The sequence below is a fragment of the Aeromonas sp. Y289-2 genome (assembly GCF_027705925.1).
GTDB classification, from domain to species: Bacteria; Pseudomonadota; Gammaproteobacteria; order Enterobacterales; family Aeromonadaceae; genus Aeromonas; species Aeromonas veronii.
This window is the reverse complement of record NZ_JAPDCH010000009.1, coordinates 112,641-169,111: the sequence shown is the minus strand read 5'-3', so window position 1 is coordinate 169,111 and position 56,471 is coordinate 112,641. Positions and strand designations below refer to the sequence as shown.

Sequence of the window (56,471 nt, the reverse complement as noted above, 5' to 3'; positions counted from 1 at the left end):
CGCTGCGGCTAGGCCATCTCAAGGATTCGACGCTGGTGGCGCGCAAGCTGGCGCAGCGGGTGCCCTATGTCTGCGCCTCACCGGCCTACACCGCCCGCCACGGCATACCCAATAGCCTCTCCGAGCTGACCCGCCACACCTGTCTGGTGGGCAACAGTGACGAGTGGCACTTTACCCTGGATGGTCGCCCCCACAGCGTGCGGGTGCGCGGCCTGTTGCAGTGCAACAGCGGCCATGCCCTGCTGGATGCGGCGCTCAAGGGGATCGGCATCATCCAGTTGCCGGACTACTACGTGAGCGATCATCTGGCCCGAGGGGAGCTGATCGAGCTGCTGCCCGAACTACGGGCCCCAGCGGAGGGGATCTGGGCTCTCTATCCCCATAACCGCCACCTCTCCCCCAAGGTTCGATTGCTGGTGGACTACCTCGCCGAGCGGCTGAGCGACCCGCACCAACCGGCGCTGGTGATGCCGATAGGCTAGGGCTTCTCTCGCTCGTTGGCTCACTGGTGGAAATCCCATGGCCTGAAAATAAAAGAGCCCTTGAGGAATCAAGGGCTCTTTTGCAGGCAACAACCGGATAGTCAGCGACTCATCACTCGATGTTCTGGATCTGAATGTTGTATAAACATTTTAAGTTAATGAAATTCAATGGCTTATGGCTATTTATTAAGACCTTAAATCCCAATGTGATACCGTTTGTGATACCACATTTGCCACGTACCATCTGACTAAACCGGGGGATTCCACACCGAGTTTTTTTCTGCACAGGACTGACAGGCAAAGCCGTCGTCCATCCAATCGATCGAGTTCAAGGTTCGGCTGTGACTACCACTCTGGAAATAGCTGCGATTGCACCACCTCATTTCGGGACCATACACCTAGGGGCACAGCTCTCCCTTGGGATTTGAGAGTGGTGCTATCAATGACCAACAGCAACTGCGATGTAGCCTTGTTTCGAGTGCGTTTTATATTGTGGGAACGCCAGCCTGAGCTTGCCTGAGTCCACTAACGATTTCAGATACTGCTGCCGGATGGACTGGGCATCTCTCTCGACGATGCTGGCAAGTGCAGAGATGGAGACGAAATGCCCCTGACAAACTTGGATCAGTGCGGCCTCCATGGTGCTGCGGTCTAGGCGCTTCTTCTGGCGCGGTTCGCAAGCCAGCTGGAAGAGATGCTGGCGCATAGTTTCAGTCAGGTGAGCCACATCATCGATATAGGGGGCGTCAAAATGCTCTGAGATTAGCCGCCCGTGCAGATCTCTAGTTGCGTTTTCTGTGGATCCTTCATCGCTATGTGTGGAGCTTGGGTCGTTATATGTGGAGCTCCCTTCGCTATGTGTGGAGCTCTGGCCGCTATATGTGGAGCTCTCTTCGTTATGTGTGGAGCTACCATTACCCATCTCTTGGGATGTTGAGGCAAAAGAGAAAACCTCATCCGGTGTAGGGTGCGAGACACCCGGCAGGGTATAACTCTTTTGCTTGAACTCGCCGCAGATCCCTATTGCCGAGAAAATTGTGTGGTGGGCAGGACGACTCGGGGTAGGCGCAGGCGCTCGCACTGAGAGCTTAGAAATTCACGCCAGTACGGCCAGACATGGTAGCTGGCGTTTTTCAGGGCAAATTCATCGATAGCGGCCTGTTCCAGGGGGACGACCATCTGGTATTCGGCAATATAATCACCCTCAACAAAGGCTTTGACCTCTGGTTCATCGCCTTCGCGTGGCATGATCCAACGTGCCCCGAGACGGATATAGACCCGCAGTAGCTGGCCATCACCCTCGATCTGAATCACTTCGCTACGGCGCACGACGTGCATCTGTTGCACCTGCAGTTCGGTCTGTGCATCAAAAAACTTCGGATCGAATTCATCCTGACTTTGGGCTCGGGTTGCCTTGAGATAGACATCGGCGATGTGCAGGCTCTCAATGGCCTGCTGTAGAGACTTGCTGACTTTAGCCATAACTTACCTCGTTCGAGATCTCATGGCGTTGCACCAAAGCAGCTTTTGCCTGGCGATACTGGGCGAAGCTTACCACAACGACATTTTCCCAGTGTTCGGCCTGGCGTAGGACTTTGGCATCGGCCAGCAGCTTATCCAGCGCGGCGGGGACGTCGGCAGCCAGCCGTAATAACTTATCCATCGCATCGGATTGCATCACGTCGTCCGCTTCGTACTTGGAGAAGGCGACCGGGCCGCCACCAAAAGCTTTGGCGGCATCCTCCTGGCTCAACCCCCAGCGCTTGCGCAGTTCGCGCACTTCGTTGCCGGTCAGTAGACCTTGCACCCGTTTTTTAAATGCGATCATGGCGCGTTTGTTTAAGCGTGCCTCGGTGGCCCCCGCTTGCGCACTGCCACAAGCATCACATACGGCATAGTGGCTTTCGATGGTGCCGTGCTGGCCCAAATGCTCAACGGCCATTAATTCACTGTGGGGGTGTAACAGCCCAGCCCCACAAATCGGACAAGTTTGAATCGTCATCTTGGATCCCTTATTGCGACATATGGCAGGAGACCAGCAGCAAGATTTGCCCCGTCTTACCAATCGCAAACTTCACATAATATTCAAAACGCATCTCTTTGCGCGCCGTGTCGACCCACTCGTTGCGCTGTAGCCGGTAGCCGTCACAGGCTGCCCATGGGCCAGTTGGCCGCTGTACGCACCACTCCGAATTCAGGTAATGGCCTTCGGTAATGGCTTGCTGGAGCAACTGGCGCACATCGGCAATCTCATAACCCAATCCGGTAACATCCTGAATGCACTTGCGTGTCCAGAGAGTGGTCTTGTCATCCCCCGCATCAAGTAACTGCCGCACGTCGTCTACAGGGTAGAGCGGGCCATTGTCGATGTAGATTCGTTCATCTCCGGCTTGATCCGGTGGTTGCCCCGTATAGGCACTAACATTTATCACATTGTTTACCATTATGGTAAGTTTTTCCACTTGTTTTACTGAATGGAGTCCATTGTAGCTGACGGTATAGGCACAAAATACCGGCCTGACCCCCACTTAAACTCGACTTGTTCTGACTCGCTCAGAGCACTGAGGTCAGCCAGGTCTTCGATGCTGAAACAAGTCATGGTTGTTTACTCCGTATATCTGACGGTTGTTGTGGCTGCACGAGTTATGGATGTGATTGCCATGCTGACCCAACAAGAGATAGCCCAGTACCAAGTTGCGCAGGATTAAATAGGCGAGAGCGGTCTTCTAGCAGAACGCGAGGCATCGGGGTGATCGTGGTTGGTGTTCTTCGTTGGTCTAGATCTCGAGGCTCCTCGAAGCCTCTATCATAGATAACCCCCCCCTTGCCCGTGAATAAGCCGCGTTGATGCAAAAGACCGTCTCCAGCATCGTCCAACCAGTACCAGAATAGAGAGACATTTGCAGGTAAATCTCTTTGGAAGTGCGCCAATGCTTGCTCTCGTTGTGTTCTACCTGGCTTTCTCTCTTCCTCGGAAAATACATGGAGCTCAACAGGCTTCAGGCAAAAACGCATTATTTCTAGCAGAGTTTTTCGACAGCCAGGGCGTGTTGGGCAAATGTAGTTGTCATAGATAGTTACCTTTTCGGCATTCAGTAATAAGGCCTTGGCCGCTCCAGCAAGTGATGTCGCGTCACGATTAAACTGAGTATTGAAATCAAAATCGTCATCATCAAGGTCTTGCCAGTTAGCGATGTAGTACGGGCGATTATCTGTCGTTCCGTCAACAACACGGTGGAAAGGTTGGGCTTGATGGCTGTCCACTGCAGCTTCACGCCATGGGGCTCCCGCGTATTCACGGTTAAAGCTAACCAAGCGTGACTCTTTGATCCTGAGGAGTTTCTCTGTTGCTTTATCTATCTGCTGGGCATTTAACGCAGTGGCAAGGTGGTCTGATACCTCTTTAAGCCAGTTTTCAGGGAAGCGCGAGAGAACCGCTCCTTTATCAAATCCCAAACGGGCCTCTAACAGGTTGAGGTCGGCCATATTTCGGATTTGGTTCGGGGAGATAGCAAATTCGAGATGCAGCATTAGAACAGCTCCCCCCGGCGTTCAGCAAAGAAACCATTTGGCCAAGGGGCATCAAATTCCCCTTCGTCAGTTGTCTTGATCGGCAGCAGGCGCGTTTTTCCGTTCTCCTGCTCGCAGAAAATAATCTGGATATCTTCTTTGCGGCAATAACAGCTGTGATTATCAGTGATGTCACCCTCTGCGGATTGGCGGCGTCGCTTAAGCAGCCTTAACATCAGGTGCTCGCTATGGGTTTCTACCAAAAACATCCGTTCTGGATCCTTGCGGCAGGCGTTCAGCATCATATCGGCGAGGCTGAGCTGCCATCTGGGGTGGATATGCAGCTCGGGTTGTTCGCAAGAGACCATCACGCCAGATTGTTCCAGACTGGTGGCGGCAATAAAGGGGAATACTTGAGATACTCCGACACCGACATCACAAGGGCGCAGCGGTGTATTGGCATTAGCTTCGGTTAATTGCACCTGACGCTGTTGTAGCGGAGCCTCTCCTTGAAAGCTGGCTTTGAAGTGATAACTGGAATTGAGCAAATCCACATGGTTGAAGCACTGATTAACCTGCTTGCGATACCCATCAGAACCAAAAGCAAAGTGATCCCAGCCTGCCGTGCCATCGTACCAGCGGCTACTCTTGGGCCTGCTTTCAAGCACAGTTCCTCTTCCAGGCACAATTCTCAATGGGCCTATATGGAGCAAGTTGAGCAGCTTTTGGCCCAGGAGTCGAAGTGGTGCCAGTGCGGCTTGCGATAGTGCTGCTTCGACAAACAGACGAGCTGCCAACGGATGATCAGGATAAATTTCCTCCCATGTGACTTGGGCTCCAGACAAGTCAATTCGTCTGGTAACGGGAGGGAGGGCATCTTGGCCTCGGATATATACGGTTTCCCACTGGCCGGAAGCAAAAACATTTCCTAACTCAAAGGCCTCATCGATGTACCAATGGGGAAGTGGAGCATAGTGAGTAATGGCCACATCGGGTTTGCCCGCTTGCACCTCAAACCGTAGGTAAGTTTGCCCTTGGCTTGAGCACTCGAAGCGGCTGACGAATGCTCTGTGTTTGAAGTCATCCCAGCTGATATCCAGCTCAAATGAGATGATGTCCGCGGTTGCATCCGGCCCGTAGTGTAAGTTGGTTTCAAGCAGCCAATCTTCTGGGGTGGTCAGGAAATCGTGCCAGATATCTGCGGTAGCATCCCGAAAGTCCAACGTAGCGCCCAAGGTAATGGTGTTGTTGAGATCTTTGCCATGCACCAGGTTGTGAAATCCGCCAAGCCAGAGTTGCTCACCGGTAATGGAGCTGTACTGGGGATCAAAATTGCGCTCAACGATCACCTCATAGAGATAGAGCAAGGCTTGCAGCACGGTACTCTTACCGGTGCTGTTGGCACCAAAGAGTAGGGTGATCGGTGCCAGGGGAATATGAGCTGTTTGGGCTATGCCCTTAAACCCGCCTATAGTCAGTGCGCTAATTTTCATCCTGTGCTCCCACTATTGTTATAACTGGCCGGAGAAGGCTTTTTGGCTTAAAGAATTGAATAAGGCGTTGGATTCCTGTTGGGATTTATCTAATATATTTCGCATATCCATTTGTTGCTTAAAGTAAGTCGCAAATTCACTCTGTTCACTAGGGCTGGGGGATGGAAGCATTGTTCGGCTCATTATTTCCATAGTGATGTATTTCGTATTACTGCCTTTTGATGAGTTTTTCAGATTGCTAAGTTGAAACTCCAATGCAAACTTAAAGAATGGATAGCTCCAATTCTCGTTCTTTAGTGACAATACATATGTGCGCTGATAGGCATTAAATTTACCTATGTAATGTTTAACATCGTAATCTGCTTGCGCGTTGTTCCCAGCTAACAATAGAGCTTCTTGGTCAAAGGCATAATGGTCAATGCGATAGACTTCTTTTGCACAGGTAAAGAAAGGATAGACGCCACTTTTTACTTCTGCGTTGGAGTTCAGTTTTCCAGTTTTAATGTGGAAGACCTCGGTCATTGGAAGTAATTTGCACCCCTTCGGGTTGGTGACGGGATCGCCGAACATATCGAGGAAGACGCTGCGCAGGAAATCATCGGCGAGGGCGATGGCTTGCTGGCGCTTCTGGCGGATGGCGTCGGCCTTATCCAGAATCGCGGCAATGCGTTTCTGCACTTCAGGTGAAGGAACAGGAATAAGTATCTTGGATGCGTCCCCTTTGGTTAATTTCGCTCTGGTTGCACCCTTTATATATGGGGTTACATCGTATCGTTGTAATACTCTATACAGGAAGTTAATATCAACCCCATCTTTTGGCTTTAGAACGTGAGCATGGTTGTTAACCCAATATTTCCCATTTGCGATATAAGCAATGTCTCTATTCGGATTTCCAAAATGACCTCCATCTTCAGCAAGCAAAATTAATGGCTCGTCAAAGATGTAATCATCAATGGTTCCCTGTGGTCCATTTGCACCGTAATAAATGAAGTCGCCTTCAGTTCGCTCCGATGCTTTTATTGGTTTCCTTAAGTTATCAAGAAAATCTACAGCTTTATCTAAAGAAACGATTGGCCATGACTTATCGAAATCGCAGGCTCGCAACATCATAACATTTTCTCCAGCTCTGCCAGATCGGCCAGAATTTCCGCTTCCAATGCCTTTAATTTCCCCAAAATGACCTTGGGGTTTTCATAGCTCTCCTCCTGATAGACAACCTCTTTATAGCGGTTGATGGAGAGATCGTATTTTTGGGCGGCTATCTCGGCCTTGGGCACGATAAAGGCTTGCTGGGTGCGATCCTGATAATCCCGCTCAACGCCCCCCTCGTCTTTCAGATGCTCGTTATTGGGGAACTGCTCGGCGAGCTGGCGGCTGAGCTGGTGGCCGATAAAGTTGCCGACCGGCATATGAGCCTGCTTGCGGTAGTGCTGCCAGCTTGAGACCAGATGGGGCAGATCGTTCTGGCTTATTGGGCTCCGCTTGTCATCGAGGCTGTAGCCGTCGTTTTGCAGGTCATAGAACCAGACATTGCTGGTAGCGCCGCCCTTGGTGAAGATGAGGATTGCGGTGGCGACCCCGGCGTAGGGCTTGAACACGCCGGAGGGGAGGTTGATCACCGCCTCCAACTGGTTGTGCTCCACCAGCAGCTCGCGCAGTTGCACATGGGCCCTGGATGAGCCGAACAGTACCCCCTGCGGCACGACGGTGGCGCTGCGCCCGCCGATTTTGAGCATTTGCAGGATGCGGGCGATAAACAGCAGCTCGGTCTTCTTGGTCTTGACCTTGCCGAGCAGCTTGGGGTCGATGTCCTCCTCGTCCAGGGTGCCGGTAAAGGGCGGGTTGGCGAGGATCAGGTGAAAGCCTTCGTTGCTGGCGTCCGGGAAGTGATCGCGAAAGCCCTGGCTGAGGGTGTCCTGATAGTGGATGTCGGGTTGTTCGACTCCGTGCATGATGAGGTTCATGGCAGCGATACGCAGCATGGTGGCGTCGAAGTCGTAGCCGTGGAACATGTCGGTATCGACGTGGTGGCGATAGTCGGCGAGCAGATCGCCGGCGAAGACTTGTTGTTCTTCCAGCTCGCCGCGTTCGTTGGCCACCAGCTGGCTGTGGACGTTGTCGGCACTGGTGTAGCGCTCGACGATGTATTCGTAGCTGTTGGAGAGGAAACCCGCCGTGCCGCAGGCAGGATCGCAGATGCGTTCATGGCGGGCGGGGTTGGGTTCCATCATCTCGACCATGGCGCGAATGAGGTGGCGCGGGGTACGGAACTGGCCGTTGATCCCGGCGGTGGTGAGCTTGGAGAGCAGGTATTCGTAGAGATCGCCCTTGGTATCGCCCTGATCGATGGGGAGGGATTTGATCATCTCCACCGCGCTGACCAGCAGGCTCGGTTTGACGATCTCCAGCCGGGCATTCTTCATAAAGTGGCTGAGGATGGAGCCCTCGTGGTTGAGGCTGCGGAAGTGATCGAAGACGCCGTCACGCACCGTCTCCAGCATCTCGTCCGCCCCCAGATTGGCGTAGCGGGAGAAGCGATAGTCCTGCTCGAACTCGGCAAAGCGGTGTTTGAAAGGAATGCCCGCCAGCACCTCCCGCTGCTCGTCCTTGCTCTCCTGCATGTCGAGCATGCGGGAGTACATCAGGAAGGTGATCTGCTCGATCACGGTCAGCGGGTTGGTGATGCCGCCGACCCAGAAGGCTTCCCACAACTTGTCGATATTACTTTTCAGTTCGCCGGTGATCATGATTGTTCCATACAAGATTGAGAGGCTGCTGGCGCGTCAGTGGGCGGCCAACAGACTAGAATAAGCGGCCCGCACAGGGCGGGCCATCAGTGCCAGATTGGAATGGCCGCGATTGTACCGCGATTTTTGGCGGGATGGGCATTGATGCTCCTTCCGCTTTTTAGGGCACCGCCTTTCCGGTTTCGACGGCAAACCCGTCGACGATGGCCTTGAGGGCCATGACTTGTGCCATATCGGGGAAAACCCCGGTCACCCCCTGACTGTTGACCGAGGTGAATGGCTGCTCGAACAGTTGCTTCATCTCGATGGTGCCAAAGGTGCGGATATGGTTTTTCAGCAGATCGAGGAAGCGCATCTGAACCGCACTGAGGTGATGTTCGGCGGCGAAGGCGGTGAAACGCGCGGCCACCGCCTCTCCATCCATCCCCACCAGGGTACGCAGGATCTTGTCGAGCCCTGCACTGGCTTCGGGATAGAAGTCGGTCAGTACCTTGATATCGACGTTGGGGTTTTGCACCAGCACCAGTTTGCGCAGTTCGTCCAGTTCCTGGTCGGTAACCGGCTGACCACGACGGATCTTTTGCAGCACCCGGTTGCTGTCAAACAGGGGTTCCAGCACGCCCTGTACCTGCTTGCGGTAGAGTTTGAAATCCACTGATTTGATATTGGTCTTACGCTGGCCGGTCTGATACTCCCCCTCGTCTTCCTTGATGTTGGTGACCAGCGGCGGGCTTGAAGGAGTGGGGGTTTTCTCCATCAAGTGCATGATGTCGCGCAGGGTGATGCGAGCGTGTTCCAGCTGATCGAAATCAGCCTGCTGCCACCAGAGCAGCTCGCGCAACTGATTGATCAGTTCGCCGTGTTGCTGTACCTGCGCCAAATGGGGCGGCAGCAGTTCCACCTTTTCCGCCACCTTGTGGTAGCTCTGCATCAACTGCTCCGGGTTGTCATAGAGCGCCTGCTGGGCGGCGATCATGTCCATATCAAAGCGCAGAGCATCACCTTGGCCGCGTACATCGAGCCACTGCATCAAGGGGGCCATTTCGGTGAGCAGCGCCTGCTGGGTAGCCGGTGAAAATTGCCGCAGCACCTTGGGATCGCTCAAGCGTGCCTTCTCTTTCCAGCGCTCTTGTACCGAGATGGATCTGTCATCCAGCGCATCGAGTTGGGAGCGCAGTAGCAGGGTCACCTTGTCGAGCGCATCCCGGTCAAATTTCTTCAAGGCGCTGCACCCTAGTTGCAACCAGGCCTCGAAGCGTTGCTGAGCGAGGGATTTGCTGACCGCAGGCTCCACCTCTTCGGGCTCCTGCTCGAAGTAGTCGAACACGCCCCAGTGATCGAAGATGCGGAACTTCTCCTTGTGCTTGCCCGGCCCGAACAGATCTTTGCACAGGCGGGTGCCGCGCCCGATCATCTGCCAGAACTTCACCTTGGATCGCAGCGGTTTGGCAAAGACCAGATTGACCACTTCGGGCACGTCGATGCCGGTATCGAGCATGTCTACCGAGATGGCGATGGTAAGGTCGTGGTTTTTGCCATCGCCCTTGAAGTCGTCGATCAACTGCTCGGCACGGGGGTCGTAGTTGTCGATCACCTGGCAGAACTTACCCGCAAACTGGGGGTATTGCTCATCGAACACGGCTTGCAGCAAGAGGGCATGCTGGTGGTTGCGGGCGAAGATGATGGTCTTGCCCGGCAACTGGCCATCCTTGTCCTTGATGCCATTCTCCATCAAGTTGCGCATGATGGCGGCATTGGTCGGCTTGTTGTAGATGGCCTTGTCGATACTCTGGGCATCGAAATCGAGCTCGTTGGGGTCGATGCCGTCATCTTCCAGTTGAGCTACTTGCTCATCGGTCAGATTGTCGCGTTTGATCCCCTCGCGCAGGAATTTGGTGGTGTGAGTCACCACCTCGTAGGGCACCAGATGATCATCTTCGATGGCCTTTTCCAGCGAGTATTCGGCGGTGGGCATCTTGTAGTCACAACCGAATAGCTGGCAGGTGGAACGGCTAACCATCTCGACTGGCGTCGCGGTCAGGCCCACTTGCAGGCAGTCGAAGTATTTGAACAGATCCCCGTAGACGTTGTAGATGGAGCGGTGGGATTCATCGGCCACGATGAGATCGAAATAGCCCACATCGAACTGCTCCATGATATTGAGCATGCCGGGATAGGTGGCGATAAAGATGCGGGCGGTCTGCTGGGTCGCCTTGTCACTGGAACCGACTACGCAGAGAGGGTCGCTGATAAATTCGTTGAAGGCGTTGCGGGCCTGTTTGCGCAGCTCCTTGCGGTCGCACAGAAAGAGCACCCGTTTCACCCAGCGGGCATCAAGCAGCAACTTGGTCAGGGCGATGGAGACGCGGGTCTTGCCGGTGCCGGTGGCCTGCACGATCAGGGCGCTGCGCTTTTTATTGCTGAACGATTCCGCCACGCGGCGAATGGATTCCAACTGATAGAGGCGAGTCCCGCCCCCGGCAATATTGGTGTCGATGGGGGTTTGCAACAGATCCTTTTTGCTGGTGCGCTGCTGGATCAGGTGTTGCAGGCTCGCCTTGCTGTAGAAGCCGAACAGGCGGCGTGGTGGATAGCCATGAGCGGGATGATCATCCCAGATAAAGATGTCGTAGCCATTGGTGTAGAAGATGACCGGGCGCTGACCGTATTTCTCCTCCAGCCAGTCGGCATAGAGCTTGGCTTGTTGGCGTCCTGCTTCGGCATCGACCTGAGTGCTTTTCGCTTCAATCACCGCCAGCGGCTGGTGGTTGTCATCCCACAACACATAGTCAGCGCGCCCCTTACCTGTCTTGGTGGGCTGCTTGAGGGTGGCTTCTTCCTGACTGACTTGTTCGGTATCGCTGCCATCATTCGAGATATCCCAGTTGGCATCGAGCAGGCGGGCATCGATAAGGCGGCGGCGAGTCTCGGCCTCGTTCATGTCGAGCAGGCTGACCGCTTGCTGGTTCTTCAGACGGGATTGTTCTAGGCGAGCTTTGAGCTCGTCGGCCTGCTCTTTGGCTTGCTGCAGGTCACGCAGAATAGCGATCTCACGCTCTTCGGCCGCCTTGAGGGCGGCACAGGCTTTCTCCAGCTCATGTGCCTTTTTCTTCAACGCATCTGTTGTCAGTTCAACGGGTTGCTGCGCTGGCTGGGTGAAACTGCCACATTCCTGCTGATTGCCGTTGTCGTAGCGGATATAGAGCCAGGCGGCGATCAGCCAACCCTCTTTGAGCAGCCAGACCGAGTGCTTCTGCTCGCACTTCTCGCCGTGAGCGGCTTTGTTGCCGTATTGGCGCAGGATATCGAGTTTCCCGTGAATGGGCTTTGGCATCAGGTCGACAAATACATCGTCCTTGATGAGATCGAACAGGTTGGGTCGATAGCCTTGGGGCAAACGCTCTTCCCGATAAATCCAACGCACGATCAACTCGACCATGTTGCGTAGTTTTACCAGTGAGGTCTCCGGGTCGTCGTAGACATATCTCTCCGCCATCGCCCCCAGATCGGCTATCTCGGGCCATTTGCGGCGCAGCATTTCGAAGTTCAGTGACTTGTTTGGCATGGTAGTCAATCTTCCAGAAAGTAATCCGAATCCAGGGTCTTGATGGTGAGGGTCTGGCGTGTGGTGACGCCGACGCCGTATTCAATCATCAGGGCGGCAAGACGAGCACCATCGATCAGCACGATGCGCTTCTCAATCAGTCCGACATACTCCTGCGCCTCACGGCTAAAGCTGGCGGTGGTGATAAAGACCCCTTTGCGGGCCTTGTGCAGATCCAGCGCCCCCGCGAAGGACTGGATCTCGGGACGTCCGACGGTTTTATCGGTGTAGCGCTTGGCCTGCAGGTAGATGGAGTCGAGCCCCAGTCGGTCTTCCTTAATGATGCCATCGATCCCGCCATCACTGCTGTAACGAGTGGTGCGAGCCGCATCCTGCTGGCTGCCGCCATAGCCCATGGCCACCATCAGATCGACCACCAGCTGTTCAAAGAAACGAGGGGAAAGGCCCAAGATCTCGGCAAGCAGGTCATCGGCAAGGGAGCGATTGATGGCAGATAGTGCCTGCTCAATCTGCTCTTGAGGGGTGCTGGCCTGCTCTGGTGTTGGCGTGTCTGTCGGGATCGCCATGGCTTGTTGCGTATTGCCTGCGCTCTCACTGGAGGCTAGGGTAAACGCCACGAACTCGTTGAATTGGGCCAGATAGTGGTTGTCGATAGATTGCCCCGATACCAGCGCCGCCTTACCCCGTTCGGTGATAAGGCAAATGCCCCGCTTGGGTTGCTCGATGAGACCCGCTTTGACCAGATAGGTCTTGGTCCAGCCAACCCGGCTGCGCAGCGTGGTTTGGCGGCCACTGGGCAAGGTGTCGGCCAACTGCTCAGGAGTAAAGGCATAGTGCTGGCAAACCCGCTCGAATACCTCACGTAGAGGGCGGGCGACACCATCGGCCAATACCTTGAGCACGGCAGGCATCATGGCTTCATAGCTGGGCAGGGTTTCTTTCATCGGGCGACCGGAGCGAGAAAAAACAGGGGGTTTATCTTGTCACAGCGACCTGCTTGGGGCCAGTGGATGGCATCTGGAGTGTGCGGGGGATCATTGCAAAGCACTATGAGATGGCTGGTGGACGATCTATATCCACCAGCCACCAGATGGGGGTCTGTGCGTGATTGATGATCACCTCATACCATAAGTGATCACGTAGCACAGACCTTACCTATTGATATTTATATGTATTTTTGTTGGTTGTGATTTTTTACATGCTCTCTGGGATTTTTTATTTTGGTTAACAATCACCTTTATGGATGTAGTGTCGAGTCGTGGAGGGGTTCAAATCATTCTCTTTTGCGTACTGGGCGATGGTGAGTTTCCTGAATGTTGATTGGTGTGCATAACGACGACAATGCATCTCCCAGATTGCACTCATTGGCTTGCGCGTTAACTGCTGCCGCGCATTCTTTTGATGTAGCTTATGCCGCTCGATATAGGCTTCAACCGTCATCCCGTTAGCGGCCAGCTCTTGGTTAAATTGCTTGCGATGTCGAGCCCAAAATTTTTGTCTAAGCGCGGCTACACCCACGCTCCTGAACTTTGTATAAGCCAGTCGCAACTCAAGGCCGTGCATCTCGGCATACTCCTTGATACTAATCCCCTTATGAAGCACTAACCTTGCCAGATTCTCTTGGTGATAACGCCAAAATCGCTTGCGCTGATAGAAACCCATTTGGCTCAATAAAGGGATTTCAGATGGAATCCTTGGGGCATAAATTCGCTTATGCATAGTTACTGCTTCCTGATACTACGGCTGATTTGGTAATCCTTGACAGCTGGTGGCCGGTCTCCTTTTGTTTCAGCTTTGGCCAAATAGCTCAAGCGGTAGATCAACGCTTGGAATCGCGGGATTTGACTGCGATGAACCCTGTAAAAGGGGCATTTGGGGAGACTCAAATAGCCGTGTTGCCAAATACACTCAGCGAGCTGCTTGATGGTGTTGGAGTGTCTGACTTTGTGCCCGTCCACCAGCAATGCGGTGTGGTAGTGTTGGGCAGTGGCATGGTTCTGTTCTCTCACCCAGATATACCCGTGGTAACAGCGGCCGTAATGCTTGCATAACTTGCGCTTTAGCTGTTTGAAAAAAAGGCTGACGAGCTTGTTATCCGGGCTCCATTGTTTCATTTTTAGCTCCAACCTGATCGCGATTAGTTTGCTAGATTTCTCATAGAACTGGCCGAGTAACTTGAATATGCCGTGCATGATGTCTTTACGGATCTGGTATCTGCAGATCACCGGCCAGTAATGACCACCGTACTCAAAATTAGGCTTAAGATATTCTCGAGAATTATTCTCAATAAAAGCCATATTATTAATATCCTGTTCTTGTAGGGATTGTCCCGTTGCTGGCAGCCCAGTCAGGTCAAGGCGTTGGGGCATGTTGGTTTCTGCCAACGTCAGGGAAAAAAACGTAATAAATGTCACAGGTTGTCACACTAAGAGCCCAAAAGAGGAGGCTCGAGGCCCCCATCACTGAGCGTTAATTACGCTTTAACATGGTGTTTATTGCTTCCCTATCCCAACCAATAAGCCGCTTGTTGTTATGCCTGATTGGTGCAGGCAGTTTGTGATGAGCCATCCAGCGATAGATGGTCATGCGAGAGCATCCAAATAAGGTGCATAGCTCTTTCATTTTGACGATCGGGATTGGTTCCGGTGCTGGGGGTTTCAGATAGTCCAGGATGTTGTTTCCCATCTGTTACCTCTTCTCAGCGTGTGTGGATCCAGACCAGCAGGTCTGAAAGTAGCCAGGCGCAGCTCGCACCCAGCTTTTTGCGTTTGGGAAATTCCCCCTTTTGTTCCAATACCCAGGCGTGAGTACGGGAGACGGTCGTGATGGCTTTACGCTCATTTTCCCGTACTAAACGGTCTTGGGGGTGGCCATAGAGCGCAAGGATTTGCTGGCGGTTAGTCTCTGAATACATGAAATCCCTCCGGTTAAAACTCATCAGCTGTTTGGGTTTGTTCGGAGGGATTTTGGGGTGTGCGTAGGTGTTATGAAATGCAGCTAGGGGGGTAGCTCATGTTCGAATGCTTATTTTTTGCGCACTGACGTTTATGTTCACTCACATAACTTTTAATAAATTCAAAGTATTCATCTGGGTCATTTTTGCTGCCAATATCTTTATATTCATGTGGGGATTTTTTGATGAACTCGAGGACTTCTCTCTCAATTAGCCGCGCACACTCTATAATTTTAAGTTTTGGATTTTCAATGAAGAGCGGGCGGGCAAGTCTTCCTATTTCATCGCGTAATGGTTGTCGTTTTTCTGAATTTTTTGCACCCCCTTTTCGGCCATACTCTTTGGCTTTGCGTGATGTTTTTTGCCGCAGCCGTTGATGAGGCACTGCACGTGCCAGCAGAACATCTCGAGTGGTCAAAGTGTGAATATGTTTGGCCAGGTGCCGAAGACCAAGGGCGCCCAGCCCATGACAGATATCTTGGTTCAACAACAGGTATGGTTCTTCGCCTTCGAATGGATTATCACCATCCAAACCCGCATCATCTCGCTTGGCTAATTCCGCCAACTCAAAAAAACTTTTTTTGCTACTGAGTTGCTGCAACTTAAGGTCGGCCCCTTCAAGCCAATCAAATGCAATTTTAACCTTCAGTAATGACTCTTTCAGTTCAGGATATTGCTCCATGATCTGCTTGATGGAGCTATTGAGCGGAAGTATGTCGAGTGGATTTGGTGCATGGTTCATAGTGCTAATGACTCAGCCTTATCTTGAAAGTTGCTTGGTGAAGGGAACGACATTCGGCATGTCGTTGATGATGGGTGTCAGCATGCAGGCTAATTTTTCAAATGCCTCCCTGCGTTCGTTCAGGTAATCGTGACGATTGTAGATCCCCTCAACACCTTTGAGCTTGTGGTTAAGGCAGCGCTCGGCAATGTGGCTTGGCACCCCTAACGATGCCAATAAGCTGCGGCAGGTCCGTCGCAAGTCATGGACAGTGAAGTGCTCCAGGCCAGCTTCACCCAGCATATTGGCAGTCGGTTGCTTCTTGCTGTCGACCTTCTGGCCAAACAGTTTGGCCAGGGCATGGTTAAGGGTGTCACTGGAGATATATCCGCGCCGTTTGCTGGCACGCCGAGATGGGAAGACATAGGGCGATCCGCAGGCGCGCACCTTTAGTTCGCTGAACCACTCCAGGCTGGTGGCACTCAGCGGTACGGTGATCGCCACCTCGGTTTTGCTGCGCTCTGCTGGGAGTCGCCATACTTGCTCGTCAAAATCGATCTCACTCCACATGGCGGCAATCAATTCGTTTTTACGCACACCAAGATGAACCAGCAAGGCGATCGCCAGGTAGTTCTCTCGGGCGAACTGGTCGCGATGCTTGCGTAGTACCCTGAACAGTACATCTAGTTCATCCACGCTCAGGATGCGATCCCGGCTTATTTCCAGTCCACCAGCATCTGACATGGTGAATGCTTGTGCTGGGCTGTAGTCAACCAAGTTGAGCTTGATGGCATGTTTGAACAGCTGCTTGCAGACCATCAGGGCATCGTTCGCTGTGGCCTTGCGCCCAGAGTTAGCGACTTTATGGATGATGGCGCGGATATCGCGGGCATTAACCTCTTTCAATGCCAGCTTGCCAATGTGTGGGGCTATCTCTTTCCGGTAGATACGCTGGGGGATTTGCGGGTTCTTCAGTCGTCGGCTGACATCATGCTGATACCAGTCGAGAAACAGCTGATCGACGGTTTTGATAATCTCTTGCTGATCGCGTTTGCGCTCTGCTGACGGGTCTTTGCCATTTTCTATGTCGGCATTTAGGCGGGAGGCCTCACCACGAGCCTGAGCCAGCGATAAATGAGGATATGACCCTATCGTGAACCAGACTCGCTTCTTAGCAAAGTTGGTATAGCGGAATACCCATTTACGGGTGCCGCTGGGGAGTCTTCGAAGGTACAAGCCATCACCCACGTTGATGTTATTGGTGGTGCCGAGTTTTCCCTCTTTCTCATCTTCAGCATCCTGTTCCTTGATCTTCTTGGTGAGTGTACTTGCTCTCATGCGCAGTCCTTCGACTAGTGGTATCACGTTCTCAAAAAAGTGGTATCACGTCGTATCGTGATACCAAACGTGATACCACTTTATCAGGACAGCTACGGACAGTTCAAATCACACAAAAACAACAAACCCCTGAAAATCAGGGGTTTGCGAGTCATGTGAAACAGCCTGAAACGGCCAAAAACATCATTCTATGTTCTGGATCTGCTCGCGCATCTGCTCGATGAGGACTTTCAGCTCGACGGCGGACTGGGTCACTTCGGCATTGATGGACTTGGAGCCCAAGGTGTTCGACTCGCGGTTGAACTCCTGCATCATAAAGTCGAGACGACGACCGCAGGCGCCACCCTTCTTCATGATCTTGTTGGTCTCGCTGATGTGCATCTCCAGACGATCCAGCTCTTCGGCCACGTCGATCTTCTGGGCCAGCAGCACGATCTCCTGCTCGATGCGGGCCGGATCCAGCTCAACCTTGGCTTCGGCCAGACGGTCGGTGAGCTTCTGGCGCTGCCATTCGATGATCTGCGGCAGGTGGACGCGCACCTTCTTCACTTCCACCTGAATACCGGCCAGACGCTGTTCGATCAGCGCCTTGAGGTTGGCACCTTCGCTGGCGCGGGAGGCGAGGAAATCTTCCATGGTCTGGTCAAAACCGCCGAGCAGCTCGGTGGCGACCGCGTCCATGTCCTGTTCGGCGGCGGCCATGACACCCGGCCAGCGCAGCACGTCGACCGGGTTGAGCTGGCCCTGGCCCGCTTCTTTCATTACCCACTTGGCGCTGTCGATGATCAGCTTGGCCAGCTCTTCATTAATGTGCAGCTGGCTGGCAGCGGCCTGAGCGGCTTCGAAACGCAGGTTGCACTCCACCTTGCCGCGCTGCAGCTTGGCGCGGAAACGCTCACGCAGAACCGGTTCCAGGCTGCGCAGTTGCTCCGGCAGGCGAATGTAGGTTTCCAGATAGCGCTGGTTGACCGAACGAATTTCCCAAACGGCTGTGCCCCAGTCGCCCTTGAATTCCTTGCGGGCGTAGGCGGTCATGCTGTGAATCATTGATTGTTCCGGGCTTGATGAAGTGTGCGGCCAGTATACTCAGCCCGGCCCTGCTCGTCAGCCGATGCCGTGGTTTTAGCGGCTGATATTTGGGGCAGGATCACTTATAATCCCCCGCCAATTTGAGCCAGCCCAGAGGTCCGTTCCATGTCACGTCCAAGCGATCGCAGTGCCGCGCAACTTCGCCCGGTTACCATTACCCGCAATTTCACCAAACATGCAGAAGGCTCAGTGCTGGTGGAGTTTGGTAACACTCGCGTGCTCTGCACCGCCAGCGTCGACACCAGCGTGCCGCGCTTCCTGAAAGGGAAGAATCAGGGCTGGGTGACTGCCGAATACGGCATGCTGCCGCGCTCCACCCACTCCCGGATGAACCGCGAAGCGGCCTCCGGCAAGCAGAGTGGCCGTACTCTGGAGATCTCCCGTCTTATCGCCCGCTCCCTGCGCGCGGCGGTAGACCTGACTGCGCTGGGCGAGCACTCCATCACAGTTGACTGTGATGTGCTGCAAGCCGATGGCGGCACCCGTACCGCCTCCATTACCGGTGCCTGCGTGGCGCTGGTGGATGCGCTGAACTGGATGGTCGAGAAGGGCATGATCAAGCAGAGCCCGCTCAAGCAGATGATCGCCGCCGTCTCCGTCGGCATGTATCAGGGTGAAGCCATCTGCGATCTGGAGTACATCGAAGACTCCGCCGCCGAGACCGACATGAACGTGGTGATGACCGAAGATGGTCGCATCATCGAGGTGCAGGGCACCGCGGAGGCCGAGCCCTTCACCCACGAAGAGCTGCTGGAGATGCTGGCCCTCGCCAAGGGCGGCATCGCCGACATCATTGCGCTGCAGAAGCAGTCGCTCTCCTGATTTTAAAAACGCGGCATTGACCGCGTTTTTTTATACCCCCACACAAGACAACGACAAGCCAAGCAAGGAGCCAGAATGAAAGCCTACCAGCGTCAATTTATCGAGTTCGCCCTGGAGAAACAGGTCCTCAAATTCGGTGAATTTACCCTGAAATCCGGTCGTAAAAGCCCCTACTTCTTCAACGCCGGTCTGTTCAACAGCGGCCGCGATCTGGCCCGTCTCGGCCGCTTCTATGCCGCCGCTCTGATGGATGCCGGTATCGAGTTCGATGTGCTGTTTGGCCCGGCCTACAAGGGGATCCCCATCGCCTCCGCTACCGCGGTGCAGCTGGTGGAGCAGCACGATGTGGACGTGCCCTGGTGCTTCAACCGCAAGGAGGCCAAGGATCACGGCGAGGGTGGCAATCTGGTGGGCAGCCCGCTCAAGGGGCGCATCATGCTGGTGGATGACGTCATCACCGCCGGCACCGCTATCCGCGAATCCATGGATCTGATCCAGGCCAACGGCGCCTCGCTGGCTGGCGTACTGATCGCGCTGGACCGTCAGGAGAAGGGCAAGGGCGAGCTCTCCGCCATTCAGGAGGTGGAGCGTGACTACGGCGCCCACATCATCGCCATCATCCAGATGAGCGACCTGATTGCCTATCTGGAAGAGAAGCAGGCCGAGCAGCCGGAGCTGGCGGCGCAATTGGCTGCCATGAAGGCTTACCGCGCCCAGTACGGTATCTGAACTCCGCTCACACCGCGCAATAGCTGAATGCGGCGCCCGTTTGCTCTCTGGCAGCAAACGGGCGCCGTTTTTTTCATCTGCAAAAAGTGGATCATGTGGCTTGAGCTTACCCTTACAGTAAAGGTTAGGGTTTGCCCGTCGGCGTTTTGTGGTGCCGACGGGTTCCGGGGGAGGAACAACATGACCACTCATCTTCAATCACCCATTCATCTGCAGTTGCCGCTCAGCGGCATGAGCTGCGCCAACTGCGCAGGCCGCATCACGACCGCCCTCAACAAGCTTGAAGGGGTCGAGGCCACAGTCAACTTCGCGTTGGAGCAGGCGGCCATCGAGTTGGCCAGCCCCGATCGCCTGTCTGCGGTGCTCGACAGCATCAAGAGTCAGGGTTACGACTACGGCAGCGAGACCTTTTTGTTTCAAATTACCGGTATGACTTGTGCCGGTTGTTCGGCTCGACTAAACAAGATGCTGGCCGCGCTGCCCGGCGTTATCTCGGCCGAGGTCAACTTCTCCATCGAACAGGCCCGGATCGTGCTGGTCCCCGGGATGCAGACGCCAGCCGCTTTGCGCGAGCAGATCGAGGCGCTTGGCTTTGGCGCCCAACTGGCACAGGGTTCGGCCAGCGGCCGCCGCCAGCAGTTGCTGGAGCGGGAAGCGCAGGAGGCCGCCACAGCCCGTCAGGCGCAGACCCGGGTCATCATCTCGGCTTTGCTCACCTTGCCGCTGCTGGTGGGGATGCTGGCCATGGCCGGACTGTTCCCCTGGCATCTACCCGCCTGGCTCGAGCTGCTGCTCACCACCCCGGTGCAGTTCTGGATCGGGGCCCGCTTCTATCGCGGCGCCTGGCTCGCCATCAAGAACCGCGCAGCCAATATGGATGTGCTGGTGGCAACCGGCACCAGCGCCGCCTACTTCTACAGCCTCTATCTGTTGTTGACGCTGGGGATGGCAGCCAGCGGCAAGCTCTATTTCGAAGCGAGCGCCATCATCATCACCCTGATTTCGTTGGGGAAACTGCTGGAGGCGAGAGCCCGCCGCAGCACCCAGTCCGCCATTCGCGAACTGATGGCGCTGCGACCGGAAACTGCCACCGTCTGGCGTGGCGAGAGCTGGCAGAGTGTCGCCATCGACGAGGTGCTGCGTGGCGATCGGCTGCGGGTGCTGGTGGGTGAGCGGGTGCCGGTGGACGGCAAAATCTTGAGCGGCGCCAGCGAGCTGGACGAGTCGATCCTCACCGGGGAGAGTCTGCCGGTGCCGCGCAGTGCGGGCGACAAGGTGCTGGGCGGCGCCATCAACCGCTCCGGCGTGCTGGAGATCGAAGCCACTACCGTGGGGGAGGACTCCAGTCTCAGCAAGATTATCGCACTGGTGGAGAGTGCCCAGATGGGCAAGGCCCCGTTGCAGCAACTGGTGGACAAGGTCTCCGCCGTGTTCGTACCGGTGGTGATGGCCATCGCCCTGTTCACCCTGCTGGTGTGGTACGCCATCAGCAACGACTTCGGTCAGGCCCTGCTGGCGGCTGTGGCGGTGCTGGTGATCGCCTGCCCCTGTGCGCTGGGGCTGGCGACCCCGGCGGCCATCGTCACCGGTACCGGAGTCGCGGCGCGCCACGGCATTCTGATCAAGGATGTGGATACCCTGCAGAAGGCCCACGCCATCAAGGCGCTTATCTTCGACAAGACAGGCACTTTGACCCAAGGCAAGCCTGTACTGGCGAGCTGGAGTGGCAATGACGAGCAACTGCGCCTCGCCGCCGCCCTGCAGCAGGCGAGTGAACACCCGCTGGCGCTGGCGATGCGCGAGACGGTCGGCAAAGAGGCGGTATTGCCCCAGCCCGACGCGGTCGAGGTGCGGGTCGGTGCTGGTATTGTCGGTCAGGTGGCGGGCCATAGGGTCGCTATCGGCAATGGCTCCCTGCTGGCCCAGCTCGAGATTGAAATGCCGCAACAGGATGAACAAGCCGCCGATGGTGCGACCCGGGTTTGGGTTGCCATCGACGGTGCTGTGGCTGGCATCGCGGCGCTGGCTGATACCCTGCGTCCCGAGAGCCAGGATGCCATCGCCACCCTGCGTCAGCGCGGCATCGCCAGCTGGCTGGTGAGTGGCGACGCGCCGGCCCCCGTGGCCCATATCGCCGCCAAGCTGGGGCTGGACGGGGCCTTCGACTCCGTGTTGCCAGCGGGCAAGGTGGAGAAAGTGGAGGCGCTGCGGGCGCAAACCCGCGGGCTGGTGGCCATGGTGGGGGACGGGGTGAACGACGCCCCAGCGCTGGCGGCGGCGGATGTCGGTATCGCCATGGGCTCCGGCTCCGACGTGGCGATGGAGACCGCTTCCATCACCCTGATGCGCTCTGATCCGCGGCTGGTGGCCGATGCCATCGACATCTCGGCGGCGACCTGGCGCACCATCCAGCAGAATCTGTTCTGGGCCTTCGTGTTCAACATCATTGGCATTCCGCTGGCGGCACTGGGTTACCTGAGCCCCGAGCTGGCGGGGGCGGCCATGGCCCTGAGCAGCATCACCGTTTTGAGCAATTCCCTGTTATTGAAACGCTGGCAGCCCAGGGCGGCGCACGGGCCAGCATCCAACCCGATCAGTAAGGAGGCATAAATGAACATCAGCAAGGTTGCCAAGGCCACAGGGCTGACCGCCAAGACCATCCGTTATTACGAGAGCATTGGCCTCATCACAGCCCCGGTACGCAGTGACAACGGCTATCGCAGTTACACCGAATCAGCGCTGCGCGAGCTGCGTTTCGTCAAGCGGGCGCGGGAGACCGGCTTCAATCTGGAGGAGTGTCAGGAGCTGCTGGCGCTCTATCGTGACGAACACAGAACCAGCGCCCAGGTGAAGAAGCTGGCGCAGGAGAAGATCGTCGATCTGCGCGCCCGCATTGCCGGTTTGCAGGCCATGCTTACCTCCCTGGAAGGGTTGGTTTGCTGCTGCCACGGGGATGAAAATCCCGAGTGCCCGATCCTCGACGAATTGGAGAAGGGGTGAGCAAGGACTCACCTGCCAGCGCAGAAGAAATCGTTATTGATTGATTAACTTCTTAATAAGCGGCGCTTTATTGTTGCGGGTCAGGGGGTAATGGTAGACTGCTCGGCTCTTGTACAGGAGTACTCAGTTGACCCAGAGTGTGACACGCCAGGTTAAGCAGGCCATTATGGCCCAGCTCTATACCCATGCATCGTTCAGTCTCCCCTGTTTGGGCGTGTTGGCATTTGGCTGGAGTCTGCTGTTTCACGACTATCTACCCGCCATCGAAGCGCTCGGTTGGCTGGCAGGCACTTTCCTGTGGCTGCTGGGTCGGGGTTGGCACCTGCGCTGGCGTCGAGCCCGCCTGCACCAGACTCCGTTGCCGGTGCTGGAGCGGGAGCTCTTTATCGGAGCCACCATCACCTCCATCATCTGGGCCCTCGGGGTGCTGCTCTACATGGACAAGCTGCCCGATACCTACCGGGCCGCCATGATGATGCTCTCCAGCCTCATTCTTACCGGCAGCGCCATCATGCTGTTTGGCAGCCGCCGTACCCTCTATGGTTCCGCCCTGCCGCTGGGCATGGCGATGCTGTTCGAGCTGGGCAATGGCAACGAGCAGGAGCGGATCGTCTCCTGCATGCTGGCGGGCTATCTTTTTGTCTTTCTGCCGACCCTGTTGCGCCGGATGCGGCGGGATCAGATCGCCTCGCTCCACCACCGCTTCTCGAACGCCGAACTGGTTGCCGAACTGAAGGCGGTCTCCGAGCATTTGCGTCTCACCTCCCGCCTCGACGGCCTGACCGGCATCGCCAACCGCGCCCATCTCGACGACTCTCTGGAGCGGGCCTGGCGGCGCTGCCATCGCGCCCGGGCGCCGTTGTCGCTGGTGCTGGTGGATGTGGATTACTTCAAGCAGTTCAACGATCTTTACGGCCATCAGCTGGGGGATGACTGCCTGCAACAGGTGGCTGGCTTGCTGGCCGAGGTGGAGCGGCGCGAGGACGATCTGGCGGCCCGTTACGGTGGCGAAGAGTTCGCCCTGCTGCTGCCCTGCACCGGCATGCAGGGGGCATTGCAGGTGGCGGACAATGTGCGGCAGGCGCTCAAGGAGCTGGCCATCCCGCACCAGAAGTCACTGGTCTCCGGTCGGGTCACATGTAGTTTTGGTGTTGCGACACTGATACCGGACAACAGCATGAAAATCGCCGATTTGATCCAAAAAGCGGATGCGGCCCTGTATCAGGCCAAGCATAATGGGCGGGATCGAATCGAAGTAGCCTTGATGGGTAAGGTTGCCTGAATTTAACGTGACAGATTAAAGAGGTTGTCTATGCAATGTCATCGTATCGAAGAGCTGCTGGAGTTGTTGCAGCCTGCCTGGATCAAGGAACAGGATCTCAGCCTGGTGCAGTTTGTTGCCAAACTGGCCCAAGAAGCGGGATTTGAAGGGCCTCTGTCCGAGCTGACCGACGACATGCTGATCTATCACCTCAAGATGCGGGAATCCGACAAGCAGGCGATGATCCCCGGTCTGGCCAAGGATCATGTGCCCGATTTCAAAGAGGCACTACTCAAGGCGCGCGGAATCAAGTGAATCTTTAGCGGAAGCGCATCACCTTGTGGTGATGCGCTTTTTTGTTGCCGAAAATTGCGATCCAACCCCAATATTAGATACATCTAATCCACACAATTAGCATGCTGTTTAAGATATAATCCGCTCCATAACAAATAAGGGAGCGATGTCTTGCAATGGCCGACCACGATAAAATCGATATCAAGGACGTCACCGACAAGGGCGTAACCGGGACCTTCAACCCCAATACGTTCAAAGCCAGCGACGACAGATTCAACCCGGGCAACCGCATCTATGTGCGGGCTCAGAAAGGGTATTGGCAGCGGATGCGCAAGGCCATGGGCTGGTTCTTTGTGGCGCTGTTCGTGCTGCTGCCCTGGCTGCGTTACGACGGGCGACAGGCGGTGCTGTTCGACCTCGGTCACCAGCAGTTCCATATCTTTGGCGCCACCATCTGGCCGCAGGATCTGACCCTGCTCGCCTGGCTCTTCATGATCGCCGCCTTCGGACTCTTCTTTATTACCACCTTCCTCGGTCGGGTCTGGTGTGGCTATCTCTGCCCGCAGACGGTCTGGACCTTCATGTTCATCTGGTTTGAAGAGAAGCTGGAAGGGCCCGCCAACAAACGGCGCAAGCTGGACGAGGCGCCCTGGAGCGGCGAGAAGCTGGCTCGCAAGGGGGCCAAGCATCTGGCCTGGCTGGCGATCTCGCTGGTGACCGGCCTGACCTTCGTTGCCTACTTCCAGGATGTGACTGAACTGGTGCCGGACCTCTTCACTCTGCAGGCCAGCGGATGGGTGCTGTTCTGGGTGATCTTCTTCACCATCATTACCTACGGCAACGCTGGCTGGATGCGTGCCATCATGTGTATCCACATGTGCCCCTATGCCCGCTTCCAGTCCGCCATGTTCGACAAGGACACCTTCATCGTCGGCTATGACACCAAGCGTGGCGAGACCCGTGGTGCCCGCTCCCGCAAGGCAGATCCCAAGGCGATGGGGCTGGGCGACTGTATCGACTGCGATCTCTGCGTGCAGGTCTGCCCGACCGGTATCGATATCCGCGACGGCCTGCAGTACGAGTGCATCAACTGCGGCGCCTGCGTCGATGCCTGCGACCAGACCATGGAGCGGATGGGCTACCCTAAAGGGCTCATCAGTTACACCACCGAGCACAAGCTGGCCAACGACTCGACCCATGTGGCGCGGCCCAAGCTGATTGGTTACGGGCTGGTGATGGCGGTGATGCTGGGGGTATTTGTCTACAACGCCATGTCCATCATGCCGATGGGGCTCGATATCCTGCGGGATCGCAACCAGCTGTTCCGCGAAAACAGCGAGGGGCTTATCGAGAACACCTACACCCTCAAGATCCTCAACAAGACCCTGCAGTCCCAGACCTACCAGCTGGATGTGGAGGGCTTGCCCGAGTATCAGTGGTTCGGCCCCCGTGAAGTGACCCTGAAGGCGGGCGAGATTTACACCCTGCCGGTCAGTCTGGCGGTCGATCCCTACAACCTGAAACGGCCGGCGCTGGATATCCAGTTCGTGCTGAAACGGGAGGGGGCGGCGCCCGATGACAGCAAGGGTAACTTGCGCCAGGGCAGCAAGTTTATCAGCCGGTTGTAACTGCGCGTGACGCCAGTCTGGTCACCAGCGAGCACGGCAATGCCGGTCAGTAGTGATAGAATGGGGCGCAACGGCGCCCCTTTCTTATGGTGGATGACATGCGTTTCAACTATTCCGACCTCAATCCCGACCTCATCATGGATGCGCTCGATCTCAGTGGCCTGCGGCTCGACTCCGGCCTTATCGAGCTCAACAGCTACGAAAACCGGGTCTACCAGTTTCAGGATGAGGATCGTCGCCGCTATGTGGTGAAGTTCTACCGTCCCAGCCGTTGGAGCCGGGCCCAGATCCTCGAGGAGCACGAGTTTGCCACCCGCCTTGCAGAGGCTGAGATCCCGGTCGCCGCGCCACTCGCCTTCGCGGGCGAGACCCTGCTGGAGCACGAGGGCTACCCCTTTGCCATCTGGCAGAGCGTCGGTGGCCGCCAGTTCGAGGTGGATAATCTCGACCAGCTTGAGTGGGTGGGGCGTTTCCTCGGTCGCATTCATCAGATCGGCGCCAGCAAGCCGTTCCACCATCGGGTGCGGCTCGATGTGGAGAGCATGCTGCACGAACCGCGTCAGCTGCTGGCGTCTGGCGAGTGGCTGCCAAGCGGGCTGGCGAAGCAATTCTTCGGGGTACTCGATGAGCTGATCAAGCATGTCAGCGACGCCATGACCCTGGATGTGGCGCAGATCTCCCTGCATGGCGACTGCCACCCGGGCAACATCCTCTGGCGCGATGGCCCCATGTTTGTCGACCTCGATGATTGCCGCACCGGCCCCGCGATTCAGGATCTCTGGATGATGCTCAGCGGCGAGCGCCACGAGCAGCAGATCCAGCTCGACACCCTGCTGGCGGGCTACGAGGAGTTTATGGAGTTCGACTCGCGGGAGCTGGCGCTGATCGAGCCGCTGCGAGCGATGCGCATCGTTCACTACATGGCGTGGCTGGCGCGGCGCTGGGAAGATCCCGCCTTCCCCCGTCACTTCCCCTGGTTCAATACCGATCACTACTGGCGCCAGCAGATTGCGACACTGCACGATCAGCTGGAGGCACTCAAGGCGCCGCCGTTGAGCCTGATGCCAAACTGGTGAAATAGAAGGGAGCTTGCGCGGCAAGGGGGACTCGATCTCCGGCCCTGACCATTGACGTCAGCATGGCGAAACAATAGGCTTGGCACTGCTTCGGTTCGCCGGGCGTGCCTCACAGTGATCCCTTAACAGGAAACATCATGAAAAAAGTTCTATTTTTCCTTGCTGCCATGCTGATGATCCCCATGGTTCACGCCGCCCCCGAGTTCAAGGAAGGCGTCAACTACGATGTGGTCAAACAGACTGGCAGTGCTCAGCCGGAAGTGATGGAGTTTTTCTCCTACTACTGCCCGCACTGCGCTACCTTCGAACCGATCGTTGAACAGTTGAAGGCCGGGTTGCCAGAGGGTGTGCCCCTCAAGAAGAACCCGGTTGCTTTCCTCGGTCGCGAGATGGGCCCCGAGATGCAGCGTGCCTACGCTGTTGCCAGCCTGCTCAATGCCGAAGCCAAGCTGACTCCGGCCATCTTCACCAAGATCCACACCCAACGTCAGCCGCCGATGAGCCGTGACGATGTGAAGAAGATCTTCGTGGACAACGGCGTACCGGCTGAAGAGTTCGACGGTGCCGTCGACAGCTTCGCCGTCTCCGGCATGGTCTCCCAGTTCGATCGCAACACCGAGAGCTACAACATTCGCGGTGTGCCGGCCTTCCTGGTGAACGGCAAGTACATGGTGAAGATTGAATCCATCACCTCTCAAGAGCAGTTCAACAAGCTGGTGCAGTTCCTGCTGGCCAAGAAAGACTGATACCCCTTGAGTCGATAAAAAAGCCCGCCGGTGTGAACCGGCGGGCTTTTTGTTTTCTGGTGATCGGGAAGATCAGACCCCGACGTGGAATGCCTGTTTGAGGTTGCGGATAAACTCCGCATCCCGACAGAGGGTCTTGCCCGGACTGTCGGAGATCTTGGCGACCGGGCCGCCATTGCACTCGATCAGCTTGAAGACGATGTTCATCGGGCTGACACCGGGCAGATCGCAGGTGAGCTTGGTGCCGATGCCGAAACTGGTGTTGATGCGGCCACGGAAGTGACGGAACAGCTGCACCGCCTTGTCGAGGTTGAGCCCGTCGGAGAAGACCAGGGTCTTGTCGGTAGGATCGATGCCGAGGCGCTGATAGTGGCTGATCGCCTTCTCGCCCCACACCACGGGATCGCCGGAGTCGTGGCGCAAGCCCTGATAGCTGCTGGCCAGCTCGAAGTCGAAGTCCCGCAGGAAGGCATCCATGGTGATGCAGTCGGTCAGGGCGATGCCGAGATGGTCGGTGAACTCGTCCAGCCAGCTGGTGAGGGCGGCGCGCTGGCTGTGCTCCAGCGGGAAGCCGAGCTGCTGGTGTGCCTGGAACCACTCATGGGCCTGGGTGCCGACAGCGGGCAGCTTGTACTTCTGGGCCAGCATGTAGTTGCTGGTGCCGCGAAACGCCGGCAGCCGCTCCTTGAGGCGGCCCACTACCGCATCCTGTACCGCGTGAGAGAAGCGGCGGCGGGTGCCGAAGTCGATGAGGTTAAACTCGCTCATCTCGTCGCTGCTCAGCTCCTTCTCCAGCTTGTCGATCTTCTGATCGAGCCGCTCCAGCGCGTGGCTGACGCCGAACTGGGGGTAGCGGAAGCGGTTGCGCATCTCGCTGATGATGGCGAGCACCGGGATTTCCCACAGGATCACATCCTGCCAGGGGCCCTCGACCCGCACATTGATGCGGCCATCCTGCTCGAACACTTTGAGCAGGGAGGCGTCGAGTGGCTTGCGGCGCAGGTGGTCGAGGTAGTCAGGGGTGAAGAAGGGACGCTCGGCCAGAAAATCGAGCTCTGGCCTGGTCAGTCGCAGGGAACCGGCGAGGCGCAGTTGCTCCTCGATCTGCCCCATCATGGGCAGCAGATCCTCTTCATTGCGGCTGTGAAACTCGGCCACCACCTCGGCATCCGGATAGCGATGGAACACCGCCTGCTGCATATGCAGCTTGTAGGCGTCGGTGTCGAGCAGGCTGGTGAGGATTGGGGGCATATCAGGCTCCTCGCAGACTGGTGAGCACGATGGAGCTCCCCTGCCGCATATGTAACGTGCAGGCGTCGGTATCGAGCAGGCTGGTAAGAATCGGTGGCATATCAGGCGTCCAGCAGGCGTTGTACATCGATCAGGGTCTGGGCCAGTTCGGCGCCAGCTTCGATCATCTGGGTGTGGGCGCTGGCAACCGTCTCGGGGGCGATGCCACGGCAGGCATCGAGATGGACGATCACCCGGAAACCTGCGCGGCGCAGTTGCAGCACGCTGGTTTTGACACAGTAGTCGGTGGCGAGACCGCCGACCAGTACGGTATCGACCTTGCGGGCTTGCAGAAATTCGATGAGTCCGGTGCTGCGCCGTTCGGCCAGGTCGTGGAAGCAGGTGCCGTAGGGGTGGAGATCCGGTTCGACCCCCTTCCAGACGAAGAAGTCATAGTCGATGGGTGCGGGCAGGCCGTCGAGCAGCTCGAAGCCCTTGCTACCCGGTACGCAGTGCACCGGCCAAGTGAGGTCGGCGTTGGGCAGATCCAGCGGCAACAGCATGCCTGCGGGGTCAGAAACGGCCCAGTCGGCATTGGCGGGGTGAGAGTCCTTGCTGCCGATCCGCAGCGTGGCGAGGGTGGCCTGAGCGTTGAGCGCAGCCACAATATCATCACCGCCCGCGACGGGCAGTTCGTTCGGGCAGAGGGGGGTAAAGCCCTTCTGCGCATCAATATCCAGGCTGGCGACGGTTCCCATGATTGGCTCCTGCACATACTATTCGTGTGATATTATCTACCAAACATTAATGGAAGGCGAGCAGGGCGATCGGCATGCTGAGAATGAGTCTGGATATGGTGGTGCTGCGGTTGCATGAGGAGCGGCTCGAGCTACTGCTCGAGACCCGCGATCGCCCCCCCTTTGCCCACTGCTGGCAACTGCCGGCGCTGCGCATCGACGAGACTCAGGATCGGGATCTTGATGCCGCCCAGCGCCGTCTGCTGGCGGAGTGGGGGCTCGGTCACTGCTACAGCGAGCAGGTCTGCACCCTCGGCAATCTGGAGCGGGATCCCCGCGGCTGGTCCACGACCCTGGTCTATCTCTGCCTGGTGGATCCGGAAGTGGAAGCGATCCACGGCTGCTGGCATCCGCTCGCCAATCTGCCGGGGCTGAGCCTCGCCTTTGACCATGTCCAGCTCATCGCCAAAGGGCTGGAGCGGCTGCGGATCAAGAGCCGCTACAGCACCCTGCCGCTGCAACTGCTGGGGCCCGAGTTCACCCTCTCCGAGGTGCAGCGCGCCTTCGAAATCATCCTGCAAACACCCATGAATACGGCGGCATTTCGCAAGCGGATCCATCGCGCCGACATTCTGGTGGATACCGGCCGCAAGCGCACCGGCAAACAGCGTCCCGCTATCCTCTACCGGCTGGAGAGCCCCTGCTGCGTGATGTTCGATCAGGTGATGCATGGAGCGGAAGCATGAGTGAGACCGGCGTGCACAAGGTGCTGGTGAGTGCCTGCTTGCTGGGTCAGCCAGTGCGTTACGATGGTCAGAGCAAGGGGATTGTCAGCGACTGGCTGAGTGCGCTGGGTGCCGAGGGGCGGGTGCTGGCCTTCTGCCCCGAAGTGGCGGGCGGTTTGCTGACCCCGCGCCCTCCTGCCGAGCGGCAGGGCGAGCGCGTAGTGACGGCGAGCGGACTGGATGTGACTGCCGAGTTTGATCGCGGCGCCGAGCTGGCGCTGGAAATCTGTCAGACGCAGGGCATTCGCTTCGCCCTGCTGAAAGAGGGGAGCCCCTCATGTGGCAGCGGCCGTATCTATAACGGCCGCTTCGAAGGTGTTTCTGTGGCGGGCGAGGGCAAGACCACCGCCCTGCTGCGCCGCCACGGGATTGCTGTCTTTTCCGAAGATCAGTTGGCCGAGTTGGCCTCGGCACTCTCTTTGGATTCCTCCCCGGATTTGGCGGCAACCGGCAGCGGCGCCTGACCGCTCTGCCACCCCTCCAGCACCTCGTCCTTCTCCTGCCAGCGCTGGTTTAGCCACTCCTGAAAACCGCGCTTGAACTGCTTGTCGTTGAAGTAATCTCCTATCAGCTGCTCATTCACCGGCAGCTCCTCAATCCGCACCTGAATGCGTTTTACCCGCCCCATCAGGAAGTCCTTGAACGGGGTCTCGGCGTTGTCCGGATAGCGGATGGTGACGTTGATCAGGCTGTCGAACTGTTCGCCCATGGCTGCCAGCGTAAAGGCCAGCCCCGCCGCCTTGGGCGGCATCAGGTGACGATAGCGGGAGCGGGCCGCATCCCGTTTCTGCTCGGTGAAGCGGGTTCCTTCCACGAAGTTGATGACGGTAGTGGGGATGTGGCGAAACTTCTCGCAGGCGTTGCGGGTGGTCTCGATATCCTTGCCGCGCAGGTGCGGGTTCTTCAGCAAAAACTCCCGTGAGTAGCGACGCATAAAGGGCATATCGAGCCCCCAGCAGGCGAGCCCCAACAGCGGGATATAGATCAGCTCGTGCTTCATAAAGAACTTGGGCACCGGCAGCCGGTCGCGGAACAGGTGGCCGAGCACCACGATATCGGTCCAGCTCATATGGTTGCTGATGATGAGATACCAGCCATCCTTGCGCAGCTTGGTGCTGTCCTCCACCTGCCAGTCGATGCGGGTGGTGAGGCGGATCACCAGCGCATTGCAGGCCAGCCACAGGCGCATGAAGCGGTTGTTGAGGCGGCTGCAGGCGCGGCCAAAGGCCGGGATCGGCAGCAGCAGTTTGGCCAGCGACACCAGCAGGATCAGGCTGGCGCACAAGGCGGTGAAAAGGATGGTCAGGCCGGCGCTGATGATCAGCACCAGCGGGCCGGGAAGCAGGGATAGCATGAATGTTTACTGCGCCTTGGTTGCCAGCAGTTGGCTCAGGGTCTGGTCCTTTTCGTGCCAGATCCCGTTCAACCACTGTTGAAACTCTTGTTGGAACTCGGGGTCATTGAAGTAATCCCCCACCAGCTTGCGGTCGATCGGCAAATAGCGGACCTGAACCTTGATTTGCCCGACCCGGCCACACATGAAGTCCCAGTAGCTGGGGATGCCGTCCGGATAGGCGATGGTGACATCCACCAGTTGATGCAACTGATCACCCATAGCGGCCAGAGTAAAGGCGATGCCCCCCGCTTTCGGGAGCAGCAGATGACGATAGGGCGAGCCCTGCTTCTGATGCTTGCTGCCGGTGAAGCGGGTGCCTTCGACGAAGTTCATCACACTCACCGGAATGTGGCGGAACCTGGCGCAGGCCTTACGGGTCGTTTCAATGTCTTTTCCCTTCAGATGGGGATGTTTTTCCAGAAATTTTCTGGAATATCGCCGCATGAAGGGGAAGTCGAGCGCCCACCATGCCAGACCGAGAAAAGGTACCCAAATCAGCTCTTTCTTGAGGAAAAACTTCAGGAAGGGGATTTTTTGGTTAAAAACCCGCTGCAGTACCAGTATGTCGACCCAGGATTGATGGTTGGCAATCACCATATACCACTCATTCCGGCGCCCTTTGTCCACTCCGACCACCTCGAAAGGGGTTTTGATGATGGTTTTCTGGATCAGATTGTTGAAACCGATCCAGCAGCTGGCACAGCCATCCAGCAGCCAGTTGCAGAGGGTGCGCCACCCCTTGAGGGGGAGCAGGAGCTTGAGCAGACCCAGCGAGAAGATGGGGACAAACCAGAAGAGGGTGTTGAAAAAATAGAGCAGGGTGGAGAGGCTGCCGCGCAGTCGCTCTGTCAGCTTGTTGGGCATGAGTCGGGTCCGTCTTGCTGTCGATAAAGGGCCATCAAGTGGTCAGATCTGTGGCCATAATATCAGCCGATTGCCCGTGAGACCATTCAGAGCCGTTACGGTGTCGGACTCACCCTTTCCCTTCTGTCAACTGCTGCGCAGTCGCGACAGCAGCCTGTCCATGGCGCGATAACCGAGCGCCTCGATAAGATGCTCCTTGCCGATGGCGGGTTGCCCGGCCAGATCGGCGATGGTGCGTGACACCCGCAGGATGCGATGCCAGGCCCGGATGCTGAGCCCCAGCTTCTGGATGGCGTTCTCCAAAAATTCGGCATCTTGCGGTGATAAGCGGCAAATATCCTCTATCTCACGGCTATCAAGCAGGTTATTGAGCTTGCCGTTACGGCTCAGCATGCGCTCCCGTGCCGCCAGTACCCGATCGCGGATCTGCTGGCTAGACTCCCCCCGCTCCGCCTTGCCGGTCAGGCTCCCCTTGGGTAGCAGTGGCACTTCCACCGTCAGATCGAAGCGGTCGAGAAAGGGGCCGGAGAGCTTGCCGAGGTAGCGCAAGATCTGATCCGGGCTGGAGCGGGTCTGGCCGTCGCCATAGTGGCCGCAGGGGCTGGGGTTCATGGCGCCCACCAGCTGAAAGCGGGCGGGAAAATCCACCTGACGGGCGGCCCGGCTGATGGTGATGTGGCCCGTCTCCAGCGGCTCGCGCAGGGAGTCGAGCACCTTGCGCTCGAACTCGGGCAGCTCGTCGAGAAACAGCACCCCGTTGTGGGCCAACGAAATTTCGCCGGGCCGCGGGTGGCTGCCACCGCCCACCAGCGCCACTGCTGAAGCGCTGTGGTGGGGTGTGCGATAGGGTCTGTGGTGCCAGTGACCGGCGCGCGGGGTGAGGCCGCCGATGGAGTGGATGGCGGCGGTCTGCTGCGCCTCCTGCTCGCTGAGCGGCGGCAGAATGCCGGGCAGACGGCTCGCCAGCATGCTCTTGCCGGTGCCGGGCGGGCCGATGAACAGCAGGTTGTGGCTGCCAGCAGCGGCGATCTCCAGCGCCCGCTTGGCCTGAGACTGGCCGATCACATCCTGCAGATCCGGTACATCGGGCAGGCTCTCCGCGCTTTGGGGATCTGGCAGCGGCAGTTCGTACTGGCCTGCCAGCCAGGCGGTGACGGCCAGCAGCTGATGGGCTGTGCGCACCTCTGCATCCTGAATGAGAGAGGCTTCCGGGCCATTCTCTCGCGGTACCAGCAGGGTGCGTCCCGCATCGCGGCAGGCGAGCACGGCGGGCAGCACCCCGAGCACAGGGCGGATCTCTCCGGTCAGGGCCAATTCCCCTAAAAATTCGTGATCGAGCAGATATTTTGCAGGTATCTGCTTGGAAGCGGCAAGAATACCGATGGCGATTGCCAGATCGAAACGGCCTCCCTCCTTGGGTAGGTCGGCTGGGGCCAGATTGACGGTGATGTGTTTGCTCGGGAACTCGAAGTTGCCGTTGAGCAGGGCGCTGCGCACCCGATCCCGCGACTCTTTCACTGAGGTTTCCGGCAGGCCGACCATGTTGAAGGCGGGCAGGCCGTTGGAGAGGTGAACTTCCACTGTAACTTGCGGAGCCGCGATCCCGAGGCTGGCACGGCTATAAACCACAGCTAATGACATAAATCCCGTCCTTGAGTTGATATATGTTCTGACTAACTGGTTGTTGTTGGTTTTTTATTCCAGAGTTCCGGCTGGGGAATAGCCAAAATCAGTGGGTTGTCACAGAAAAAAGTCTTGCCCAATAAAAATCACCGTGCTAGTTCTAATAGCCATTCGCGGTCAAATCGCCCCAATTTCACAGGATTTCCGGTTGTAACTATGAACATGGCCTCCCGTTTCGTCAGCATTATTGTGGTCCTAGTGGTGATTATTATCTCACCGCTCGGGGCTCGTTTAGCTGCACGGAACAAGGGATAGACCCACCACCGGACAGAACGAAACAAGCGACCCCCGAGCCTCACAGCTCGGGGGTTTTTTTTCGACCAAAGGACAGGATTTTCCACATGAACGGCGCGCAGTTTTTGGTACAGGCTCTCAAGAAACAGGGTGTGACCCAGGTGTTTGGTTACCCGGGCGGGGCAATCATGCCGGTCTACGATGCTCTGTATGACGGTGGTCTGGCCCATCAGCTCTGCCGCCACGAGCAGGGCGCCGCCATGGCTGCGGTCGGTTATGCCCGCGCCTCTGGTCAGGTGGGCGTCTGCATCGCCACCTCCGGCCCCGGCGCCACCAATCTGGTGACCGGTCTGGCGGAGGCGCTGCTCGACTCGGTGCCGCTGGTGGCCATCAGCGGTCAGGTGCCCTGTTCAGCCATCGGCACCGATGCGTTTCAGGAGGTCGACGTGCTCGGCATGTCCCTCTCCTGTACCAAGCACTCCTTCATGGTGACCGATGCCGCCGATCTGGGTCGGGTGTTGGCAGAGGCGTTCGCCATCGCCACCGAAGGTCGCCCCGGCCCTGTGCTGATCGATCTCCCCAAGGATGTGCAACTGGCCGCGGTGCCTGCCCAGAGCCCGCTGTTTGCAGTGGAAGAGCCGGAGGTGCTCAACCCCTCGGATCTGGCCGCGGCCCGCACCCTGCTGGCTGCCGCCGAGCGCCCGGTGCTCTACGTCGGTGGCGGAGTGGGCATGGCCAATGCCGAGCAGCAGTTGCGCGACTTTGCTGCCGCAACCGGCATGCCAGCGGTCACCACCCTCAAGGGAATTGGTGCGCTCGACCCCGACAGCCCTGTTTATCTGGGCATGCTCGGCATGCACGGCACCAAGGCGGCCAACTACGCGGTGCAGCAGTGCGATCTGCTGCTGGTGGTAGGGGCTCGTTTCGATGATCGGGTGACCGGCAAGCTGGAGGAGTTTGCTCCCGAGGCCAAGGTGATCCATCTCGATGTGGATGCAGCCGAGTTCGGCAAGCGCCGTGCCGCCGAGGTGGGTATCACCACGGATCTCAAGCAGGTGTTGCCACGCCTCGCCATGACTCTCGACATCGCCCCCTGGCGTGAGCACTGCGCCGCCATGGCCCGCGAATATGCGTTTCGCTACGACCATCCGGGTCAGGCAATCTATGCCCCGGCTCTGCTCAAGCAGCTCTCTGCCCGGCTGCCGGAGAGCAGCGTGGTGGCCTGCGATGTGGGTCAGCACCAGATGTGGGTGGCCCAGCACATGCGCTTCACCAGCCCGCGCAACCACCTCTCCAGCGCCGGTCTGGGTACCATGGGCTTTGGTCTGCCCGCTGCCATCGGCGCCAAGATGTCGCGCCCGGAGGATGAAGTGGTGCTGGTGAGCGGTGATGGCTCCTTCATGATGAACGTGCAGGAGCTTGGCACCATCCGCCGCGCCCAACTCAAGGTGAAGATGGTGCTGCTGGATAACCAGCGCCTCGGCATGGTGCGCCAGTGGCAGGAGCTGTTCTTCGACGGCCGCTACAGCGAGACCATCCTCTCCGACAACCCCGATTTCGTCGCCCTGGCTGCCGCCTTCGGCATTCCGGGTGAGACCATCACGTGCAAGGAGCAGATAGCCGGAGCCCTCGATCGCCTGCTGGCAAGCGAGAGTGCCTACCTGCTGCATGTGGCCATTTCAGAGGAAGAAAACGTCTGGCCCCTGGTTCCGCCGGGAGTCGCCAACCACCAGATGATGGAGCAACGCCCATGAACCCGCACACCCTTGCCCAGCCAGCATTTGCACAACACACCCTGCATATCCATGCCCAGCCCAGACCCGAAGTGATGGAGCGGGTGCTGCGGGTGGTGCGCCACCGCGGCTTCAATCTCTGCGCTCTGAACATGGAGCAGGATTGCCAACAGCTGCGGATCACGGTTACTGTCGAGTCGGTACGTCCCATCCAGCAGTTGTGGAGCCAGCTGGTGAAGCTGGTGGACGTCTCCCGGGTCGATGCACTGGAACAGCAACCCCGGATCAGAGCTTAAGGAGCCAAGCCAATGTCACAGCCTTCCCAATCAGCCACTCACCCCCAATACATCTGGTTCAACGGCAAACTGGTGCCCTGGCAGGATGCCCAGGTGCACGTCATGAGCCACGCCCTGCACTACGGCTCCTCGGTGTTCGAGGGTGTGCGCGCCTACGACACCCCCAAGGGCACCTGCATCTTCCGTCTGCAGGAGCACACCCGCCGCCTGTTCGACTCCGCCAAGATCTACTGGATGGACGTCCCCTACAGCGAGGCCGAAGTGAATGAAGCCTGTCGCACCGTGGTGCGCGAGAACGGCCTGAAGAGCGGCTACCTGCGCCCGCTGGCCTTTGTCGGCAACGTGGGGCTGGGGCTGCATCCACCGCTGGATGCCAAGGCCGACCTGATGGTGGCCGCCCTGCCGTGGGGCGCCTATCTGGGGGAAGAGGGGCTGAAAAACGGGGTGGATGTGTGCGTCACCTCGTGGAACCGACTCGCTCCCAACACCATTCCCACCGGCGCCAAGGCGGGCGGCAACTATTTGTCATCCCAGCTGATCAGCCGCGAGGCCAAGCGCAACGGCTTCGCCGAGGGGCTGGCGCTGGATGTGAACGGCTACCTGAGCGAAGGGGCGGGGGAGAACCTGTTTCTGGTGAAGAACGGCGTACTGTTCACCCCGCCTGCCACCGCTGCCATCCTGCCCGGCATCACCCGTGACACCATCATGACGCTCGCGCGTGACTTGGGTTACGAGGTGCGTGAGCAGGCACTGCCCCGTGAGGCGCTCTATGTGGCAGACGAAATCTTCATGACCGGCACCGCCGCCGAGGTGACCCCGGTGCGCTCCGTCGATCGGATGAAGGTGGGCGCTGGCAGCCGTGGCCCGGTGACCGAGCAGCTGCAAAACGCCTTCTTCGGCCTGTTTAACGGCCAGACCGAGGACAAGTGGGGCTGGCTGACGCCCGTCAACGACTGATGAGAGAGGGGAGGCGCTGTGCCTCCCCGAATCGCTTCCGGTGAGAACTTCCCAGAGGAGTCTTCACCAGGGTCGATTCCGATCCACTCGTATCATCACCGCATAACGCATCGAGCCCATATGGGCATTCAGGGAGTAGAGACAATGCCGAAGTTGAGATCCGCCACCACCACCCACGGACGTAACATGGCCGGGGCCCGCGCCCTGTGGCGCGCCACCGGAATGACCGATCAGGATTTCGGCAAACCCATCATCGCCGTGGTCAACTCCTTCACTCAATTCGTGCCGGGCCACGTCCACCTCAAGGATCTGGGCCAGCTGGTGGCCCGCGAAATCGAAGCTGCGGGTGGTGTTGCCAAGGAGTTCAATACCATAGCAGTGGATGACGGTATCGCCATGGGCCACGGCGGCATGCTCTACTCCCTGCCATCGCGGGAGCTGATTGCCGATTCGGTGGAGTATATGGTCAACGCCCACTGTGCCGACGCCATGGTCTGCATCTCCAACTGCGACAAGATCACCCCGGGGATGCTGATGGCGGCCTTGCGCATCAATATCCCGGTCATTTTTGTCTCCGGCGGCCCGATGGAAGCGGGCAAGACCAAGCTCTCCGACCAGATCATCAAGCTGGATCTGGTGGATGCAATGATCCAGGGCGCCGACCCCAAGGTCTCCGATGCCCAGAGCGAACAGGTGGAGCGCAGTGCCTGCCCCACCTGTGGCTCCTGCTCCGGCATGTTTACCGCCAACTCCATGAACTGTCTGACCGAGGCGCTCGGCCTCTCCCAGCCGGGCAACGGCTCCATGCTGGCAACCCACGCCGATCGCGAGCAGCTGTTCAAGCTGGCGGGCCAGCGCATCGTGACGCTGGCCAAGCGCTGGTATGAGCAGGACGATGCTTCGGCACTGCCGCGCAATATCGCCACCAAGGCGGCGTTCGAGAACGCCATGGCGCTCGACATCGCCATGGGCGGCTCCACCAATACCGTGCTGCACCTGCTGGCAGCGGCGCAGGAGGCGGGCGTCGACTTCACCATGGCCGATATTGACCGCATGTCGCGCAAGGTGCCACAGCTCTGCAAGGTGGCGCCCTCCACCCAGAAATATCACATGGAAGATGTGCACCGTGCCGGTGGCGTGGTCGCCATTCTGGGCCAGCTGGAAAAAGCGGGTCTGGTGCATGGCGATACCCGCACCGTGCTGGGTTGCTCCCTCGTCGAACAGCTCAATGAATATGACGTCAGCCGCCAGCCGAGTCAGGAGGTGGTGGACTTCTACCGCGCAGGGCCTGCCGGGATCCGCACCACCAAGGCGTTCAGTCAGGATTGTCGCTGGCCGGAGCTGGATCTGGACAGAGCAGAAGGGTGCATCCGCTCGCTGGACAACGCCTACAGCCAGGAGGGTGGTCTTGCGGTGCTCTCTGGCAACCTCGCGGTCAATGGCGCCATCGTCAAGACTGCCGGGGTGGATGAGGAGAACCTCACCTTCCGTGGCCCGGCCCGGGTGTTCGAGAGTCAGGAGAGCGCGGTGAACGGCATCCTCGACGGTACCGTGAAAGCGGGCGAGGTGGTGGTGATCCGCTACGAAGGGCCGAAAGGGGGCCCAGGCATGCAGGAGATGCTCTACCCCACCACCTATCTGAAATCCATGGGACTCGGCAAGGCGTGCGCCCTCATCACCGACGGCCGCTTCTCCGGCGGCACTTCAGGTCTCTCCATCGGCCACGTCTCGCCGGAAGCCGCTTCCGGCGGCACCATAGGTCTGGTGGAGGATGGCGACATCATCAGCATCAATATCCCGGCCCGCAGCATGGTGCTGGAGGTGGCCGACAGCGTGCTGGCTGCCCGCCGTGTCGCCGTCGAGGCTCGTGGCTGGAAGCCGCTCGATCGTCAGCGTCAGGTCTCCTTTGCCCTGCGCGCTTACGCCATGTTCGCCACCAGCGCCGACAAGGGCGCGGTGCGCGATCGCTCGATGCTGGGGGAATAAATCATGGTCTCTGCGGCGGATTATCTACGCAAGGTGTTGCTCTCCCCCGTCTATGAGGCGGCGCGAGTGACCCCGTTGCAAACGTTGAAAAAACTCTCCGAGCGGCTCGGCAACCATGTCAGTTTGAAGCGGGAGGATCTGCAACCGGTCCACTCCTTCAAGCTGCGCGGTGCCTACCACAAGATCGCCACCCTGACCGAGGAGCAGAAGTCGCGCGGCGTTATCGCCGCCTCTGCTGGCAACCACGCGCAGGGGGTCGCCCTGTCGGCCGCCAAGCTCGGCATCAAGGCGATCATCGTGATGCCCAAGACCACGCCGGATATCAAGATCGATGCGGTACGCCGTCAGGGCGGCAACGTCATGCTGTTCGGCAACAGCTTCGACGAGGCCTACGGCGAGAGCCGCCGTCTCGCCACGCTGGAGGGCTACACCCTGATCCCGCCGTTTGACGACGTCGAGGTGATCGCCGGGCAGGGCACCATCGGCAAGGAGCTGTTGGAGCAGGATACCCACCTCACCCACGTGTTCGTGCCGGTGGGCGGCGGCGGACTGGCCGCCGGGGTGGCGGTCTATATCAAGCAACTGCTGCCGGATGTGAAGGTGATCGGGGTGGAGGCTGAAGGGTCTGCCTGCCTCAAGGCCGCGCTGGCGGCTGGCGAGCCGGTCAATCTGGAGCGGGTCTCGCTGTTTGCCGATGGGGTGGCGGTCAAGCGCATCGGCGAGGAGACCTTCCGCCTGTGCAACCAGTATCTGGATGAGGTGGTGACCGTCTCCAACGATCAGATCTGCGCCGCGCTGAAAGACATCTTCGACGACTGCCGCGCCATTGCCGAACCGTCGGGGGCCCTGTCGCTGGCGGGCCTCAAGGCCTACAGCGAGCGGGAGCAGGTCAGGGGGGGCCGGATGGCAGCCATTCTCTCCGGCGCCAACGTCAACTTCCACAGCCTGCGCTACGTGTCGGAGCGCTGCGAAATTGGCGAGAAGCGTGAGGGTATGTTGGCGGTGACCATCCCCGAGCGCAAGGGGGCCTTCCTCGACTTCTGCCGTCAGCTCGGGCCGCGCATGGTGACCGAGTTCAACTACCGCTATGCCGATGCCGAGCAGGCGTCGCTGTTCGTCTCGGTGCGTCTCACCGGCGGTGACGAGGAGCTGGGCCAGATCATCGATCAGCTCGGTGGCAACGGCTACCCGGTGGTCAACATGACCGAGAGCGAGCTGGCCAAAAACCACGTGCGTTACATGATTGGCGGCCGCCCGGCCCGGCCCCTTGGTGAACGTCTCTACAGCTTCAAGTTCCCGGAGCAGCCTGGCGCTTTGATGCGTTTCCTCGAGACCCTGGGCTGTCGCTGGAACATCAGCCTGTTCCACTACCGCAACCACGGCGCTGACTACGGCCGGGTGCTCTGTGCCTTCGAGCTGCCGGATGAGGACGTAGCAGCCTTCCACGACTACCTGCGCGAGATTGGCTACGGCTGGAAAGAGGTGAGCGACGACCCCGCCTACCGGCTGTTCCTGGCCAGTTGAGCAAGGGGGGCTTCAACAACTCGTCGGGAGGGAGGCGTTATGCCTCCCTTTTCTATTGCTGCGTGTGGATAGGTCCACTCCGTACGACGCAACGTCATGGTTTAACTGGCAAAACAGTGTGAATAGGTACACAGGTGATTTTTACGCCGGATATTGCTGGCAAGCTCACACTCCTGATGGCTTGGTCATTTGAGGCTGCGTTCGGATGGGATACCCTGAATAGTGGAGAGGCCGCCTGACGGCTTCACACAGGGAAAGTGCGCACTCAGGCGCCCATAACGACTTATTGCAGAGGCGAAAATATGAATAAATCCATGCTTGCCGTATTGGTCAGTGGTTTGCTGGCGGCCGGAGCCGTACAGGCCGCCGCTCAGGACAATACCTGGTATGTCGGTGGCAAGGCCGGTTGGTCCAATTACTATGGCGTTGACCACAACCAGTATGCCGAGTCGATTGCCCAGACGTTGGGTAATACCAGCGAGAACACGGATGATCTGGGTCTGGGCCTGTTCGCCGGTTACCAGCTCAACCCCAACCTGGGTTTCGAGCTGGGTTATGACTGGCTTGGCAAATACGACACCACTTCGGGCACTGGCGCCAATACCCTCAATACCGAAGCCAAGAGCCAGATGATTCAGGCCACCATGAAGATCAGCTTCCCGGCAACGAACGTGCTCGATCTTTATGGCCGACTGGGCGGTGCCTATGCCTGGACGGATAGCGAGATCAGCTTCGCCAATACCAGCGAGACCGGCAAGAAGCATGGCGCCGCCTTCGTTGGTGCGCTGGGTGCCGAATACGCCATCGATCGTGACTGGGCTGCCCGTCTGGAGTACCAGTACACCACGCCGCTGGGAGATGCGTCTCTCGATCGCTCCGGTATCGAGATGGATAACGGCCTGATTTCGTTTGGGATGCTCTATCGTTTCGGTCAGCAAGGTGGCGAGGTCGTAGCACCGGCGCCCGCTCCGGCCGCCGAACCGGCACCTGTAGCCGTGGTTGAGCCGAAGACCTTCAGTCTGAGTTCCGATGTGCTGTTCGAGTTCAACAAGGCGACCCTGAAACCGGCTGCCAATCAGGCGCTCGATGCCCTGTTCAGCCAGATTGTGGCGGCCAATCCGAAAGATGGCGTCGCAACTGTCATCGGTTATACCGACCGCATCGGCTCCGACAACTACAACCTGGCCCTCTCCGAGAAGCGGGCCCAGAGCGTGGCCAGCTATCTGGTATCCAAAGGCTTGTATGCCGACAAGGTACGAGTCGAGGGGCGTGGCAAGGCCAATCCGGTCACTGGCAACAGCTGTGCCAGCCGCTCCAAGCAAGAGCTGATCGCCTGTCTGGCACCGGATCGCCGGGTGGAAATCCATCTGGAAGGGGTTTCCCAGCCTGTCCAATAAGCAGAGCAACGGGAGCAATAAATGTAAAAACGGGAGGCTTGGCCTCCCGTTTCTTATGGGGTGTTTACGATGTCGTGCCTCAGAGCCCGAACAGCGGGCGCAGGCGAATGCCGATGAGGCTGCCAGCGAGGGCCATCAGCATCCAGACCCAGCCATGCAGGCTGCCAGAGGCGGTGCCATCGAAGAAGCCGCCGAGGTTGCAGGCAGCGTACATGGCGCCCATTCCCATCAGCAGGCCGCCGAGGATGGAGGCCAGACTGTTGCCGAGCCGCATCGGGGCGAAGTTGCCGCCACCGCTCAGGCTGCGCGCCAGCATGGCCCCCAGAATACCGAGCCAGAACATGCCGACCATGGGGTTGATAAAGAGCGGCTGGGCCAGTTTCGGGTTCCTCTCGAACAGGCCAAACAGGGAGGCTCCGCGCAGCGCCATGTCATAGACGGCGCCGGTGATGGTCCAGGCCGAGCCGTGCAGAGCGACCACGGACGAGTTGAGCAGGGCGATGATGATGCCGCCGGTCAGCACGGTGAAGCGGCCATCGCGCCAGAACAGATTGCCGCCGCTGAAGAGGGGCTTGAGCTCGCCGGTGCGCTTGAGTTCGCTGTTGCGAAACAGCAGGAACAGCGCAGCGACCAGCGCCAGGTTGAGCAGCATGCCGCTCCAGATATTGCCGGTCAGATCCCGGGCCAATACCACATGGCTGGAGAAGGTGGCCTCCAGTTCGGGGCGGAACTGGTTGCTGATAAGGGTGCCGATGCCGTAGCAGATCAGCACCAGCCAGAAGCGGGGTTGTCCCTCGCCGCAGCAGTAAAGAGTGCCGGTGGCGCAGACGCCTGCCAGCTGCATGCCGATGCCGAACAGGAAGGCACCGACGATGAAAGGAATGCCGATAGCCATCACGTTACCCACCATGGCATCGCCAAAGAGAGCGTGGCTAAAGGAGAGGAAGGTGGTGAACAGCAGAATTTCGATGGCGATGGTGAGCAGGTGAACCCGCACATAGTAACTGTTGCGCTTGGTCAGCATTTCGCGCCAACCGAATACGATGCCGAAGCGACTGAAGGAGAGGGTGAAGCCGAAGCCGAATCCGATCAGGGCCATCAGAGCCCATTTCATACCAAAAGTATTGCCAAGCCAGAGTAACGCTCCCCCCGCGATTGCCACGATGGGGAGCGACCATTTTCGAGTCATGTCAGTTGATCCTTGCAGTTGGTTTTCAGAGGGGCGGATCCTATTCCCTCATGGAGTCTAATGCTACCCATTTAACCAGTGCAGAGAAAAAGGGGGGCGCTGACTCCCGTCAGCGCCGGGGATCAATGGCGGGTGGTGTCGAGATGGAAGTGGTGAGTCTGCCTGGTCAGGATACGGGCGTGCTGGGCGACCATGGTCGCCTCTTCGGCGGCCTGACTGGCGCTCTGGTTGGCCTCGGCCGCCAACCGCGACATCTCGCCGACCTGATGGTGGATCCCCTGCACCAGCCGGGTCTCATCGCTCATCAACTGATCGACCTGAGCGATGCGCTGGTTGATCTCCTCGCAGCTCTGCGCGATCCGGGCGACGCTTTGGCGCGCTGTCATCGTGTGAGTGACCGCCTGTTCGACCCGGGCCAGCTCGGTATCCATCTCGCTGGCGGCGCGCAGGCTGACATCCTGGATCTTGCCGATGATGGTGTTGATCTCTGTGGTGGCGCTGCCGGTGCGGGTCGCCAGCGAGCGTACTTCATCGGCCACCACGGCAAAACCGCGTCCCTGTTCACCTGCCCGCGCCGCTTCAATGGCGGCGTTCAGTGCCAGCAGATTGGTCTGCTCCGCAATATCGTGAATGGCGCCCGCCAGCCCGGCAATCTGCTGCGAGAGGCCAGCCAGATCCGAAATGGTATGGGAGACCTGCTTCACGCCCGTGACTTGCTCCCCGATCACCTGTTCCACGGTGTGGATGGCGAGTGTCGCCTCTTGTGCCCGCTCTGCTGACTGCAGGGTTTGCTCCTCTACCTGGTGCAGCTGGCTACCCGCCTGTTCAATGGAGTGGGTGAGCTGCTTGATGGCCTGTTCGATATGGTGGGCCGCCCCGACCTGTGCCTGACTGTCATCGGTGTGCCGTTGTGCCATGGCGGTCAGGCTGGTGGCGCGATCATCCAGCGTACTGGCGCTGCGCTGCAGGGACTCCACCAGGGTTGCCAGCTGGTCACGCATGGCCCCGATCTGGCGGATCAGTTCGCCGATGGCATCGAGGCCCGGCTCTGGCATGGGACGGTTCAACTCCCCTTCGGCGATGGCAGCGGTCGCCTTGCCAGCGGCCAGCAGCCGCTGTTGGGTAGGGTGTCCCAGCCAGAAGATGAGCCCAGCCCCCAGCAGTGCGGCGCACAACAGCAGGCCGTAGCAGAGTCGGGTGGTGTTGGCGAGATGGGCCATCTGCTCGGCGGCATACTCGTTGCCGCGGATGACGGTGGCGTCCACCCCTAGCCGGTGGGCGTTATAGAGGGTGTGCAGGCGCGCCGCAATCGCGCCCGCCTGCGCCAGGTCCCCCACCTTGATGGCGGGGACAAACTTGTCGTTGAGCAACTGCCAGAACAGCTCCCCCTGCACTTTTTGCTCCCCCAGCAGCAGCTCCCTGAGGGGCTCGTTCAGGCTGCTCTCTTGCCAGAAGCGGTTACGGATCTCGAACTCTTGCTGAAGCCGGGTGAGGGTTTGCAGCAGGATCTCCCGCTCCTCCGGTTTGGCATGGAGCAGGGTGTAGACCTGCAACTGGGATTCGATGAGGTAGAGGGGCGGCGGCAGAATATCGGCTACCACATCCTTCCCCTGTCCCATCTGATCGGCTGCGCTCCGGACCGAATAAAGCCCGAAAAAGCTGATGGAGATCAGCGTGATAATGACCATGATCCCCAGAATCTGACCAAAAAGCAGAGATCTGTCGTGAATGTGCTTGAGCATGTTGCCTCCATTCGGCTCCGTTCATGGATAGCATAGCTCTCTGGCGGGATAGTGAGACTCGGGTGTGGTCTGTTGATGGCGAGTCGGTCTGGAGAAGGGGAAGTCGCAGTCTGAAGGCCGCTGGTGGCACGAAAAAGAACCCCGGCTGATGAGCCGGGGTCGATGGTGGTGAGGCGGTTTCAGGTCCGGCTTGGCGCGGCTTTGCCGCTGCGCAGCCCATCCAGACTGAACAGCACCAGCGCGCTCCAGATACAGGCAAAGGTGAGCAGTTTGTCCATCGCCAGCGCTTCCCCATAGAGGGTGACCGCGAGGATGAACATCAGGCTGGGGCCTATGTACTGGAAGAAGCCCAGGGTGGAGAGCTTGAGCCGGGTCGCGGCGGCGGTGAAGCAAAGCAGGGGGGCCGTGGTGACGGCGCCTGCGGCGATCAGCAGCAGGTTGAGGTGCAAGTCGTTCTGGGTGAGATGGCTGGTGGGGCTGTCGGCAAAGCCCCACAGATAGATGGCCGCAGGCGGCAGCATGATCATGGTTTCGATCAGCAGACCGGTGAGGGCATCGAGGGCCAGTTTTTTGCGCACCAGCCCATAGATGGCAAAGCTCGACGCCAGCACCAGCGCAATCCAGGGCAAGGAGCCAAAGGCGACAAGCTGGATGGCCACGCCGGCAAAGGCCAGCGCCACCGCCCACCACTGCAGGCGGCGCAGCTTCTCGCTCAGAAACACCATTCCCAACAGTACGTTGAACAGCGGGTTGATGTAGTAGCCGAGGCTGGCATCCAACATGTGACCGTTGTTGATGGCCCAGATGAACAGCAGCCAGTTGCCGCCGACGGTGACTGAGGTAAACGCCAGGGTGAGCAACACTTTTGGCTGGCGCAGCACCGCCTGCACCTTGTGCCACTGGCGCCCTGCCAGGGTCAGTACCATCAGCAGCACGCAGGACCAGATCATCCTGTGTGTCAGGATCTCGGCGGCCGGGACGGCAGAGATGGTCTTGAAATAGATGGGGGCGATGCCCCAAAGGGTATAGGCGCACAGGGCGTAGATGACGCCCTGACGCTGGATCTGTTGCGGCATGCGGATGACCTTTACTGAAGCGTTGGATGCGGGAAAACATCGCAAAAAATCAGTGTAGCGATCCTTTTGCGGGGGAAGAAGCGAATAAACGAAGTTTGAGGGATAAGAGGAGGGGGGCTGGCCGGTCAGCCTTTACCGCGGCGGATCTTGTCGACATCCATCAACAACCACAACATCAGGGCGATGGCGGAGATCCAGGGGCCCCAGGTCACGTAGGCCTCGCCGTGCCCCAGCACGAAGAACAGCAGGGGCAAACCGATCACCAGAAAAAGTACGCTTCCCAGAAAAAATAGCATTTTTGTCTTTATATTTAACATGTTGGCTTTTTTATCATTATAAGGATTGAGCCCGGTGATGGAAGGCCAAAAATGCAAAAGGGGGATTTCTCCCCCTTTTTGATCCGATAGTGCTGCTTTGTCGTGTTATTCCAGCTGAATCCAGGTGCTTTTCAGCTCGGTGTACTTCTCCAGCGCATGAAGTGACTTGTCGCGACCGTTACCGGACTGTTTGAAGCCGCCAAATGGCATGGTCATGTCACCACCGTCCCAGTTGTTGACGAACACGGTACCGGCGCGCAGGGCGCGGGAGCCTTTCACCGCCTTGTTGAGATCCGCCGTCCAGATCGCCGCCGCCAGGCCGTAGTCGGTGTCGTTGCCCAGCGCGATAGCCTCCTCCAGCGTATCGAAGCCGGTCACTGCCAGCACAGGGCCGAAGATCTCCTCGCGGAAGATGCGCATCTGAGGGGTCACGTCGTCGAAGATGGTGGGTTCGATATAGAAGCCGCCACTCTCCATATTGGTGCGGTTGCCCCCCAGCAGCAGCTTGGCCCCCTCCTGCTTGCCAATCTCGATATAGCGCAGCACCTGCTCCATCTGGATGTGATCCACCATGGCGCCGATGCGGGTCGCAGGGTCGAGCGGGTTGGCCGAAATCCACTCGCGGGCATGGGCCAGCAGTCGCTCCATAAATTGCGGCTTGATGCTGTTTTGCACCAGCAGCCGGGAGGCGGCGGTACACACCTCGCCCTGGTTGTAGAAGATGGCACCAGCGGCGCTCTTGGCCGCGGCGTCCAGATCCGGCGCATCCGCCAGTATGATGTTGGGGCTCTTGCCGCCGCACTCCATAAAGGCGCGCTTGAGGTTGGACTTGCCGGAGCACTCCACCAGATGTTTACCGATCTTGGTGGAGCCGGTGAAGGTGATGCAATCCACATCCATATGCATGGCCAGCGCCTCGCCCACGGTATGGCCAAAGCCCGGCAGCACATTGAACACGCCGTCAGGAATACCCGCCTCCTTGGCCAGACCTGCGATGCGCAGGGCCGTCAGTGGAGATTTCTCGGAAGGTTTGAGAATGACCGAGTTGCCAGTAGCGAGCGCCGGGCCCAGCTTCCAGCAGGCCATCACCAGCGGGAAGTTCCATGGCACGATGGCTGCAACCACCCCGAGCGCTTCGCGGGTCACCAGTGCCAGGGCGGACTCCTCGACCGGGGCGACCTGGTCGTAGATCTTGTCGATCGCTTCGGCGTTCCAGGCGATGCAGTTGGCGGCGGCGGGGGCGTCATAGCCCATGGCATCGCCGATGGGTTTACCCATATCCAGCGACTCCAGCAGCGCCAGCTCCACCTTGTTGAGGCGCATCAGCTCGGCGAAGCGCTGCATGATCTGTTTGCGCTGTTTCGGCGGCAGGCCGCTCCAACGCTTGTCGTTGAAGGCGTCACGGGCAGCCTGTACCGCCAGTTCGGCATCGGCGCCATCGCAGGCCGCCACCTTGGTCAGCAGCTTGCCGTTGGCCGGGTTGATGCAATCGAAGGTGGCGCCATTGACGGCATCCCGATAGCTGCCGTTGATAAAGGCTTGCGAGGGCAGGGTCAGATGGGCGGCCTTGTGTTGCCACTGGGCCAGGGTAAGGTCACTCATGTTCACTCCTTGAACCGGCAAAAGTCAGATTCCGCGTATCAATATGCTAAACATCCTGCCGCTTGTAAATCCATCTTGTAACAATTCATTAAACATTGCTCCCCTGCCGATGCGCGTCTTAATGTCAGAAACTGGCGGGGGTGTTGGCCGAAATCAGCACGCACTCCTGCTCGCCGCTATTGCGAAAACGGTGGGGGGTGCGGCTGTCAAAGTAGTAGCCATCCCCGGCGCCCAGCAGGTAGATCTGCTCGCCCACGGTCACTTCAACTTCGCCCTTGATGACGATGCCGCACTCTTCACCCTCGTGGCTCAGCATGTCGTCGCCGGTGTCGGCGCCCGGTGGCAGCACCTCCTGCAACATGCCGATGGCGCGGTTGGCACGGCTGTGCCCGACCAGCCGGTAGCTGATGGGGTGCGTGCCGAGATCCGGCATATCGGCGGCGCGGAAGATCACTTCGGTGCCCATTTCAGTCTCTTCGGTGAAGAAGCTGGCCAGCGACATGGGGATGCCTTCCAGCACCTTGCGCAGGGAGGCGACAGAGGGGCTCACCTGATTTTTCTCGATCTGGGAGATAAATCCGTTGGTCACACCGGAGCGCTTGGCCAGCTCGCGCTGGGAGAGGGCTGCCTTGGTGCGAACCGCCTTGAGGCGGTGACCGATATCCATCTATAGACACTCCTTGACTGTTTACTATTATTAAAATTGTGTTAAATATCTTATACCACCCTGCTGATGCGTCTAGCTAGGGGTGGCACCAGACAGGGCGATAACGGGCCCTTTTTTATGGATTCAGGTGTTTAATTTAATAGGCATTGGCCGACAGTTGCTAAACACCTTAAGGATGAGGTGACCATGAAACCGATCAGCGACATCAATACGCCCTCCGACATGTCCGCGTTCTGGATGCCGTTCACCGCCAACCAGCAGTTCAAGGCGGCGCCGCGCATCCTGAAGTCGGCAGAGGGGATGTATTATCACTCAGAGGATGGCCGCAAGATACTGGATGGCACAGCCGGACTCTGGTGTTGCAACGCGGGCCATGGTCGGCGCGAGATTGCCGAGGCGGTCTCCCAGCAGATTTCCCATCTCGATTTTGCCCCCACTTTCCAGATGGGCCACCCCCTGCCGTTCGAGCTGGCCAACAAGCTGGTGGAGATCGCCCCCAAGGGGTTCGGTCACGTCTTCTATACCAACTCCGGCTCCGAGTCGGTCGATACCGCGCTGAAAATCGCGCTGGCCTGGCAGCGGGCTCGCGGTCAGGGCACTCGCACCCGGCTGATTGGCCGCGAGCGTGGCTATCACGGGGTCGGCTTTGGCGGCATCTCGGTGGGGGGCATTCCCGGCAACCGCAAGTGGTTCGGCTCCCTGCTGACCGGGGTGGATCATCTGCCCCATACCCTCAACATCGCCAAAAACGCCTTCACCAAAGGGCTGCCCGAGGAGGATGTGGCGCTGGCCGACGAGCTGGAGAAGATCGTCTTTCTGCACGATGCCAGCAATATCGCGGCGGTGATCGTCGAACCCATCGCTGGCAGTACCGGCGTGCTGATGCCCCCCAAAGGCTACCTCAAGCGGCTGCGGGAGATCTGTACCAAGCATGGCATCCTGCTGATTTTTGACGAGGTGATCACCGGTTTCGGCCGTCTCGGTTCCCCCTTCGCCGCGCAGGAGTTCGATGTCATTCCCGACATGATCACCTGCGCCAAGGGGCTCACCAACGGCGCCATCCCCATGGGGGCGGTGCTGGTGCAGAAGCACATTTATGACGACATGATGGCGGCAGGCAAGGGGGCCATCGAGCTGTTCCACGGCTACACCTACTCCGGCCATCCGGTGGCCGCGGCTGCGGGGCTCGCGACCCTCGAAATCTATCGCAACGAGAACCTGCTCAGCCGCGCTGCCGATCTGGCGGGCTACTGGGAGGAGGCGGCCCATTCGCTGAAGGGCTGCAAGCATGTGAAGGATGTGCGCAACTACGGGTTGGTGGCGGGTATCGAGCTGGAATCCATGCCGGATGCGCCGGGCAAGCGCGCCTACGAGGTGTTTGTCCGCTGCTTCGAGAAGGGGGCATTGATCCGGGTGACCGGCGACATCATCGCTCTGTCGCCGCCCCTCATCATCGAGCGCAGCCAGATCGACGATCTCTTCACCCTGCTGCAGGATGCCCTGCAGGCACAACCTTAACCCATTTGATGGCCCCGCACTGGCGGGGCTTTGCGTTGGTTTGCTCAGCGCATTTACCACATCAGTTATCACGGAGGATACATGACATACAGGGTCAGCAACTTCATCAACGGCCAGCTGCAGGAGAGTCGCAGTGAGCGCCAAGGGGCCATCTTCAATCCCGCCTGCGGCAAGCAGCAGGGGAGTGTGGGGCTTTCCAGCGCCGCCGAGTGTCAGGAGGCGATCGCCATTGCCGAGCGCGCCTTTGTCGACTGGTCACAAACCCCGCCGCTGGTGCGGGCCCGGGTCTTTTTCCGCTTCAAGGAGTTGATGGAGCAGCACAGAGACGAGCTGGCCCAGCTCATCAGTCGCGAGCACGGCAAGGTCTTCTCCGATGCGCAGGGTGAGTTGACCCGCGGGCTGGAGGTGGTGGAGTTTGCCTGCGGCATTCCCCATCTGCTCAAGGGGGAGCACTCCCTCAACGTCGGTCGCGGGGTAGACAGCTACTCCATGATGCAGCCGGTAGGAGTCTGCGCCGGTATCACCCCGTTCAACTTCCCGGCCATGGTGCCGCTCTGGATGTTCCCGGTCGCCATCGCCTGCGGCAACACCTTTATCCTCAAACCCTCCGAGAAGGATCCCTCCCTCTCGCTGCGGATGGCCGAGCTGCTCAAGGAGGCCGGTCTGCCTGACGGCGTGCTCAACGTGGTGAACGGTGACAAGGAGGTGGTGGATGTGCTGCTGACTGATCCGCGGGTCGGTGCCGTGTCGTTTGTCGGCTCGACCCCCATCGCCCAGTACATCTATGCCACCGCGTCGGCCCACGGCAAACGGGTGCAGGCGTTGGGCGGCGCCAAGAACCACATGGTGGTGATGCCGGATGCGGATCTCGATCAGGCGGTCTCAGCCCTGATGGGGGCTGCTTATGGGGCAGCGGGCGAGCGCTGCATGGCCATTTCGGTGGCCGTGGTGGTGGGTGACGAGACCGCCGATGCCTTGGTGGCCAAGCTGACACCGCTGGTGGAAAAACTGCGGGTGGGCCCGGGGTTGGGCCAGAGCCCGGAGAACGAGATGGGGCCGCTCATCAGCAAGGAGCATCTTGCCAAGGTCCGCGGCTACGTGGATCAGGGGGTGACCGAGGGGGCCGCGCTGCGGGTCGATGGCCGTACGCTGAGCCACGACGAGGGTTACTTTATCGGGGGCTGCCTGTTTGACGAGGTGACACCAGAGATGCGTATCTACCGCGAGGAGATCTTCGGCCCTGTACTCTCCATCGTACGGGTGCCGGATTACGAGACGGCGCTGCGCCTCATCAACGAGCACGAGTACGGCAACGGCACCGCCATCTTTACCTGTGACGGCGACACCGCGCGGGACTTCACGGCGCGGGTGCAGGTCGGTATGGTAGGGGTGAACGTTCCCATTCCGGTGCCGATGGCGTTTCACAGCTTTGGCGGCTGGAAGCGCTCTATCTTCGGGCCGCTCAACATGCACGGGCCGGACGGGGTTCGCTTTTATACCCGGATGAAGACGGTGACGGCGCGCTGGCCCCAGAGCCTGCGCAGTGGTGCCGAGTTCTCCATGCCGACCATGAAGTGACGCGCTGGCGCGTGCTCATGGCCTAACCTCTTGCCCCCGCCGGTCAATGATTGGCGGGGGCGAACTCTGTAAAGGAACAACAGATGCGATTGGGAATTCTCGATTGTGACCGGCTCGATCCCGATCTGGCGGATCGTTTTGGCCCCGTTTACTCCGAGATGTTTATCAGGGGCTTTGCGGCCCTGGCCCCCGAACTGGAATTTCGGGTCTGGTCGGCTCTTGATGGGGAATTGCCGGAGGATCTGCACGAGTGCGATGCCTGGCTCATCACAGGCTCGCGCCACGATGCTTATAGCGATATTCCCTGGATTCAGGCACTGCGGGCGTGGATCCGTCAGGCGCACGATGCCGACGTCAAGCTGGCCGGTGTCTGCTTCGGTCATCAGGTGATCGCCCAGGCGCTGGGCGGAGAGGTGGTGAAGTCTACCAAGGGGTGGGGGCTGGGAGTGTCGGTGCATCCCATGCTGGCAGATGAGCCCTGGATGGCGCCGGCGCGGGATCAGATCCGCATTCTGGCCAGTCATCAGGATCAGGTGGCCCTGCTGCCACCGGGAGCAACCCGGCTGGCGGGCAACGATTTTTGTCCCAACTTCATGTTTTTGCAGGGTGATCACATCGTCGCCATTCAGGGGCATCCGGAGTTCTCGGTGGAGTACAACCGGGCGCTGATCGAGCGGCGCCGCGGCCTGTTGCCCGACGAGCGCTACCAGAGCAGCCTCTCCTCGCTGGAGGGGGAGGTGGATTCGGCGACCATGATGCAGTGGCTGCTGCAGTTTCTTGGGATCCTGCCGCTGCGGGCTGGCGCGGCCTGAACCCGGTTTGTCAGCCACCCCTTCGGATGCTAGATTTTGTAGCAAAATGAAGGATCAAGCGCTGAGATGTCGGGATCGGATGGTACACTGGCCGCCCATGTGGCGGCCTGTTTGTCTGGCTTGATTGCCGTCCCGGCCTGAGCCAAACCTGTCTGAGCCAAACCAGTGTGAGAGTGTGACGCCTTGAAACTACAGCAATTGAAGTATTTGATCGCGATCCGGGACCACAACCTCAATGTGTCCGTGGCTTCCGATGCGCTCTTCACCAGTCAGCCGGGGGTCAGCAAGCAGATTGGCCTGCTGGAGAGCGAGCTGGGGGTGCGGATCTTCGAGCGCCGTGGCAAGCATTTGCACCGCATCACGCCGGTGGGGGAGGAGATCATCAAGTGTGCCGAGGCGATGCTCAACATCGAGAGCAAGATCAAGGCGATCTCCCGCGAGTATCTGGATCCGACCGTGGGCACCCTCAATATTCACACCACCCACACCATCGCCCGCTACCTGCTGCCCAAGTCGGTCACCTACTTCACCAAGAAGTATCCCAAGATCTCGTTCCACCTCCATCCGGTGATGTCGGCGAGCAAGGAGCAGATCAGCAAGGGTTATTCCGATTTCTCCATCGTTGCCCACGAGATTGGCTTCGACAAGGAGCTGATCGCGCTGCCCGCCTACCTCTGGACCCTCTCGCTGGTGGTGCCGCAGGATCACCCGCTGGCCAAGGTGAAGAAGCCGACCCTGGAGCAGCTCTGCCACTACCCGATCCTAAGTTACGAGAGCGGCGCCACCGGTCGTCAGGTGCAGGACGAGGTGTTTCAGGCGGCGGGGCTGACCCCGAGTTACTACATGACGGTAATGGATGCCGGAGTGATCAAGCGCTACGTGGAGCTGGGTTTTGGCATCGGCATCATCTCCTCGCTGGTGGCCAACGACACCGACAGCCCCGGGCTGGTCTCCATCAATCTGGAGCACCTGTTCAAGCCCTGCCCGGCGCAGATCTGTTTCAGCAAGAGCATCCTGCTGCAGAACTATATGTATGACTTCATCAGCTCCTTCTCGCCCCACCTCACCAAGGAGGTGATCCAGAGTGTGATGCAGCAGCCGAGTCAGGCGCGCATCGACGAGCTGCTGGCCGGGGTGGAACTGCCCATCTATTGATCCCGATCGGATTCCCGATCGCAGCCGGTTGTCTCTTCTGTCAGGCTGGGCTCTACTCGGGGTTCAGCCTGTCTCTTTTGGGCTATCTCCATCGTTCGAGGTCTCTATGTCCCGCATTCTGCTGCTTGCCAATCTCAACTGTGATCATGTGCTCTCCCTCTCCGAACCTCTGGTGGCGGGGGCCCGGCTGCAATATGTGGATCAGGGGCGCAGGCTGGGAGGCGGCGCGGCCAACACCGGCATCGGGCTGGTATGGGCGGGCCACGAGGTGACCATTGCTTCCCGTATCGGGCTGGACGAGACCGGCGACTGGCTGCTGGAGCAGGCGGCCGGTTACGGGCTGGATTGCAGCCATGTGGAGCGCTTTGGCGGCGAGACCGGCGAGCTGCTCATTCTGGTGGACTCCACCGGCGAGCGCACCATACTGCGCCGCCCGCGGCGTCCCGACCTGCCCGGCGATCTGCCGCTGGATGGGGTGGATTGCCTCTATGTGAACTATCCCGGTACCGCCATCATCAGCTACATGCGCCAGATGCTCGGCAAGAGCTTCGTGGTGGCCCAGTATCCCAAGGGCGGCCAAGCGCGCCGTCCCTGCCATGTGCTGGTAGCCTCCCGCTCCGATCTCGGCGAGGTGAGCGACCCCTGGCAACATGCCCGCCAGCTGGCGGGGGAGCAGCTCGAATGGCTGGTGTTGACCGAAGGGAAGGCGGGGGCGGTTGCCATCCATGGTGAGGAGCAGATCCGGGTCGCCGCTCGGCCAGTATCTGTGGTCGATACCACAGGGGCGGGAGATGCCTTCGCCGGTGGCCTGATCCACGGTCTGGCACGGGGCATGGCGATCAAGGATGCGTTGCAGTGCGCGGTGGACTGGGGGGCGTTTGCCGTCGCCTCCGAGAGCTCCATCCCCTCGGTTGCCCTGAAAAACTGGCTGAAACAACCCCACTGAACCACCTCCTTGACTGTCGATTGAGGGGCTGTTCGCAGGCCATCTGGCTGCTGGTCGAAGGGGCTTGGTGAGGGGGATGGTTCGGGAGATTTACCCGCCATAAAGCGGGTAAACGCCGGGCTAACCCGGCAAGTTTGCGATCAATCAAAGAAAGTGTCGATTTATGTGCATCTTCATCGACACCCGGTTGTGCTGCTCTTAACCTGTCACTCCGCAACTCAGATTAAGAGACAGGCCCCCTCTGGCGAACCAATGGCAAACAGAGGCAAACCGGTTGTCTCCTGCCTCTTAGCTCAACGTTGTCGTCCTGATTCCTGGCTTGTAGTAAGAGGCAAGTGCGACCATGCAACTGACACGATTTACCGACTACGCCCTGCGTACCCTGACCTTCCTGGCGGTTCAGCCGGGGGATCGTCTGTCGACCATTACCGAAGTGGCCGATACCTTCGGCATCTCTCGCAACCACGTGGTCAAAATTGTGCACCAGCTTGGCATCAAGGGGTACATCGAGACGGTACGCGGCAAGCACGGTGGCATCCGCCTCGGTCGCTCGGCGGTCTCCATCAATTTGCGGGATGTGGTGATGGACATGGAGCATGTGCTCTGTCCGGTCGATTGCAAGCGTGAAAACTGCCGACTCTCCGGCGGCTGCCGCATTCAGGGCATTCTGCGCCGCGCCATGAACGCCTTCCTCGAAGTGCTGGGTGAGTACACTCTGGCCGATGCGGTGCGCGATCCCAATCGTCTCTGCCACCTGCTGGGTATCGAGCAAGAGACTATTGTGACCATGGCCTGACGGGGCGCGGAATATTGAACAAGATGTGAAAGGGGCCTGATGGCCCCTTTTGCTTTTGTACGCAGGTGGTTTTTAGCGACTGCCTGGCTGGCGGATCAGGGTGATGGCGCCGTGCAGGCAGGCGAGGCCGCAGGCACCGCAGCCATTGCAGGCATCCATATTGACGTTGATGCCGTCGGCCGTGGCCTTGATCGCCTGTTGCGGGCAGGCATCTTCACAGAGCAGGCAGTAGAAGCCCTGCCGTGCCTGACAGCTCTCTTCAATCTGCACCCGGGTCTGCACCTGCCGACCCAGTTGCAGGTCGAGGGCGCCGGTGGGACAGGCTCTGGCGCAGCTGCCGCAGTAGCTGCACTGGCCGCAGGCGAGATCGAGCACCGGGGTACCGGCGATGGGGCTCCCCTCGTACTCCTCCTGGGTGGCCGGTTTGAGCAGACCACGCGGGCAGGCCTTGAAACACTCGCCACAGCGGGTGCAGAGGGAGAGGTACTGGGACTCCTCGATGGCCCACGGCGGGCGCGCTTCATGGCAAACCACGGCGGGCTTGCGGGAAGCTTGCCAACCTTGTGTCAGCCAACGGAGGAAATAGTGAGTCATGCTCGCCCCTGATACCTATTAGGGGTTAATTTTATCGAAGTTTCGGGAAGCAGGCCAGAGAATAGCGGCCGTCAGGATCGCAAGCGCAGTTGCCCTTGTGTAAGCTAGGCAGGTCTTTTTACGTGGTTGAATGAAATCATATGTGGCTATTTCTCTGGCGTGCGTCCCTGCTCTATGTCTTTCCCCTGCTGATGTGGGCCTAC

54 protein-coding genes (2 of these 54 cut by a window edge) are annotated in these 56,471 nt (G+C 58.8%); 25 read left to right on the top strand and 29 right to left on the bottom strand.

Annotation, left to right across the window (positions count from 1 at the left end):
- Window positions 1-482: the 3' portion of a LysR substrate-binding domain-containing protein gene (locus OKC43_RS14725; RefSeq protein WP_005342034.1), read on the top strand. 424 nt of this gene lie to the left of the window's left edge; 482 of the gene's 906 nt are visible here — the last part of the coding sequence; its start codon lies off the left edge, out of view; it ends in the stop codon at window positions 480-482.
- Between the two features lie 439 nt (window positions 483-921).
- On the opposite strand, the gene OKC43_RS14720 is transcribed toward OKC43_RS14725, so the two are convergent.
- The 17 genes from OKC43_RS14720 to OKC43_RS14645 form a co-directional block, all read right to left on the bottom strand.
- Window positions 922-1,188: a hypothetical protein gene (locus tag OKC43_RS14720; protein WP_123174018.1), complete on the bottom strand. Its 267-nt coding sequence runs from the start codon at window positions 1,186-1,188 to the stop codon at window positions 922-924.
- Window positions 1,189-1,502: 314 nt separating this feature from the next.
- Complete coding sequence (locus tag OKC43_RS14715; protein WP_123174017.1) at window positions 1,503-1,964, bottom strand: preprotein translocase subunit SecB; 462 nt, start codon at window positions 1,962-1,964, stop codon at window positions 1,503-1,505.
- Window positions 1,957-2,484 (bottom strand): type II toxin-antitoxin system MqsA family antitoxin, encoded by a 528-nt coding sequence (locus OKC43_RS14710; RefSeq protein ID WP_123174016.1) that lies wholly within the window; start codon window positions 2,482-2,484, stop codon window positions 1,957-1,959. The genes OKC43_RS14715 and OKC43_RS14710 overlap by 8 nt, the downstream gene beginning before the upstream one ends.
- Before the next feature lie 10 nt (window positions 2,485-2,494).
- Window positions 2,495-2,926: a hypothetical protein gene (locus tag OKC43_RS14705; RefSeq protein ID WP_123174015.1), complete on the bottom strand. Its 432-nt coding sequence runs from the start codon at window positions 2,924-2,926 to the stop codon at window positions 2,495-2,497.
- A 199-nt stretch (window positions 2,927-3,125) separates the two neighbouring features.
- Complete coding sequence (locus OKC43_RS14700) at window positions 3,126-4,013, bottom strand: hypothetical protein (RefSeq protein ID WP_270659585.1); 888 nt, start codon at window positions 4,011-4,013, stop codon at window positions 3,126-3,128.
- Window positions 4,013-5,485, bottom strand: a complete 1,473-nt coding sequence (locus OKC43_RS14695; protein ID WP_193860883.1) for an AAA family ATPase — start codon at window positions 5,483-5,485, stop codon at window positions 4,013-4,015. Before OKC43_RS14695 ends, OKC43_RS14700 begins: the two co-directional genes overlap by 1 nt.
- A gap of 18 nt (window positions 5,486-5,503) precedes the next feature.
- Entirely contained in the window at window positions 5,504-6,595 is a 1,092-nt protein-coding gene (locus tag OKC43_RS14690) for a restriction endonuclease subunit S (RefSeq protein ID WP_123174012.1), read from the bottom strand.
- The gene (locus OKC43_RS14685) at window positions 6,592-8,232 is read right to left on the bottom strand and encodes a type I restriction-modification system subunit M (protein ID WP_123174011.1); all 1,641 of its coding nucleotides are present in this window, start codon (window positions 8,230-8,232) and stop codon (window positions 6,592-6,594) included. The genes OKC43_RS14690 and OKC43_RS14685 overlap by 4 nt, the downstream gene beginning before the upstream one ends.
- Before the next feature lie 160 nt (window positions 8,233-8,392).
- Window positions 8,393-11,797, bottom strand: a complete 3,405-nt coding sequence (locus OKC43_RS14680; protein WP_236271991.1) for a DEAD/DEAH box helicase family protein — start codon at window positions 11,795-11,797, stop codon at window positions 8,393-8,395.
- Between the two features lie 5 nt (window positions 11,798-11,802).
- Complete coding sequence (locus tag OKC43_RS14675; RefSeq protein ID WP_123174009.1) at window positions 11,803-12,741, bottom strand: restriction endonuclease; 939 nt, start codon at window positions 12,739-12,741, stop codon at window positions 11,803-11,805.
- Between the two features lie 280 nt (window positions 12,742-13,021).
- Window positions 13,022-13,516, bottom strand: coding sequence for a hypothetical protein (locus OKC43_RS14670; protein ID WP_123174008.1), 495 nt, complete (start codon window positions 13,514-13,516; stop codon window positions 13,022-13,024).
- Window positions 13,517-13,518: 2 nt separating this feature from the next.
- On the bottom strand, window positions 13,519-14,211 hold the full coding sequence (locus tag OKC43_RS14665) for a YagK/YfjJ domain-containing protein (protein WP_234832694.1): 693 nt from the start codon (window positions 14,209-14,211) through the stop codon (window positions 13,519-13,521).
- Window positions 14,212-14,266: 55 nt separating this feature from the next.
- The gene (locus OKC43_RS21735; protein WP_228023648.1) at window positions 14,267-14,419 is read right to left on the bottom strand and encodes a helix-turn-helix transcriptional regulator; all 153 of its coding nucleotides are present in this window, start codon (window positions 14,417-14,419) and stop codon (window positions 14,267-14,269) included.
- A 76-nt stretch (window positions 14,420-14,495) separates the two neighbouring features.
- Window positions 14,496-14,711, bottom strand: a complete 216-nt coding sequence (locus OKC43_RS14660; protein ID WP_139400148.1) for a helix-turn-helix transcriptional regulator — start codon at window positions 14,709-14,711, stop codon at window positions 14,496-14,498.
- Between the two features lie 70 nt (window positions 14,712-14,781).
- Window positions 14,782-15,492 carry a hypothetical protein gene (locus OKC43_RS14655; RefSeq protein WP_270808801.1) on the bottom strand — a complete coding sequence of 237 codons (711 nt, stop codon included), beginning with the start codon at window positions 15,490-15,492 and terminating at the stop codon, window positions 14,782-14,784.
- 18 nt (window positions 15,493-15,510) lie between these two features.
- Window positions 15,511-16,809, bottom strand: coding sequence for a tyrosine-type recombinase/integrase (locus OKC43_RS14650; RefSeq protein WP_123174004.1), 1,299 nt, complete (start codon window positions 16,807-16,809; stop codon window positions 15,511-15,513).
- Between the two features lie 183 nt (window positions 16,810-16,992).
- Complete coding sequence (locus tag OKC43_RS14645; RefSeq protein WP_103250675.1) at window positions 16,993-17,856, bottom strand: YicC/YloC family endoribonuclease; 864 nt, start codon at window positions 17,854-17,856, stop codon at window positions 16,993-16,995.
- A gap of 147 nt (window positions 17,857-18,003) precedes the next feature.
- Between OKC43_RS14645 and rph the strand changes: the two genes are divergently transcribed.
- From rph to OKC43_RS14600, 9 genes are all read left to right on the top strand, one after another.
- On the top strand, window positions 18,004-18,720 hold the full coding sequence (rph, locus tag OKC43_RS14640; RefSeq protein ID WP_005339589.1) for a ribonuclease PH: 717 nt from the start codon (window positions 18,004-18,006) through the stop codon (window positions 18,718-18,720).
- 75 nt (window positions 18,721-18,795) lie between these two features.
- Window positions 18,796-19,449, top strand: coding sequence for an orotate phosphoribosyltransferase (pyrE, locus tag OKC43_RS14635; protein WP_005356114.1), 654 nt, complete (start codon window positions 18,796-18,798; stop codon window positions 19,447-19,449).
- A gap of 180 nt (window positions 19,450-19,629) precedes the next feature.
- A complete protein-coding gene (locus OKC43_RS14630; RefSeq protein WP_236271992.1) occupies window positions 19,630-22,059 on the top strand; it encodes a heavy metal translocating P-type ATPase in 2,430 nt (809 codons plus the stop codon).
- A complete protein-coding gene (gene cueR, locus OKC43_RS14625; protein ID WP_005339594.1) occupies window positions 22,060-22,449 on the top strand; it encodes a Cu(I)-responsive transcriptional regulator in 390 nt (129 codons plus the stop codon).
- 127 nt (window positions 22,450-22,576) lie between these two features.
- Window positions 22,577-23,731: a GGDEF domain-containing protein gene (locus OKC43_RS14620; RefSeq protein ID WP_005339596.1), complete on the top strand. Its 1,155-nt coding sequence runs from the start codon at window positions 22,577-22,579 to the stop codon at window positions 23,729-23,731.
- Between the two features lie 30 nt (window positions 23,732-23,761).
- Window positions 23,762-24,025 (top strand): YihD family protein, encoded by a 264-nt coding sequence (locus OKC43_RS14615; RefSeq protein ID WP_005339598.1) that lies wholly within the window; start codon window positions 23,762-23,764, stop codon window positions 24,023-24,025.
- A 155-nt stretch (window positions 24,026-24,180) separates the two neighbouring features.
- Window positions 24,181-25,632: a cytochrome c oxidase accessory protein CcoG gene (ccoG, locus tag OKC43_RS14610; RefSeq protein ID WP_005357450.1), complete on the top strand. Its 1,452-nt coding sequence runs from the start codon at window positions 24,181-24,183 to the stop codon at window positions 25,630-25,632.
- 86 nt (window positions 25,633-25,718) lie between these two features.
- Window positions 25,719-26,708, top strand: coding sequence for a serine/threonine protein kinase (locus OKC43_RS14605; RefSeq protein WP_236271993.1), 990 nt, complete (start codon window positions 25,719-25,721; stop codon window positions 26,706-26,708).
- Between the two features lie 137 nt (window positions 26,709-26,845).
- On the top strand, window positions 26,846-27,454 hold the full coding sequence (locus OKC43_RS14600; RefSeq protein ID WP_005339604.1) for a thiol:disulfide interchange protein DsbA/DsbL: 609 nt from the start codon (window positions 26,846-26,848) through the stop codon (window positions 27,452-27,454).
- Window positions 27,455-27,526: 72 nt separating this feature from the next.
- On the opposite strand, the gene pncB is transcribed toward OKC43_RS14600, so the two are convergent.
- Together pncB and OKC43_RS14590 are read right to left on the bottom strand one after the other, a co-directional pair.
- Window positions 27,527-28,705: a nicotinate phosphoribosyltransferase gene (gene pncB, locus OKC43_RS14595; protein ID WP_005342020.1), complete on the bottom strand. Its 1,179-nt coding sequence runs from the start codon at window positions 28,703-28,705 to the stop codon at window positions 27,527-27,529.
- A 101-nt stretch (window positions 28,706-28,806) separates the two neighbouring features.
- Window positions 28,807-29,442, bottom strand: a complete 636-nt coding sequence (locus OKC43_RS14590; RefSeq protein WP_042055347.1) for a nicotinamidase — start codon at window positions 29,440-29,442, stop codon at window positions 28,807-28,809.
- A 74-nt stretch (window positions 29,443-29,516) separates the two neighbouring features.
- On the opposite strand from OKC43_RS14590, the gene OKC43_RS14585 reads away from it, so the two are divergent.
- Window positions 29,517-30,167 (top strand): NUDIX hydrolase, encoded by a 651-nt coding sequence (locus tag OKC43_RS14585; protein WP_201953894.1) that lies wholly within the window; start codon window positions 29,517-29,519, stop codon window positions 30,165-30,167.
- Complete coding sequence (locus tag OKC43_RS14580) at window positions 30,164-30,670, top strand: DUF523 domain-containing protein (RefSeq protein WP_236271994.1); 507 nt, start codon at window positions 30,164-30,166, stop codon at window positions 30,668-30,670. The genes OKC43_RS14585 and OKC43_RS14580 overlap by 4 nt, the downstream gene beginning before the upstream one ends.
- Here OKC43_RS14580 and OKC43_RS14575 read toward each other — a convergent pair.
- The 3 genes from OKC43_RS14575 to OKC43_RS14565 form a co-directional block, all read right to left on the bottom strand.
- Entirely contained in the window at window positions 30,595-31,560 is a 966-nt protein-coding gene (locus OKC43_RS14575; RefSeq protein WP_236271995.1) for an acyltransferase, read from the bottom strand. The genes OKC43_RS14580 and OKC43_RS14575 overlap by 76 nt on opposite strands.
- A 6-nt stretch (window positions 31,561-31,566) precedes the next feature.
- Window positions 31,567-32,466 carry an acyltransferase gene (locus OKC43_RS14570; protein WP_043823224.1) on the bottom strand — a complete coding sequence of 300 codons (900 nt, stop codon included), beginning with the start codon at window positions 32,464-32,466 and terminating at the stop codon, window positions 31,567-31,569.
- Window positions 32,467-32,592: 126 nt separating this feature from the next.
- Window positions 32,593-34,107: a YifB family Mg chelatase-like AAA ATPase gene (locus OKC43_RS14565; RefSeq protein ID WP_100647101.1), complete on the bottom strand. Its 1,515-nt coding sequence runs from the start codon at window positions 34,105-34,107 to the stop codon at window positions 32,593-32,595.
- 383 nt (window positions 34,108-34,490) lie between these two features.
- Here OKC43_RS14565 and ilvG point away from each other — a divergent pair, with 383 nt between their 5' ends.
- From ilvG to ompA, 6 genes are all read left to right on the top strand, one after another.
- Window positions 34,491-36,137 carry an acetolactate synthase 2 catalytic subunit gene (gene ilvG, locus OKC43_RS14560; RefSeq protein ID WP_236271996.1) on the top strand — a complete coding sequence of 549 codons (1,647 nt, stop codon included), beginning with the start codon at window positions 34,491-34,493 and terminating at the stop codon, window positions 36,135-36,137.
- Window positions 36,134-36,412, top strand: a complete 279-nt coding sequence (ilvM, locus tag OKC43_RS14555) for an acetolactate synthase 2 small subunit (RefSeq protein ID WP_005342011.1) — start codon at window positions 36,134-36,136, stop codon at window positions 36,410-36,412. Before ilvG ends, ilvM begins: the two co-directional genes overlap by 4 nt.
- A 12-nt stretch (window positions 36,413-36,424) precedes the next feature.
- Complete coding sequence (locus OKC43_RS14550; RefSeq protein WP_064338981.1) at window positions 36,425-37,369, top strand: branched-chain amino acid transaminase; 945 nt, start codon at window positions 36,425-36,427, stop codon at window positions 37,367-37,369.
- A 144-nt stretch (window positions 37,370-37,513) separates the two neighbouring features.
- Window positions 37,514-39,355, top strand: coding sequence for a dihydroxy-acid dehydratase (ilvD, locus tag OKC43_RS14545; protein ID WP_104016262.1), 1,842 nt, complete (start codon window positions 37,514-37,516; stop codon window positions 39,353-39,355).
- A gap of 3 nt (window positions 39,356-39,358) precedes the next feature.
- Window positions 39,359-40,879, top strand: coding sequence for a threonine ammonia-lyase, biosynthetic (ilvA, locus tag OKC43_RS14540; protein WP_139494399.1), 1,521 nt, complete (start codon window positions 39,359-39,361; stop codon window positions 40,877-40,879).
- A gap of 302 nt (window positions 40,880-41,181) precedes the next feature.
- Window positions 41,182-42,276 (top strand): porin OmpA, encoded by a 1,095-nt coding sequence (gene ompA / locus OKC43_RS14535; protein WP_064338978.1) that lies wholly within the window; start codon window positions 41,182-41,184, stop codon window positions 42,274-42,276.
- A 79-nt stretch (window positions 42,277-42,355) separates the two neighbouring features.
- Here the strand turns inward: ompA and OKC43_RS14530 are convergent, their stop codons facing one another.
- The 6 genes from OKC43_RS14530 to OKC43_RS14505 all read right to left on the bottom strand — a co-directional run bounded on the left by OKC43_RS14530 (window position 42,356) and on the right by OKC43_RS14505 (window position 48,869).
- Window positions 42,356-43,465: a YeeE/YedE thiosulfate transporter family protein gene (locus OKC43_RS14530; protein WP_270659575.1), complete on the bottom strand. Its 1,110-nt coding sequence runs from the start codon at window positions 43,463-43,465 to the stop codon at window positions 42,356-42,358.
- Window positions 43,466-43,587: 122 nt separating this feature from the next.
- Window positions 43,588-45,207 (bottom strand): methyl-accepting chemotaxis protein, encoded by a 1,620-nt coding sequence (locus OKC43_RS14525; RefSeq protein WP_236271998.1) that lies wholly within the window; start codon window positions 45,205-45,207, stop codon window positions 43,588-43,590.
- Window positions 45,208-45,386: 179 nt separating this feature from the next.
- Window positions 45,387-46,283 (bottom strand): EamA family transporter RarD, encoded by an 897-nt coding sequence (gene rarD, locus OKC43_RS14520; RefSeq protein ID WP_236271999.1) that lies wholly within the window; start codon window positions 46,281-46,283, stop codon window positions 45,387-45,389.
- Between the two features lie 125 nt (window positions 46,284-46,408).
- Window positions 46,409-46,579 (bottom strand): hypothetical protein, encoded by a 171-nt coding sequence (locus OKC43_RS14515; RefSeq protein WP_005341999.1) that lies wholly within the window; start codon window positions 46,577-46,579, stop codon window positions 46,409-46,411.
- 126 nt (window positions 46,580-46,705) lie between these two features.
- Window positions 46,706-48,202, bottom strand: coding sequence for an aldehyde dehydrogenase (locus tag OKC43_RS14510; protein ID WP_236272000.1), 1,497 nt, complete (start codon window positions 48,200-48,202; stop codon window positions 46,706-46,708).
- Window positions 48,203-48,326: 124 nt separating this feature from the next.
- Complete coding sequence (locus tag OKC43_RS14505; RefSeq protein WP_005339643.1) at window positions 48,327-48,869, bottom strand: cupin domain-containing protein; 543 nt, start codon at window positions 48,867-48,869, stop codon at window positions 48,327-48,329.
- 186 nt (window positions 48,870-49,055) lie between these two features.
- Here OKC43_RS14505 and OKC43_RS14500 point away from each other — a divergent pair, with 186 nt between their 5' ends.
- The 6 genes from OKC43_RS14500 (at window position 49,056) to OKC43_RS14475 (ending at window position 55,674) form a co-directional block, all read left to right on the top strand.
- Entirely contained in the window at window positions 49,056-50,387 is a 1,332-nt protein-coding gene (locus OKC43_RS14500; RefSeq protein ID WP_005357473.1) for an aspartate aminotransferase family protein, read from the top strand.
- 81 nt (window positions 50,388-50,468) lie between these two features.
- Window positions 50,469-51,965: a CoA-acylating methylmalonate-semialdehyde dehydrogenase gene (locus tag OKC43_RS14495; RefSeq protein WP_236272001.1), complete on the top strand. Its 1,497-nt coding sequence runs from the start codon at window positions 50,469-50,471 to the stop codon at window positions 51,963-51,965.
- Between the two features lie 83 nt (window positions 51,966-52,048).
- The gene (locus OKC43_RS14490; RefSeq protein ID WP_005357481.1) at window positions 52,049-52,777 is read left to right on the top strand and encodes a glutamine amidotransferase-related protein; all 729 of its coding nucleotides are present in this window, start codon (window positions 52,049-52,051) and stop codon (window positions 52,775-52,777) included.
- A 183-nt stretch (window positions 52,778-52,960) separates the two neighbouring features.
- Window positions 52,961-53,932: a LysR substrate-binding domain-containing protein gene (locus OKC43_RS14485; protein WP_005339651.1), complete on the top strand. Its 972-nt coding sequence runs from the start codon at window positions 52,961-52,963 to the stop codon at window positions 53,930-53,932.
- 106 nt (window positions 53,933-54,038) lie between these two features.
- Window positions 54,039-54,878 (top strand): PfkB family carbohydrate kinase, encoded by an 840-nt coding sequence (locus OKC43_RS14480; RefSeq protein WP_236272002.1) that lies wholly within the window; start codon window positions 54,039-54,041, stop codon window positions 54,876-54,878.
- Window positions 54,879-55,221: 343 nt separating this feature from the next.
- Window positions 55,222-55,674, top strand: coding sequence for an Rrf2 family transcriptional regulator (locus OKC43_RS14475; RefSeq protein ID WP_005339654.1), 453 nt, complete (start codon window positions 55,222-55,224; stop codon window positions 55,672-55,674).
- 72 nt (window positions 55,675-55,746) lie between these two features.
- Here the strand turns inward: OKC43_RS14475 and OKC43_RS14470 are convergent, their stop codons facing one another.
- On the bottom strand, window positions 55,747-56,268 hold the full coding sequence (locus OKC43_RS14470; RefSeq protein WP_005339657.1) for a ferredoxin-type protein NapF: 522 nt from the start codon (window positions 56,266-56,268) through the stop codon (window positions 55,747-55,749).
- A 140-nt stretch (window positions 56,269-56,408) separates the two neighbouring features.
- Between OKC43_RS14470 and OKC43_RS14465 the strand changes: the two genes are divergently transcribed.
- A protein-coding gene (locus OKC43_RS14465; protein WP_005339659.1) for a hypothetical protein crosses the window boundary here: on the top strand, window positions 56,409-56,471 show its 5' end (the start). Its footprint extends 153 nt past the window's final position; the window shows 63 of its 216 coding nt (coding positions 1-63); it begins with the start codon at window positions 56,409-56,411; its stop codon lies off the right edge, out of view.

What these genes read in the sequence shown, in the direction of transcription:
- OKC43_RS14570 (WP_043823224.1), bottom strand. Translation starts at nt 32,466, where the DNA reads ATGCCCAACAAGCTGACAGAGCGACTGCGCGGCAGCCTCTCCACCCTG.
- OKC43_RS14655 (WP_270808801.1), bottom strand. Translation starts at nt 15,492, where the DNA reads ATGAACCATGCACCAAATCCACTCGACATACTTCCGCTCAATAGCTCC.
- OKC43_RS14575 (WP_236271995.1), bottom strand. Translation starts at nt 31,560, where the DNA reads ATGCTATCCCTGCTTCCCGGCCCGCTGGTGCTGATCATCAGCGCCGGC.
- ilvA (WP_139494399.1), top strand. Translation starts at nt 39,359, where the DNA reads ATGGTCTCTGCGGCGGATTATCTACGCAAGGTGTTGCTCTCCCCCGTC.
- OKC43_RS14550 (WP_064338981.1), top strand. Translation starts at nt 36,425, where the DNA reads ATGTCACAGCCTTCCCAATCAGCCACTCACCCCCAATACATCTGGTTC.
- OKC43_RS14615 (WP_005339598.1), top strand. Translation starts at nt 23,762, where the DNA reads ATGCAATGTCATCGTATCGAAGAGCTGCTGGAGTTGTTGCAGCCTGCC.
- OKC43_RS14720 (WP_123174018.1), bottom strand. Translation starts at nt 1,188, where the DNA reads ATGCGCCAGCATCTCTTCCAGCTGGCTTGCGAACCGCGCCAGAAGAAG.
- ccoG (WP_005357450.1), top strand. Translation starts at nt 24,181, where the DNA reads ATGGCCGACCACGATAAAATCGATATCAAGGACGTCACCGACAAGGGC.
- OKC43_RS14515 (WP_005341999.1), bottom strand. Translation starts at nt 46,579, where the DNA reads ATGCTATTTTTTCTGGGAAGCGTACTTTTTCTGGTGATCGGTTTGCCC.
- OKC43_RS14585 (WP_201953894.1), top strand. Translation starts at nt 29,517, where the DNA reads ATGCTGAGAATGAGTCTGGATATGGTGGTGCTGCGGTTGCATGAGGAG.
- OKC43_RS14690 (WP_123174012.1), bottom strand. Translation starts at nt 6,595, where the DNA reads ATGATGTTGCGAGCCTGCGATTTCGATAAGTCATGGCCAATCGTTTCT.
- ilvG (WP_236271996.1), top strand. Translation starts at nt 34,491, where the DNA reads ATGAACGGCGCGCAGTTTTTGGTACAGGCTCTCAAGAAACAGGGTGTG.
- OKC43_RS14580 (WP_236271994.1), top strand. Translation starts at nt 30,164, where the DNA reads ATGAGTGAGACCGGCGTGCACAAGGTGCTGGTGAGTGCCTGCTTGCTG.
- OKC43_RS14695 (WP_193860883.1), bottom strand. Translation starts at nt 5,485, where the DNA reads ATGAAAATTAGCGCACTGACTATAGGCGGGTTTAAGGGCATAGCCCAA.
- OKC43_RS14600 (WP_005339604.1), top strand. Translation starts at nt 26,846, where the DNA reads ATGAAAAAAGTTCTATTTTTCCTTGCTGCCATGCTGATGATCCCCATG.
- OKC43_RS21735 (WP_228023648.1), bottom strand. Translation starts at nt 14,419, where the DNA reads ATGAAAGAGCTATGCACCTTATTTGGATGCTCTCGCATGACCATCTAT.
- OKC43_RS14565 (WP_100647101.1), bottom strand. Translation starts at nt 34,107, where the DNA reads ATGTCATTAGCTGTGGTTTATAGCCGTGCCAGCCTCGGGATCGCGGCT.
- OKC43_RS14670 (WP_123174008.1), bottom strand. Translation starts at nt 13,516, where the DNA reads ATGCATAAGCGAATTTATGCCCCAAGGATTCCATCTGAAATCCCTTTA.
- OKC43_RS14510 (WP_236272000.1), bottom strand. Translation starts at nt 48,202, where the DNA reads ATGAGTGACCTTACCCTGGCCCAGTGGCAACACAAGGCCGCCCATCTG.
- OKC43_RS14700 (WP_270659585.1), bottom strand. Translation starts at nt 4,013, where the DNA reads ATGCTGCATCTCGAATTTGCTATCTCCCCGAACCAAATCCGAAATATG.
- OKC43_RS14710 (WP_123174016.1), bottom strand. Translation starts at nt 2,484, where the DNA reads ATGACGATTCAAACTTGTCCGATTTGTGGGGCTGGGCTGTTACACCCC.
- OKC43_RS14470 (WP_005339657.1), bottom strand. Translation starts at nt 56,268, where the DNA reads ATGACTCACTATTTCCTCCGTTGGCTGACACAAGGTTGGCAAGCTTCC.
- OKC43_RS14495 (WP_236272001.1), top strand. Translation starts at nt 50,469, where the DNA reads ATGACATACAGGGTCAGCAACTTCATCAACGGCCAGCTGCAGGAGAGT.
- OKC43_RS14715 (WP_123174017.1), bottom strand. Translation starts at nt 1,964, where the DNA reads ATGGCTAAAGTCAGCAAGTCTCTACAGCAGGCCATTGAGAGCCTGCAC.
- OKC43_RS14705 (WP_123174015.1), bottom strand. Translation starts at nt 2,926, where the DNA reads ATGGTAAACAATGTGATAAATGTTAGTGCCTATACGGGGCAACCACCG.
- pncB (WP_005342020.1), bottom strand. Translation starts at nt 28,705, where the DNA reads ATGCCCCCAATCCTCACCAGCCTGCTCGACACCGACGCCTACAAGCTG.
- ompA (WP_064338978.1), top strand. Translation starts at nt 41,182, where the DNA reads ATGAATAAATCCATGCTTGCCGTATTGGTCAGTGGTTTGCTGGCGGCC.
- OKC43_RS14490 (WP_005357481.1), top strand. Translation starts at nt 52,049, where the DNA reads ATGCGATTGGGAATTCTCGATTGTGACCGGCTCGATCCCGATCTGGCG.
- rarD (WP_236271999.1), bottom strand. Translation starts at nt 46,283, where the DNA reads ATGCCGCAACAGATCCAGCGTCAGGGCGTCATCTACGCCCTGTGCGCC.
- OKC43_RS14500 (WP_005357473.1), top strand. Translation starts at nt 49,056, where the DNA reads ATGAAACCGATCAGCGACATCAATACGCCCTCCGACATGTCCGCGTTC.
- OKC43_RS14605 (WP_236271993.1), top strand. Translation starts at nt 25,719, where the DNA reads ATGGTGGATGACATGCGTTTCAACTATTCCGACCTCAATCCCGACCTC.
- ilvD (WP_104016262.1), top strand. Translation starts at nt 37,514, where the DNA reads ATGCCGAAGTTGAGATCCGCCACCACCACCCACGGACGTAACATGGCC.
- OKC43_RS14525 (WP_236271998.1), bottom strand. Translation starts at nt 45,207, where the DNA reads ATGCTCAAGCACATTCACGACAGATCTCTGCTTTTTGGTCAGATTCTG.
- OKC43_RS14590 (WP_042055347.1), bottom strand. Translation starts at nt 29,442, where the DNA reads ATGGGAACCGTCGCCAGCCTGGATATTGATGCGCAGAAGGGCTTTACC.
- OKC43_RS14475 (WP_005339654.1), top strand. Translation starts at nt 55,222, where the DNA reads ATGCAACTGACACGATTTACCGACTACGCCCTGCGTACCCTGACCTTC.
- pyrE (WP_005356114.1), top strand. Translation starts at nt 18,796, where the DNA reads ATGAAAGCCTACCAGCGTCAATTTATCGAGTTCGCCCTGGAGAAACAG.
- ilvM (WP_005342011.1), top strand. Translation starts at nt 36,134, where the DNA reads ATGAACCCGCACACCCTTGCCCAGCCAGCATTTGCACAACACACCCTG.
- cueR (WP_005339594.1), top strand. Translation starts at nt 22,060, where the DNA reads ATGAACATCAGCAAGGTTGCCAAGGCCACAGGGCTGACCGCCAAGACC.
- OKC43_RS14675 (WP_123174009.1), bottom strand. Translation starts at nt 12,741, where the DNA reads ATGAAAGAAACCCTGCCCAGCTATGAAGCCATGATGCCTGCCGTGCTC.
- OKC43_RS14480 (WP_236272002.1), top strand. Translation starts at nt 54,039, where the DNA reads ATGTCCCGCATTCTGCTGCTTGCCAATCTCAACTGTGATCATGTGCTC.
- OKC43_RS14505 (WP_005339643.1), bottom strand. Translation starts at nt 48,869, where the DNA reads ATGGATATCGGTCACCGCCTCAAGGCGGTTCGCACCAAGGCAGCCCTC.
- OKC43_RS14650 (WP_123174004.1), bottom strand. Translation starts at nt 16,809, where the DNA reads ATGAGAGCAAGTACACTCACCAAGAAGATCAAGGAACAGGATGCTGAA.
- OKC43_RS14630 (WP_236271992.1), top strand. Translation starts at nt 19,630, where the DNA reads ATGACCACTCATCTTCAATCACCCATTCATCTGCAGTTGCCGCTCAGC.
- OKC43_RS14680 (WP_236271991.1), bottom strand. Translation starts at nt 11,797, where the DNA reads ATGCCAAACAAGTCACTGAACTTCGAAATGCTGCGCCGCAAATGGCCC.
- OKC43_RS14530 (WP_270659575.1), bottom strand. Translation starts at nt 43,465, where the DNA reads ATGACTCGAAAATGGTCGCTCCCCATCGTGGCAATCGCGGGGGGAGCG.
- OKC43_RS14645 (WP_103250675.1), bottom strand. Translation starts at nt 17,856, where the DNA reads ATGATTCACAGCATGACCGCCTACGCCCGCAAGGAATTCAAGGGCGAC.
- rph (WP_005339589.1), top strand. Translation starts at nt 18,004, where the DNA reads ATGTCACGTCCAAGCGATCGCAGTGCCGCGCAACTTCGCCCGGTTACC.
- OKC43_RS14685 (WP_123174011.1), bottom strand. Translation starts at nt 8,232, where the DNA reads ATGATCACCGGCGAACTGAAAAGTAATATCGACAAGTTGTGGGAAGCC.
- OKC43_RS14660 (WP_139400148.1), bottom strand. Translation starts at nt 14,711, where the DNA reads ATGTATTCAGAGACTAACCGCCAGCAAATCCTTGCGCTCTATGGCCAC.